The following is a 56,823-nucleotide window of genomic DNA, read 5'->3' on the forward strand; positions in this document are numbered from 1 at the left end:
GTGGATGGCTCCGGCGACACAGTGTTTGAGGTGGTCGTCGAGCAGACCAAGGGCGACGTTCTCCAGGGCGGAGGTGATGGCACTGATCTGGGTGAGGATGTCGATGCAGTACGTGTCTTGGTCGACCATCCGGTGGATGCCGCGGGCCTGGCCCTCGATACGCTTGATGCGCGCCAGATAGCGGGTCTTGTCACTGATATAGCCATGGCTGGTTTCGGTCACTGATGTGGTGACGGTGTCCATGACGTCTCCTCCTGATTCGAGTGGTGTCGGCTCCGGCAGCGGCGGCCGTTCATGTGGATGGGCCAGCGTCGAGAAGTCTTGTCGTGCTGGCCGCGGGCTTGAGGTCGAGGCGACGGAGCAGCTGCGCGTTGAGGGCCACGACGACGGTGGAGACGGACATGAGGATCGCGCCGACGCTCATGGGCAGCACGAATCCGATGGGGGCGAGGACGCCTGCGGCCAGAGGCACGGAGATGAGGTTGTAGCCGGCGGCCCACCAGAGGTTCTGCTTCATCTTCCGATAGGTTGCGCGGGAGAGGTCGATGACGGACAGCACCGAACGTGGGTCCGAGGAGGCCAGGATGACGCCTGCCGAACCGATGGCGACATCGGTTCCTGCGCCGATCGCGATGCCGACGTCGGCTCGGGCGAGGGCAGGGGCGTCGTTGACGCCGTCGCCGACCATCGCGACCTTGCGACCCTCTTCTTGGAGGTCGGCAACCTTGGCGGCCTTGTCTTCGGGGCGGACTCCGGCGAAGACCCGGTCGATGCCCAGGTCCTTGGCCACGGTGTCTGCTACGGCCTGGGCGTCGCCGGTGATCATGACCACTTGCGCACCGACAGTGTGCAGGGCGTTGACGGCTTCGCGGGATTCGGGCCTGATCTCGTCGGCAAGGCGTAGTGCGCCGATGATCTGACCGTCGGCGAGTACGTGGAGAATGATCGCGCCTTCCTCCCGCCAGGTGTCGGCGACGGGGACCTCGTCCTGCTGGTGCTGGTCAAGCAGGTAGGGGCCGCCGACGGTGATGACGGTGTTCTGCACGGTGGCTTTCACGCCGACTGCTGGGGAGGAGGAGAAGTCCGCCGCGGCGGGTACGTCCAGTTTGCGGGTGTGGGCGGCGCCCACGATGGCTCGAGCGAGTGGATGTTCGCTGTCGGTCTCAGCAGCCGCGGCTAAGGCAAGCACCTCGTCCTGGCTGCGGTTCCCGACGGGTTCGACCGCGGTGACGGTGGGCTCGCCCTTGGTCAAGGTGCCGGTCTTGTCGAACAGCACCGTGTCGACGGTGCGCATGGATTCCAAGGCGAGGCGGTCCTTGACCAGGACGCCGCCGCGGGCGGCGCGTTCGGTTGCGATGGACACGACCAGCGGGATCGCCAGACCCAGGGCGTGAGGGCAGGCGATCACGAGCACGGTGATGGTGCGGACCACGGCATCGTCGGGCAGCCCGACCAATGACCAGACGGCCGCGGTGATCACCGCAGCGCTGAGTGCGTACCAGAACAGCCACGCCGCTGCCGTGTCCGCGATCCGCTGGGCACGGGAGGTAGAGGCCTGGGCATCGGTGACGAGTTTCTGGATGCCGGCCAAGGCGGTGTCGTCGCCGGTGGCGGTGACCTCGACCCGCAGGCCGGAATCGGTGGCGATGGTGCCGGCGACCACCCGTTCACCGGTCTCTCGCCGGACGGTCTTGGACTCACCGGTGACCATCGACTCGTCCATGCTGGCACTACCGTCGACGATCTTTCCGTCGGCGGGTACCGAGGACCCCGGCCGAACAATAACCAGATCGCCGACGGTCAGGTCGGCGGGTGCCACCTTCACCACGGCGTCGCCGTCGAGCTTCTCGGCCTCGTCCGGTAGCAGCGCAGCCAGCGAATCCAGCGCCGAGGTTGTCTGGGCCAGGGAACGCATCTCGATCCAGTGGCCCAGCAGCATGATGACGACCAGCAGGGCCAACTCCCACCAGAAGTTCAGCTCGTGGCTGATCAGGTACAGGCTCGCGCCCCACGAGGAGGCGAAGGCGACCGTGATCGCCAGGGCAATCAGCAGCATCATTCCGGGTTTGCGGGAGCGGATCTCGCTCAGCCCGCCGGTGAGGAACGGCCAGCCGCCCCAGAAGTACATGACCGTGCCCAGGGCCGGGGAGACCCAGCGAACCCACTCGGCCTCGGGCAGAGAGTAGCCGATGAGGTGGGCAAACATATCGTTGAAACCCACCACGGGGACAGCAACAACGAGCATGATCCAGAACAGCCGGCGGAACTGTCCCACATGGTCACCGTGACCGGCATGGCCGCCGTGCCCGTGATCGTGACCGCCGTGGCTCGTGGGGGCGTCGTGATCCGCGTGCTCGTGATGGTTGGCGAGAGTGACGCCCCCGCCTCGTCCCGAGCGGTCCTCAGAATGGCTGTGGTTCGTATGTTCGTCGTTCATATCCGATCCGTTCTTCTTGTTCCCGTCCGGGAGCACCTAGCCGTTGCCCCTAAGAAGCAGGCTGTATCTCGCTTTCGATGACCTACTTGTGGTTCGTCATCGTCATGCCGTCCGCCTCGTAGTTGACGACGTAAACGGTCTTCTCCGTTGAGTAGGCGATGGTGGCCACGGCGGCTGTCGTCATTTCGTCAGGCCCGGTTTGTAGGGGCCTTGGGTTCTCCAACGGGCAAACTCATCGTCCGAACGATCGCTGTGCTCGGTGGCCACAGGGTGAGCACGACTTGTCGTCACGTTCCACTTGCGCCCGGTAGTTGCAGCTTTGAGGAGAAGGACTCCGCGCTTCCCGATGAGTTTGAGAAGCGCGGAGTCTGCCCTGCCCATCGTTACGTGGCTGTGGCGTAGCGATCGGGGTCGGCGTCGAACAGTGGGCCGCACGAGGCGCAGCACAGCCAGTACCGCTGGCCGTTGTGCTCGCGGTAGAGACCGGCGGCCTCAGCGTCGGTCTTGACGACCGGGGTGCCGGCCATCACCGGGCATTCGGCCATCTCGATGTCGGGGGTCTGAGCAACGGCGTCGGCGCTCGGCGCGTGGCCGCAGCAGCCGCCTCCACTGGACGAGTTGTCGGTTAGGTTCAGGTTTTCGTGTGCAGTCATCGGGTTTCCCTTCTTGTTGTGTGATGACGGTTGGTCAGGCGTTCACCGGCTCACGGGCCGGCGTCGAGCCGGCAGGTGCCGGCGCGCTGTCGTCGTCCGCGCGGGCCTTGAAGGTCCGCAATCGGAGGCTGTTGGAGACCACGAACACCGACGACAGTGCCATGGCCGCTCCCGCGAGCATCGGGTTGAGCAGCCCGAAGGCGGCCAGCGGGATCGCGGCGGTGTTGTAGGCGAAGGCCCAGAACAGGTTCGTCTTGATCGTGCGCAGCGTCCGCCGTGCCAGCCGGATCGCGTCGGCGGCGGCACGCAGGTCGCCGCGGACGAGGGTGATGTCGGCGGCCTCGATCGCAACGTCGGTGCCGGTGCCCATCGCCAGGCCAAGGTCGGCCTGGGCGAGGGCGGGCGCGTCGTTGACGCCGTCGCCGACCATCGCTACGACCTTGCCCTCGTCCTGGAGGCGGGCGACGACGTCGACCTTGTCCTTGGGCAGGACCTCGGCGATGACCTTCTCGATGCCAACCGCGGCGGCGACCTGCTCGGCCACGGCCTGATTGTCCCCGGTGAGCAGCACCGGCGTTAGGCCCAGCTCCTTGAATTGGGCGATGGCCTGGGCGCTGGTGGGCTTGACTTGATCGGAGACCACCAGCACGCCGCGCGCGACACCGTCCCAGCCGACCGCGATCGCGGTCTTGCCCTCAGCTTCGGCCGCCTGCTTCGCCGAACGCAGATCCTCGTCAAGGTGCTGGGACCACTCGGCCAGCAGCGTCTCCCGTCCGGCGAGCACGGCGTGGCCGTCGATGACGCCCTGCACGCCCTTGCCTTCGATGTTCTCGAAGGACTCCGGCGTGGGCAGGTCGCCGACCTCACTGGTCGCGCCGGCGGCGATGGCCTGGGCGATCGGGTGTTCCGAGGCATCTTCCAGCCCGCCGGCCAGGCGCAGCAGCTTGTCCCGATCCACCCCGTTGGCGGTGATGACGTCGGTGAGGGTCATCTTGCCGGTGGTGACGGTGCCGGTCTTGTCCAGCACGATCGTGTCGACCTTGCGGGTCGATTCCAGGGTCTCGGGCCCCTTGATGAGCACGCCCATCTGCGCGCCGCGACCGGTCCCGACCAGCAGGGCGGTCGGGGTTGCCAATCCCAGGGCGCACGGGCAGGCAATGATTAGCACCGCCACTGCCGCGGTGAACCCGGCTGACAGCGGGAACCCGGCTCCGATCCACGCACCGAGGGTGGCCACGGCGACGGCGATGGCGATCGGCACGAATACCCCGGAGACCCGGTCGGCTAGCCGCTGGATTTCGGCCTTGCCTGACTGGGCGTCCTCGACCATTTTCGCCATCTGCGCCAGTTGGGTATCTGAGCCCACCCGGGACGCCTTCACGACCAGGCGGCCACCGGCATTGACGGTCGCACCCGTGACAGTGTCACCCTCGGAGACCTCGACCGGCATGGACTCGCCGGTGAGCATCGAGGCGTCGACCGCGGAGTTTCCAGAGGTGATGGTCCCGTCGGTTGCGATCTTTTCACCGGGCCGGACGACGAACTCGTCGCCGACCACGAGGTCGTCGATGGAGACTCGCTGTTCGGTGCCGTCGCGTAGGAGGGAGACTTCCTTCGCCCCCAGTTCCAGCAGGGCGCGCAGGGCGGCCCCGGCGCTGCGCTTGGAGCGCTTCTCGAAGTAGCGGCCCATCAGGATGAACGTGATCACCCCGGCGGCGACTTCGAGGTAGATGTTCCCGAGCCCGTCGGAGCGCGAGATGGTCAGCTCGAAGGGGTGGACGACGCCGGGCTGGCCAGCGGTGCCGAAGAACAGGGCGACGATCGACCAGATCATCGCCGCGGTCGTGCCCACCGAAATGAGCGTGTCCATTGTGGCTGCACCATGCTTGAGGTTCATCCACGTTGCGCGGTGGAACGGCCACCCGGCCCAAACCACCACGGGGGCGGCGAGGACGAGGGAGGCAAAGCCCCAGTAGTCGAACTGCAAGGCCGGGGTCATCGCCATCGCGATCACTGGCACCGCCAGGACCGCAGAGCCGATGAGACGCTGACGCAGAGATCGCAATTCGGCGTCCTCGGACGACTCGCCCTCCTCGTCTGAACTGTTACCGGAGCCCTTGGCACGCGCCGGAAGGGCAGCGGTGTAGCCGGTCTTTTCGACCTCCGCGATCAGAGCCTGCGGGTCCAGGTCGTCGGGGCCCGTGACATTGGCCTTCTCGGTCGCGTAATTCACGCTCGCGGTGACACCGTCGAGCTTGTTGAGTTTCTTCTCGATCCGGTTCGCACACGAGGCGCAGGTCATGCCACCGATCTGCAACTCGATGCCGGCGACCCCAGTACTGGTGTTGTCAGTGGTCATGGCCTTCTCCTTCCTGATGCTCGCCACCCGTGCCCGGCTCCTGACCGGAACCCCCACCATCGGAGTGCCCGTCGCCGCGCAGGCCCGAGCCGGTGGTCGTATCGATCACCAGAGGGGCGGTGTGGACCTCGCCGTCAACCTGGAAATCCAGGTAGAGCAGGTAGCGCCCCTCGGTGGGCGCGGTGGCCTCGAACACGATCTTCGGACCAGACATCTCGCCGGCCTGCGGCTCGTCCCCGTGGGGGTGGACGTGCAGGTAGGCCAGGTCTCCGCCACGCAGGGCGACGAGGTGGCCGAACGCGCCCAGATAGGGTTCCAGCTCAGTGACTGGTTCTCCGGCACGGGTGATGGTCATGGTCAGCGGCGAGGCCTCGCCTGCGGTGAGATCGCCCTCCACGCTGACGTCGAAGCCGTCGACGGTGGTCTCGGTACTCGGCCCGGTGGCCGGTGTGGGCTCGTAGTCGCCGCCCACGTGGACCGAGGTCGACAAGGTGAGTCCTTCCCCGGCCTCTGCGGGAACGAAGTCCGCGAAGACTCGATAGGTCCCGGCCGCGTCCCACTGCCAGGGGATCGTCCAGGTGCCGCCGTCGTTCATCTCTGGGTGGACGTGGCGGAAGTGCTGACCGTCGGCGCGAACGGTTATCAGGTGCAGTTCTTTTTCGTGCTCCAGCTGGAAGTCGGTAACCGGGTTCCCGTCCGGGCCGGTGATCGTCAGGGACAGCTTTTTCTCGGTACCGGTGTCGGTGGGGGCGGTCACTGCGGTGAGCCGGTAACCCTCCTGCGCGATGCCCAGGCCAAGGGCGGCTGTGTCGTCTGTGTGGCCCTCGTGCCCGGCGGTGTTCATGTTGTCTCCTTCGCTCTGATTGGTGTTCAGTTCGGTGCCTTCTGACCAGCTCTGCACGGTCTCCTCGGGGATGACCGCGTTCGCCGCGAATCCAGCCACGGCGAACACGGCCACGAGGACCAACCCGTACAGGCCCAGCCGTGCAGGTGCTTTCATGTCAGCTCCTGACGGCGGCGTATCCGGCCTCGTCGACCGCGGCGAGCACCGCGGTTTCGTCGACCGGTTTGTCGGTGGTGACGGCCAGCCGGCCGGTGGCTGCGCTGACGTCGATATCGGTAACGCCGGGGATCTCGGAGATTTCGGTGCGGATTGCGGTCTCGCAGTGTCCGCAGCTCATTCCGGTCACCTGGTACTCGGTCGTGGTGGTCATGATCACTAACTCCTTCATTCGTGTACGACTTCTGTCAACATATACCCCTATGGGGTATCCATCAAGGGGTGGGTTCCGGTGCTGCCACCCGAGGGCGTCCGGGGATGGCGATGCTGGCGATGATGGTCGCGGCGACCGCACCGATCGCTACAGCGAGGAACGCCTGTTTGAATCCGGCATCGCCACCAACGGTCAGGCTGACCACGGCGATGCTGGAGACGGTCGCAACACCGACGGAAGCACCGATCTCGTGGAACGTGCTCAGCAGACCCGAGGCAATACCCGCCTCCTCCGGCGCGACGTTTCCAAGCGCGGTGACCGAGGCGACGACGAACAGCATCCCGATGCCTAGCGAGCCGAAGCTGATCCCGATGGTCGTGGTCAGTGTGGTGGACCATAGTGCGGGAACAAGCAGGCCGATCGCTCCGACGGTCATGCCGATCGCCCCGAGCTTGCGGGCGCCGAGCCTGCCAACGAGCTTTCCTGCCGTCTGCGCACCGGCCATCGTCGCCAGTGCGACGGGCAGGAACAGTAGGCCGGTTGCCAGCGGGCCGAAGCCGGCGTACTGCTGGAAGTAGAAGGTGCCGAGGAAGAACACCGCGACCATGAGCGCAGTGGCGATCCCGAGCACGAACACGCCAGAGAACACCGGCCGCCTGCCGAGCAGCGATAGGTTCATCAGCGGCGAGCGCGCGGTCTTCTGCCACCAGCCGAACAGCAAGTAGAGCGCGACCGCGACCCCTGCGAAGATGAGCGTGCGCGGCGCCGTCCAACCAATCTCGCCAGCGACAGTCAGCGCGTAGATCGCCAGGCCGGTGGCACCGGTGACGAGGATGGCCCCCAGGACGTCCAACCGTTCGCGGGCACCGGGCTGCGGCGGCAGCGGCGGCAGCACCCGCAGCAGGCCGATGAGGACGATCGCGCCGACGGGAACGTTGATGAAGAACACCCACGGCCAACCGGGTCCGGCGCTGATAAGTCCACCCAGCAGCACTCCGACGGCGGCTCCACCGCCGCCGAGCGCGGACCAGATGCCCAGGGCGCGGTTGCGCTCGTCACCTTCGAACAGGCGCACGACGACGGACAGCGCTCCCGGGGAGAGCATGGCCGCTCCAGCGCCCTGGGCTACGCGCCCAGCGAGCAGCACGGTTCCGGTGTCGGCGAAGCCGGCGGCCAGAGAACCGGCGACGAAGGTCAGTAGGCCGGTGTAGACGATGGGTTTGGCGCCGAACAGGTCGGCACTGCGCCCGCCGAGCAGCATCAGGCCGCCGAAAGCGACCGTGTAGGCGGTGACAACCCACGTCAACGCCTCGCGGGAGAGCGCCAGGTCCGCCTCCATCTGCGGCAGGGCGATCGCCACGACAGTCACGTCGAGGATCAGCATGAACTGGGCCGTGCCCAGCAAGGCGAGCGCCAGCCAGCGTTTCGGGTAGGCCGACGTCGCGCTGTCGGGTTGTGTGCGGTTGGTCATCTCCGACTCCTAACTCAATCAATGGGGTACGAGTTGCAACAGCTACACTATCTCATACATTCCCATACGACTTACGAGGTGGACGATGCCGACGAAGAAGGCTCAGGCGACACGGGGTACCCGACGCGCCCCGACGACAGCGAACCGCGCGGCCAACCAGCGCGCCGACGCCCAGCGCAACCGGGCCAAAATCTTGGCGGCCACGGTGACGGCGATCCGCAAGAATCCCGATGCCTCGGTCGCCGACATTGCGGCGGAGGCCGGCGTGGGGCGGATGACCCTGTATGGCCACTTCCAGACCCGTGCCGAGCTCATCGAAGAAGCGTTGGTGGACAGCCTCGAACACGGCGAGGTCGTGCTGGAGGAGGTGTCTCTCGACGGCGAGGCCGCCCAGGCATTCCAGCGACTGGTTGCTTCCAGCTGGGTGCTCGTCGATCAATCCGGTGCCTTGTTGACGGCTGCGCAGAAGGAGCTTCCCGCAGCCCGCATCCGCGAGCTGCATGAGAAGGCCGAGGCGCGCATGCGCAGCCTACTGCTCCGGGGCCAGCGCGAGGGCGCGTTCCGCGTAGACCTGCCCGTGACCTGGCTGCTGACCACTACCCACGTGGTGATGAACGGCGCAGCCGAGGAAGTCCGAGCAGGACGCCTCGACCCCGATGACGCGCCATGGTTCATCGACGCGATCCTGCTGCCATCCTTCACCGCGAACGGAGCGCGATGAGCACCCGCACCGTTGGCATCATCGGCGCAGGCGCGGCAGGAACCTCCGCCGTGAAGACCTTGCACACCTCGGAGGCTGATGTCGAGATCGATCTCCTCGCCCGAAGCGGCGAACGCCCCTACAACCGGACACTGGTTAACAAGGGCGTAGCGCTCGGACTGCTCGAACCCGACCAGGCCGCGCTATCTGTCACGGATACCCGGACGAGTACCGACACTGTCCGCAGCGTCAACCCGCAGACACGAGAAGTGCATCTCGCCTCTGGTAAAACTAGGGCCTATGACGCGTTGGTCATCGCGACCGGCAGCCGACCGCGCACCCTCGACGAGACAATCATCGGTCGGGACCAAGCCGTGAGCGCCGGCCAGCTGACGACCTTGCACTCAATCGCCGACGCTGTCCGTGTGCGCAACCTGCTCGCGGGAACGCACCCGACGCGGGTACTGATACTTGGAGGCGGGTTGGTGGCTTCGGAGACCGCGTCCCTTCTCATCGAAGCCGGTCACGATGTCGCCTTGATCGCCCGCTCGCTCGTGCCCGGCGCCACCGCCATCGGCGAGCACGTCGCAAGACGCCTGCTCGATCTGAGCCAGCCCCAGCACGCGACCTACTTGGGGCGCCAGCCACGTGCAATCCGCACCCACGCCGATCGGATCACCATCATCCTCGACGACGGCACCCATGTTGAAGGTGACTTGGCGATCGTCGCCCACGGCACCCTGGCCGCCGCGCCAGCTCCCTGGACCGGGCCCGAGGGGATCCCCGTCGACGGCCACCTGCGTGCACTGCACGCCCCACGCCAGCGCATCTACGCCGCTGGCGGAGTCGCGGTGCACCACTATCCCGGTCATAGCTCCTACCGGATTGACCATTGGGAGGACTCCAGCGCCCAAGGGAACCACGCAGCGAGGACCTTGCTGCATGACCTCGCCCTAGCCGACGAACCCTGCCGCTACCTGCCAGCCTCACGATTCTCCGCACGTATCCACGGACATACCTTTACCGGCGCCGGCCACCCCGCGTTGGGTAGCACCACCCGGGTCGTCTCCACCGACCCATTGCTAATCGTCCATCACCTTGGCGACATCCCGGTCGCGTTGACCGGGATCGACTCCACCCGCCTCGTCCAAGACTGGATACCGCACCTGCACCAGCAGGCGATACTCCGCTACTGATCCATAAGCTTGGATCACGACCACTCCGGACACGCTAAGAAGGAACGATCATCCGAACCACAGCCAGAACCCTCAGCACCCTCACCGCCGCGCTCTGCGCGATCGTGCTCGTAACCGCCTGCGCCCCGGCCAGCACCGGCCCCGTTGCGGGCGAGACCGGCAACGCGTGGCTCAGCGACTATGACCTCGATGGGCTCGATGCCCGCGAGGTCATCGAACACCTCGACACCATGCCGGTCACGGAGCGCCCGGACGGCCTCATCGCCTCGGTCCAGCCCGACGTGCTCTTGCTCTCTGACGAGGCCGGCAACGAGTCTTCGCTTGATCTGCCCGAGGACGAGTTCTACGTATCCATCGCCCCGTACTCCGCCCAGACACATGACTGTTTCTCCCACAGCCTCACCACCTGCCTCGGTGAACTCAACAACGAGGACATCGACGTCACGGTCACCGACGCGACCACCGACGCGGTGATCCTCGATGAGACCATCCGCACCCACGACAACGGATTCGCAGGCATCTGGCTGCCCCGCGATATCGATGCCACAGTCACCGTCGAACACGGCGATCAGACCGCGAGTACCACCATCTCGACCGCCAAGGACGATCCCACCTGTATCACCACGCTCCAGCTCACCTAGAACGCTTCCCGGCTTCTGTTTTCGCCCGAATTCGGCGCATCCGGCCAGTGGCGGACAAGCATGCGGAGGACGGGGGAATGAGCTCGGAGGACCAGACCGTCTCGCCGCCGAAGTAGTGCCCGGCGGCGAGGTTGATTGCTTCATATCCGCTGAACAATAAACCGATCATCAGTCCGCGGGCGTGCGTGGCAGTGTGAGGCATGAGAGTTCCGGCAGGTCGGTGAACCCGATCCCGAACCCTCCGTGGACTCCTTCGCCGGGTAGATCACCTACCAGGGCACCACCCACACACTGCATCCCCCTCGTCGTCGCCAGTCCGCCTCTCACTAGCCCGACGACAGCACCATCCACGATCCAGGGCTGCCCAGCCGACTCTCCACCACGCTCGATTCTTACTACCCGCCAGAGCTGCCACGCGTCTTGCACGTCGAGAGCGTCAACAAAAGTTGACGGCGCTCCGCGCGGTCGTCGTCCGCTCACCTGACTGCCGAAGGGCGGTGGCGTGGTGACGGTTTCGATGCGGGTGATGTCGGCTGGGGATGGCTACAAATACCTTCTGCGCACGGTCGCCGCCGCGGACGGCGACCGGAGCCTCAGCTCGCCTCTGACGAGGTACTACGTGGAGTCGGGGACCCCGTGAGGGAGCAAAAGTAGTCGCGTCTTTGCCTCTGTAATTACGGGGTTCAGTCTACTTCGCAGGGAAGCAACGGTAGCTGCGACTGAACCGCCACGGAGACGAGCTGGACGTGGCGCGCAAGCCCCCTGACCTCTGGGCGTGAAGGAAGTCGGCTTGACGGTGGTTACATACGGGCTAGCCTGTATGTATGAAGCGTACTGCGAAGGACACAGCGAAGACCCGTGTGGCGCTGCTGGGGGCTGCCTTGGAGTCCTTCGAGGAGAAGGGCTGGCGCGGTGCGACCTTTGAGCGCATCGCCGAGCGTGCCGGTGTCTCGCGAGGGGCGCTCCACCATCACTTCCAGAGCAAGACTGTGTTGCTGACCGAGGCCCTGGAGTGGGGTTGGTTGGACTACGGCAGCCGGATCTTCGATGCTGCACCTGCGCGGTCTGATGCCGAGGGCCGGTTGCGCGCCTTGCTGAGCGAGTTCGTGACGCTGCTGCAAGTTGATAAGCGGTTCCGAGCCCTGGCGTACACCACAGTCCTGGTCGCTCCGCAAGCCCTCGATGACAGTCGTCCCAAGCACGAAGCACTGGATGCATGGCGCGATCAGATCGCCGCGTCCCTGGGCGAACACCCCGACTTGCCGGTGTCGGCTGCGACGGCCGCCGGTCTGGTGCTGATCCTGCTTCAGGGGTTCACCGTTACCGCGGTGACCCGTCCCGATGACCTTCCGCACCTCCAACACCTCGACGCCGCTGTGACGGCGCTGGTGAAGGGGTTGCTCTCATAGAAAGACCTCCACATGACGAACCGTGATGGTGCCTTGCCTACGCGAGGCACCACCCCAAGGAATGCGCTGATCGTCGGATCGGCGGCGGTGTTCACCGACATGCTCGTTCACGGCCTGGCGGTCCCGGTTCTGCCGCTGCTGCCCGCAGTTGTCAGCGCGGGACCGGCAGCCACGGGGGTGCTGTTCTCCTCCTACGCGCTGGCGATGATCATCGCTACTCTCTTTGCCGGTCGCATCGTCGACCGGCACGGACCCAAGACGCCGCTGCTCATCGGGCTCGTTGGACTGGCCGCAGCGACGCTGTTGTTCGCCACGGGAGGCCCGTACTGGCTGTTGCTGGTTGCCCGCCTTGCCCAGGGCATCGCCGGCGGCATGTCCTGGGTCGCTGCCCTTTCGTTGATCGCCGCAACCACCAGCTTCGACAAGCGCGGACAGGCGATGGGGATCGCCCTGTCTTCCCTTACTCTGGGCGTGCTGCTCGGCCCCCCACTCGCGGGCTTTCTGGTCGAGCACTTTGGCACCGCATCGCCCTTTTTGCTCGCTACCGCCATCGCCATGATCGATGGGGTGCTGCGTATCGTGCTGGTCAAGGGCTCTCCGCGGGTTACCGACGACCCTTCAGGGCCTCTTGCCGTGCTCCGCGTGCCAGGGTCGTTCTCCATCGTGATCGCCGTTGCGATCGGCGCGGCCGTGCTCTCAGGAGTCGAGCCCGTGCTGCCTGTGCACCTGGGAGCCAGCGCGCTGACGATCGGATTGCTCTTCGGGCTTGCAGCCTTGGCGGCAATGATCGCCAACCCGGTCGTGGGCCGGTACGTCACCACGGCACCACTCAGACTTTTGATCGGGGCCGGCGTCCTCGCGGTCGCTGCTGCGCTCATCGTGATCGGGTTCGCAACCGAGCTGTGGCACACCAGCATCGGCATGGTCCTGCTAGGCGTCTCCTCAGCGCTCCTGCTTGCACCGGCGACCACAATGATCGGCGAACAGGGCTTCCGAGCCACGCCGCCGACCCTTGGCGGTTCCTACGCCTTGTACAACCTCGCCTACGCCGCCGGCCTCGCCGGCGGACCTCTGCTGACTGGATTCGGCGTCCAGCAAGCCGGATTCACCACCGCCATGATCGTCGCTGCCATCGTCCTGGCAGTGCTCGGATTAGCGGCACTGATCCGCCTGCCTGCACGAGTATCCACTGAGAACAGTCCTGATCGAGCGGGGATAGAACACTGAGGACCGTCAGCCATGTGCCGACCCACTGATGGTCAAAGACGGCCCGACCACAACCGTCTCAACGAGCCCGATTCTCGGTTCTGATCGTTCGGGCACAGACGCTTTTCAGCTCGAATGTCCGGTATGGCCGTGACCCAAGGGGATACGTCGCCATAAGGGGGCTCCGCGATGGCCTGGCCGGGCGGGCTACGGCAGGTGCCCCGACCGAATCCCGTTAGCAGGACACAACAGTGGATCCGCGCGATCCTATAGGAGATGGGTGACAGGCAGAGGCGGTAGCTGATCGCGGTTTGTCGCCGGTGGTGGTACGAGTTGTTTGCGGCCGTGCCTGGCTCCACCTGTCACGTCCAGGTGACTTTATGTCTGATAGCGAGGTCAAGTGCCGGTCAGGTCGAAGCTCTGCCCGGTCCATGTGCGGCGCAACCACCGGTCGTGGGAGGCGATGACGACGCTTCCTGGGTAGTTGGAGAGGGCTGCTTCGAGTTGGGCTACGAGCAGAAGCGAAAGGTGGTTGGTCGGTTCGTCCAGCAGCAGCACGTCGGGTGAGTCGGCGAGGAGCACAGCGAGGGCCAGTCGACGTTGCTGTCCGACGCTGAGAACGCGCACGGGCCGGTGCTCATCTCGGCCCGCGATCAGCCCGAATGTTCCCAGAGGCACCTGCTCGGCCCGTTTCCTCCCGACAAGGTCTTCGTAGGCCTCGCGTGTGGTCCGTTCCGATCCGCGGTGGTGCGGATCGGGCAAGTCAACTTCCTGGGCGAGCAGACCGACACGCAGCCCTCGTGGCCGGTTGATGGTCCCCGCCGTTGGGGCGAGGTCACCGGCGAGCAGGTGCAGCAGCGTCGACTTGCCCGACCCGTTGGGCCCGGTGATCAGCCACTTCTCATCCGCGCTCACGGTCAGTGAGGTCGCCTTGAGGCGCCCAGCGACCGCAACGTCGGTGGCCGCCAGCACCGGGCCGGGCCAGGCACCCTGGGCTGTTGCCGTGCTCTGCGCGGCGTTGAGCCCGCGGAACTGTAGCTCCGGGGGCGGTTTGCGGATTTGGCGCTCCTGAAGGTCGGCCAATCGGGTCTGGGCGTCGTTGACCCGTCGGGACACCACTTTGTCGTTGCGGTCGGCGTAGTACTTCTCCGCCATGCGTACCTCCGAGCGAGGCTTCCAATCGCGGTGCCCGACGCTCTGATTCTCACCAACGGCGGCACGGAGACGCTTGAGTTCTCCCTGCTCTTCGCGGTACTGGCGTTCCCACCGCTCCCGAGCGTCCAGTCGGGCATGCAGATAGTCGGTGTAGGTGCCCGTGAAACGAGTGATGCCGATGCCCGCTTCCTCACCGTCCCCGACGAGCGGCCCAGCCACCGCGTGCAGTCTCGGAGCCGGGTCCAGGTCCACGAGGGAGGTCACCGCCTCGTCGAGGAACGCTCGGTCGTGGCTGGCGATCAGCACTGGTCCGGCCCATGAGACGAGCACGCCGCGTAGGTGTTCCGTGGCGGCATCGTCGAGGTGGTTGGTCGGCTCGTCCAGCAGCAGCACCTCCGGGGCGGACAGCAGCAGCCACCCCAGGGCCAGGCGCGAGCGCTGCCCACCCGAGAGGCGCCCGGTCTCGCGTTCGCGCGGCAGATCGCCCAATCCCAGTCCCGTCATCATCGCGTCGATGCGCGCATCGACGTCCCATGCCCCGACCCGTTCGGCGGTCTCCAGAGCGTCGGCGTAGTTGCGTGCCGCGGCCTGGTCATCGGGTGTATTGGCGAGAGCGTGGGCCCTTGCGTCAACCGCGTCGGCGGCCGCGCGAAGTGGAGCGACCGCGGATGCCAGCGCTTCGGCAATCGACATGCTCGCCAGGAATGGTGGTTCCTGGTGCAGTAGCCCGATGCGCGGCGCATGCCCGCCGGGCGCGATGGCACTCACGATGCCACCGTCGGGGCGTGTCAGGCCGGCGATGACGCGCAACAACGTGGTCTTGCCGGACCCGTTCTCACCAATCAAGCCTGTCCGATCCCCGGCGGGGACGGTGAACGACACGTCCGTGAGCACACGCCGGTCTGTGAACGAGATCGAGATACCGTCCACACGCAGATGAGCGGCGGCGCGCGAAAGCGAAGAAGAAGTTGTGATGGCCACAGGTGTCCTCAGAGTCGATCGAACTCCCGCCTGGCACACGCCACGGACGCAGGAGAAGGGCGAGGATCACCAAGTCATGCCACCACTGTAGCCGAACCGGTCCCAACCAAAGCGCGCCCTCAGGTATGCCGGCCTGACCGTCATGGCCAGTGTTGCTAACCCGCACCGCATTGGCCTTGAACGGACAATGAACCTTCATCAGCAACCTCGGCATGCTTTCGAAGAACGACTTCGCCGAGATGGGTACAAGGTCGGGCCGCTGAACGCCCCTCACGGACACCGGAGGTGCGCACCTCGTGAGCATGACGGTGTCGATGCGGGTAATGAGCGCCGGAGACGGCTACAAGTACCTGCTGCGCACAGTCGCCGCCGCTGACGGCGACCGGAGCCTCAGCACGCCGCTGACGAGGTACTACGCGGAGGCGGGAACGCCACCAGGTCAATGGCTGGGCTCCGGTGTCGCCTCGCTCGGGAAGGGTCAGCTCGCGGTGAGTGATCGGGTCTCGGAGGCCCAGCTTCAGCTCTTGATGGGGATGGGTCGTGACCCGATCAGCGGAGATCCGCTCGGTCTGGCGTTCCCGGCCTACAAGTCCCCGGCGGAACGGGTCGAGGCCCGCATCGCGGACCTGGACCCGGCGTTGAGTCCCGGCGCGAAGGGCGAGGCCGTCGGGCAGATCGAGGCTGAGGAAGCCTCGCGGGGGACACGGCGGGCGGTGGCGGGGTTCGACTTCACGTTCTCGGTCCCGAAGTCCGCTTCGGCGTTGTGGGCGGTCGCGGACGCTGGCACCCAAGCTCTCATCGGGGACGCGCATCATCGAGCGGTTGCGGAGGTGGTTGCGTTCATGGAGCGTGAGGTTGCAGCCACCCGCACCGGTGCAACGGCAGGCGGCGGAGCGGTTGCACAGGTCGATGTCTCCGGGGTCGTGGCTACGGCGTTCGATCACTTCGACTCCCGCGCCGGAGACCCCCACCTTCACACCCACGTCGTCATCAGCAACAAGGTCCAGACAGTGCTTGACGGCAAGTGGCGGAGCTTGGACGGTCGGCCGATGCACGCCGCCGTGGTCGCCCTGTCGGAGCTGCACCAGGCGGTGTTCGCCGACCACATGACCCGCACCTTCGGCGTCGAGTGGGAGGCCCGCGACATGGGCCGCGATCGGAACCCGGCCTGGGCGATCAGCAGCGTGCCGGAACAGCTCGTTCAGGAGTTCTCCACCCGTGCCCGGCACATCGACGCCGAGAAGAACCGGCTTATCGCCGAGTACGTCGCCAAGCACGGCCGCCAGCCGTCCACGGCCACGGTCATCAAGCTCCGAGCCCAAGCCACTCTCAGTACCCGACCGGAGAAGGAGGTGCGGTCGTTGGCCGACCTCACCAGCGAGTGGCGCACCCGCGCGACCGATGTGCTGGGTCAGGACGCCACCTCCTGGGCACGCAACGTCACGGACAACGACAAGCCGATGCTGCTGCGAGCCGACGACGTGCCGTTGGACGCGATCGCCGAACTTGGCCAGGCCGTCGTCGGTGTGGTGGGTGAGAAGCGGTCGACGTGGCGGCGGTGGAACCTGGTGGCCGAGGCGTCGCGGCAGACGATGGGCTTGCGGTTCGCCACCATGCAGGATCGTGAGGCGATCGTCGGCATGATCACCGACGCCGCCGAACAGGCATCTCTGCGGCTGACACCGCCCGACCTCGCCACCAGCCCGGTCGCGTTCCGGCGTATCGACGGCACGAGCGTGTTCCGGCCGAAGCACTCGACCGTGTTCTCCTCCGAGCAGTTGCTCGCAGCGGAGGACCGGCTGCTCGTCCGCTCCCGCAGCATGACTGCGCCGACCGCCCGGCTGGGAACGGTGGAGAAGATCACCGCCCGGCCGGATAGGGAGGGGCGGATGCTCGGCGAGGACCAAGCCGACGCTCTGTTGAAGATCGCCGTCTCCGGTCGGATGCTCGATGTGCTTGTCGGCCCGGCCGGTGCCGGGAAGACCACTGCGATGTCGGCGTTGCGCAAAGCGTGGGAGAAGGAGCACGGCACCGGCTCAGTGGTCGGGCTCGCACCGTCAGCGGTGGCCGCGCAGGTCCTCGCTGATGACCTGGGGATCGCGACGGAGAACACGGCGAAATGGTGGCAGAACCACCTCACCCGTGGCACCACCTTCGAGGCCGGTCAGCTCGTTATCATCGACGAGGCATCGTTGGCCGGCACCCTGTCGCTGGACCGCATCACCCACCTGGCTGAGCGGGCCGGGGCGAAGGCGCTCCTGGTGGGCGACTTCGCCCAGCTCCAGTCCGTGGACGCAGGCGGCGCGTTCTCGCTCTTGGTCGGTGATCGTGACGATGCGCCAGAGCTGGTCGACGTCCACCGGTTTGAGAACGAGTGGGAGAAGACTGCCTCACTCGCACTCCGCCACGGTCGAACCGAGGTGATCGACACCTACCTCGACCACGACCGCATTCATGAGGGTGATGCCGAGGCGATGACCGATGCCGCCTACGCCGCATGGCGCGCGCACCACGAGCAAGGGTTGGTGTCGGTGTTGATCGCCGAGACCCGCGACGACGTGACTGCGTTGAACGTCCGTGCCCGCGCGGACCTGATCCTCGACGGCACCCTGAAACCCGGCCGGGAAGTCGAGCTGAACGACGGCACCACCGCCGGAGTGGGGGACACGATCATCACCCGCCGTAACGACCGCCGTCTCCGCAACGGCAAGGATTGGGTGCGCAACGGCGCCACCTGGACCATCATCGGTGTCCGCGACGACGGCTCCCTGACGACCCGCAAGACCGGACGACGGTTCGGCGGCTCGATCGTGCTCCCGGCGTCGTACGTGACCGAGCACGTCGACCTCGGATACGCGGTCACCGCGCACAGGGCGCAGGGTGTCACTGTCGGTACCGCGCACGTCTTGGTCGAACCGACCACGACGCGGGAAAACTTCTACGTCGCGATGACCCGCGGCAAGCAGTCCAACCGGGCGTACGTGATCCTTGACCGCTCCGATGACCACACATACCCGCACCCCGGCGACAACACTGACGCCACCGCCAGAAGCGTGCTGTACGGGGTGCTCCAGCACGTCGGTGCCGAGCTGTCTGCGCACGAGACCATCACCGCCGAACACGAGCAATGGGGATCAATCGCGCAGCTCGCCGCTGAGTACGAGACCATCGCGGCGGCAGCACAACACGACCGCTGGGAGACTTTGATCCGATCGTCGGGTCTCACCGAGGACCAGGTCGACGCCGTAGTCCAGTCGGAGGCTTTCGGGGCGCTCACCACCGAACTACGCCGGGCCGAGGCCAACTATCACGACATCGACCGACTGGTCCCACGCTTGGTCGCCGCACGCGGGTTCGATGACGCCGACGACATCGCCTCCGTCCTGCACCACCGGGTCGCGCGTGCGACCGCACGACCCGCTGGGTCTGGTCGCACGAGGAAGACGCCGCGGTTGATCGCTGGTCTCGTGCCCGCCGCAGACGGGTCGATGAGCACCGATATGCGACAGGCGTTGACCGAGCGGAGGGAGCTGATCGAGCAGCGCGCCGACGTCGTCCTGGACATCGCCTTGGACGCGAAAGCTCCGTGGACGAAGCCACTCGGCATGCCACCCCGCAATCCACGGAAGACAGCGCCGTGGCGGCGGCACGCCCGCACCGTCGCTGCCTATCGGGACCGCTATGGCATCAGCGACGACACAACCCTCGGCCCGGCACCAGAGACCACGGCGCAGAAGATCGACGCCGCCCGCGCACGAACCGCACTCGAACGTGCAAGTGATATTGCTCGTCAGCGCACGAGAGACGCAGAAAGTCGGCCGCTCGAACAGCCCCTCAATCGGAGCTTGTGATCCGAGCCCACGGGAGTGTCGGTGCGGCGACGTAGAATAGTTACATGGATGTAGTTCCCGCAAGTTCGACGGACTCCGGAGCCGAGATGCCAATCGGGCCGGTTGACGTGCCGGGACGGCAGGACGACCCATGGACGACGAACGGGCCAACCGAGCTGCCGACCGATCGCTTCCAGGTTCTCGCTCTCGACGGCGGAGGAGCCAAGGCGCTGTTCACCGCCCACGTGCTTGCGCGACTGGAACAAGACCTCGGTGTCAGCGTCAGGGACTCGTTCGATCTGATCGCCGGTACGTCGGCGGGCGGGATCGTCGCTCTCGGGCTGGGTGCCGGTCTCACCCCGAGCGAGATCGTCGGGCACTACGAGGAACTGGTCATGACGGTCTTCCCGGCCGCGCGGCGGAGCCTTTTGCGGCGGCCGCGCCAACTGGCTGCACCCATCTACGACGGCGATGCATTGCGGACTGCCCTGACGAAGGTGCTCGGAGAGCGGCTGCTCGGCGATAGCACCAAGCGACTGGTCATCCCGGCATGGGATGTGCAACGAGGTGCCGTGCACATCTTCAAGACGCCACATCACACGCGCCTTGCCCGTGACTGGCGCATCCCGATGGTGGACATCGCGATGGCTACTTCGGCCGCGCCCCTCTACTTTCCGGCTGCACGCGTTGACGGACACCGCCTCATCGACGGCGGGGTGTGGGCGAACAACCCTTCCGTCGTCGCGATCGCTGAGGCCGTGAGCATGCTCCACGTACCGCTCAGTTCGATCAGGGTGCTCAACGTGGGCACCATCGATCAGCTCACGAACCACCCCAAGCGCCGCGACCGCGGCGGACTGCTCCAATGGGTGAAGCCGATCACGCCCCTGATCCTTAGCGCCGGTAGCCGCGGCGGGCAGGGCATCGCGGAACATCTGATCGGCAAGTCTGCCTACACCAGGTTCGACGCCTTGGTTCCCGGCGGACTATACGCACTCGACTCAGCGGACCCGAACGACATGGCCGGGCTCGCCGCGTCCGTGAGTCGCGAACTCAGCCCCGTTTATACCGAGCGGTTTGCAGCTCATCGCGCAGCCGAATACACACCGTTGACCGGAGACCGACATCGCGGCCACCGGAACAGCACGTCCCACACGGAGGTCTCCGATGAAGCTCACTGACTACTTCAACGTCCTGCTCAAGGACACCGTCAACCTCAGCCAAGGAAAGCTAGATCTGCTCGACTCTCGCGTCGAGGCGGTCTATAAGGCACTGAAGGCCGATGAGCAGATCGGTTCTCTCATCCTCGGCAAGACGCCCCAGGGCTCCTGGGCACACAGAACCATCATCAACCCGGTCGGCAGCAACGAGTTCGACGCGGACTTCATGCTCGACATGAGCGAGAACCCGGACTGGACGGACAGCCCTAAGACCTACATCGAGGAGGTCTATGCGGCCCTGCACCGCCACAGCAAGTACGGCGACATGCCGCACTCACGCAAGTGCCGCTGCGTCCGACTCGTCTACGCGAACTCCATGCACATCGACATCGTGCCGCACCTGAACCTCGCCGATGGACGCGAAGTCATCGTGAACCGCGACGACAACGACTGGGAGCTGACCGACCCCCAGGGCTTCACCGACTGGATGAAGAAGAAGGACACGCTCGCGAAGGGCAACCTCCGCAAGGTCATCCGACTGATGAAATACCTCCGCGACCACAAGAACTCCTTCATCGGCACGCGGTCAATCCTCCTGACGACACTGCTCGGTGAACAGGTCACCGAACTGCGCACGCTGCTGGACCCCGGCTACTACAGCGACGTCCCCACGACGCTCCTACATATCGTCAAAGACCTCGACACCTGGCTTCAAGCGAACCCAACCACGCCTCCTGTCGCCGACCCGTCCGGGTCAGGTGTCTACTTCGGGCATCGATGGGGTCCTGATCCCGAAAAAGCCCAGGCGACTTACAGCTACTTCCGCGACCGCATCCATGTGCACGCCGCCGAAATTGAGGAAGCGTACGAGGAGGAGGACAAGGAGCGCAGCGTCGAACTGTGGCAGGGCATCTTCGGGAACGGATTCAAGGCGCCAGCCACCACATCGAGCAGCGCGAAGTTCCCGGCAGCAGCCCCAGCCGCCGCCTCCATCGTGGGGCGGTCTGGCCGCGCGGGATGAGCCGCCGCAACAGGGCCAGCCTGTCGGCCTGGCAGAAGCATCTCCTTGGCGAGCTGAGGTCGCTCGTGCGGGAGCGCCCCGACGACGTGCGGGTTATCCAACAGGCCCAGCTCGACGCTAACGGCGACGCCACACTCCGCCTCCGGCTCCACACCGCGGACATCCCGCGGAGCCCAGCGGGGTTGGAACTCGGAGATGACGAGGAGTTCATAGTCCGGATTTGCCCATCGCTGTTCCTGCCCCCGAGCGTTGAGGTTGACCACACCCGCTTTCTCGGCTTCCCGCATGTCCTTCAAGGACAGCGACTCTGCATCTACCTCGACCCCTCGCGCGAGTGGCACCCGTCCGAAGGGGTTGCCGGATTCCTCACCCGGCTCTGGGACTGGCTCACCGATGCCGCCGGCGGAGCGTTCGACCCCTCGACCGCGATGTACCACGCGGTCGGAGGAGTACTGCACCACGCTAACGGTACGACCACGATCGTCGTCCGCGAGGCCGGGCCATCGAAACAGCATCAGGTCGCTCGGCTGATCGCCCGTTCGCCGTACCGCTATGACCTCACCTACTCAACGGACCGCGATGGACACCGCACGCCCGTCTTCGCACTCGCGAGCGACCTTCCGTTTGGCGCCGCGTCCACCCTCGCGCTGTTCCTGACGCTCCTCGATGATCCGTATCTTGACCGCGCGGAAGGACGGTCGCCGCGGGTGTCACCTCAGTCGCCAGCGTTTCTCACGTCGATCCTTGCCAGCGCTCTCCGGAACGCTGACGACACCGAGCAGTACTTCGTCCTGGCCGTACCCCACCCGGCAGGCGGTCCACACCATCTGCTCGGTGGACGCCTGCCAGGGGCAACAGCCAACGTGCTTCGGCGCCTCGCCAAGACGCGCGGCACCGCGGTCAACCTAGACCCCGCGATGGTCAACGCCGATATCCCCATCGAATGGTGCAACATGTCCGACGAACGGCAAGAAGTCACGACCCGACGCGACGACAACCGTCCCGTCAACGGTTTTCAGGGAAAGACAGTTCATGTTTGGGGATGCGGAGGCCTTGGGTCATGGATCGCCGAGTTCATCGCACGGGCCGGGGCCACCACCATTACTCTCTGCGACCCCGGAACCATCACCGGCGGACTTCTCGTGCGACAGAATTACACCGAAGCCGACGTCGGTCAGACGAAGGCGCAGGCTCTTGCCACGCGGCTCGGAGCGATCCGTGACGATCTGACGGTCACCGTCGCCGAAGGAAACGTGCCCGACAACCCAGCATCCTTTCTTTCCGCGGACCTAATCCTCGACGCCACCGTCAGCCACAGCATCACCGCATACCTCGATTCGCTCGTGGGCACAGAACGCAAGGCGCTGATTGCCCAGGTCGCCACCGACGCAAGCTCAGGGACGCTCGGCATCGCCAATATCTGCGCGCCCGCCGCTACGCTCACGCCTTCTGAGATCGACGATCAGGCAGGACGTTCGGTGCTGGCCGATGGCGGGCTTGAGCTGTACCACTCGTTCTGGCAGGAGGCAGCCGATGGTGATGAACTCGTCCCGACGCGAGGATGCTCGGTACCCACATTCCACGGCTCCGCCGCAGACCTCGCAGCGGTCGCTGCGACCCTCGTTAACCTGGTCGGTGCTCACCTCCAGCAGTCACAAGCAGTCGTTTCGGGAACTCACCTCATCGCCCTGCCACACGCCGCAACCGGCCCGCGGCATCACTTCGTTCCGGCCGCGTCCGACAACCTCCAATGACGGGTCATCGCGCGGTTCCCCTCGTCGGGGATCAGGCGTAAAGTTGAGGGCGAAGCGGATTTCTCCTCTGTAACGCGCCGCTCGCGGCAGACCTCCGGGTCACTCTCCAACGCACCGCTTCACCTGACATACCTGTGCGATGGAGAGGAACGAGAGCCATGATCCGTCTGATCTGGGCCGCAAGCGTCCACACCCGCTACTTCATGCGGCGATACATGCCTACGAACATCATGCTGGACGCGATCCGCTCTCGTCGCCGTGGGTTGAAGTGGGGTGTCCCGGCCATGCTGCTCGCGATCCCGTACCTGCTGATCGCGAACGTCTGCATCCAGCTCATCGAGGACGGCATTCCCGGATGGCTGCACTTGGTTGTGTTGTGGGCGATCTGGAACATGCTCAAGATGCTTTGGATCGGGCCGATCAGCGTCGTGCTGCTGAGCCGCGCACGGCTCCGCGAGGCCCGTGAGCGTCGCATCCGGTCAACAGACCACGAAGGCCGGCGCGGCCCGTTGAGCGCTCTCACGTCGTCGTCATGACCGCTTGGAGATTACAGCGCAGAGTCGATCGGCCCGCTCAGCGCATGTTGTGAAACTTGAAGGTCTCTAGCACGACGCGATGATCGATCAGTGCTTGATCGTAGGCGTCTTCTCCTCCGAGAAGACGCACCCACGGCCAGTCTGTGGCGCGCTCTCCGGTGCTGCGGAAAGCGACCTCCGCGAGCGGCTGATTCCGGTCATCCCAGGACCAGGCCCGCTCGCCCACGTACTCACCACTCATCGCGCGGTAGCCCCCTGAGTAGGTGGCATTCGTAATTTCGTGCAGGAGGCTCATCCGGTACTCATAGCCGTGGAAGATGTCCACGTAGTCGGAGTCTTCGGGGATCAGGTCCGCGAAGGTTGCGCGAGCATCGGCTTTGAGTAGGTGGCTCAGCGGATAGGTCCAGTTTCCGGCGTTCCACCTGGGCAGAGCATTCACCGAGTCCTTGTCGAGGACGCGGTAGGGATGGATGACCTGGCAGGCAGGGAGCCGAATCTTCATGCCGGCCTCGACGGTGCCCATCACCTCGATGGCGAGCTTGATGAGCAAAGCGTCCCGTCCGCGTCGCGTCGCAGCGACACCGACGGCAGTCTGAACGAGCAGTGCGGAGTACAACCGCGCCTGTTCGAGCGCTTGTTGGACGGGGACACCCATGCGGGAGGTCGTACCGGCATCGAGCAGGCGTTCAAGGACGTCCATCCAAAGCCGGTCATGGTCGCCGTCCGGGTCGTGCCACACACCAGTCACGAGGAGAGCGCACAACTGCCGGGTCCTCTCCCGATGCGTCGTCAGCACTTCTTGGAGGGATGCTCCGTCGAGTCCATCGATGGAGAGCGGCTGATCCCTCACAGCCTCGACGACCTTGTCTGTTGCTTCCATCACCAGGTCGTGCAGGTCGATGCGACGAATAGGATCGGGCAAATAGCGCTTCAACCGAGCCACCGCCATCGCGGTTGTCAGTGGCGGCTCGGCAAGACGGTCCAGCGCTTCCAATGCGGACGACAGTTCGCTGAACATCTCGTCAGCTCCCGCAGCCGGGACGATCTGACCCGAGCGTGCTGCGAGCAGCTTCTCAGCGTTGACGCCCCTGCCGCTTCGCGCGTCCCAGTACAACGGATACCGACGGCTAGGTATGGACTCAATTAGCCTGACCAGCGCGGTGTCCCACTCCGCTGACCAGCCAGAGATAATGAGGCCGTACTCGTCGAAGACCCGAGCGAGCAGCGTCACCCATTCATCCGGGTACTGGTCCAGTTCGCTCGGAGTGTTCCGGGAACCGAGATCGAGATAGTCCCCGTGGACCTTGATCACTGTTGCCGGAGCGTGTGCGAGCGGCTTCATGCCGTTGACCGCCTCCGGCCGCGCGATCACTTGCGGAGCGATCCCGACCGCGTCGAGCGCCTGCTCCATCAGCCGGTCGAAGTTCGTGGTGACGATGACCCTGACTGATCCCCGCTTTACCAGCTCGGCAATCGCGAGGTGTCCTCTGCTCGGCGTCTTGATCCCTTGCTCTCGTTCCTCATCGGACGGCTCGAAGAAGCCTGCCAGGAGACCCTGCCGAGCCGCGGGCGTGGGTGCGAGCGCTTCAAGAAGCGATGAGTAACCGAGGGGCTCGCTGTGGTGATCGTGCCACCACTTCTCGGGGTTACTGGCGGCGCCTTCTATCGAAGTTGGGTCCTCTACGGCTGCGACCCGGCGCACAAGCTCGGTGACGACACCCCATCCGGTGGGCACGCCGGCGCCCGTGGACACACCGGAGCCCACGAGCAGGGCGTACACGCCGGGTTGTGCCTGCATCGACGTCGCGAGCATCGCCAGCGGTGACAGGGGATTGCTCATGTGCCTTCTTTCAGATGGTTGCTGACGAACCGCTGCGCACCCTGGGGCAGGGACCACCAGTGCCCGCCGAAGCCGAACGACTCGCGCTCTGCACTGGTGAACACCTGTGCCATCGCTTCTGCGATCTTGCGCTCATCGGAGGTGGGGAACATCGCTTCGCGCGCGTCTGCGTCGCTGGCGACGACCTCGAACGCTGGATCAGCTCTGTCTTGGTTCATCGCCGATGCGGCCGGATACCCGCTTCCGTGATGCTGCCCCTCGGCGGCCACGATGAGGCAGTAGAAGATGTCGAACTGACATAGGGAGTTGAGGAGCACATCGTCGTGAGCGAGGTCGCTGGGATCGGGTACCGCGCTGTCGGGGACATCGGGGCGCATGGCTGATTGCTCGCTCATGAGGTTGCGTGCGGCCGAGATCATCAATCCGCCCTTACCTGGCGGAAAGAGGTCAGTTCGGCTTGCGTCGACCTGCCCGTGTCTGATCCAGGAGGAGTAGACGTACACGTCACCGCTGGGCGGGTACGGGCGAAGCGCGAGGTCATGAACGACAGCCCATTGCCGGAGGCGGACGGCGAGGCTGCCGAGTACGTAGACGCGCGTGATGATGTCGAGTCGCGCGGCCGCGTCGCCATGGCCGAGCTTGACGTACGCATCGAAGAGACTGTCGATGGCCTTCTGAGCAACGGCGTCGCGTTCGAAATACATTGCGTGAGCCGCGAGGATCGTGACCTTGTCGAGTGCGGCTCCGCGCTCATCAGGATTGCTCACCAGCGCGGCCGCCTGTCCGAGGAACTGTCGCAGGCGAATGTCGCTGTCGGCTTCAAGGTGGGACACCACACCCTCGCGGAAGGCCTCGTCTGCCATCTGAACCGTCAGCGGAACAAGGGCGGGGCCAGCACCGCCGCCCGCCCGCAGGGCGGCGGCCAGGTCAGCAATCAGCGAGTCGACCTGTGCACGGGTCTCCTCGTGCAGTCGTTGATCGCGACGGCTGAGCAGATCGTTCCAGTGCGCGTGGCGAAGCGGAGAGTTCTTGGCACCTTCACGAACCAGAACATCTCCCTCACGGAACACCACCACCGGTTTGCCGTTCTGACCAGCGAACTGGCCCAGCTTGCTCATAGGCACCGGAAGCCCGTCACGGTGGTGCGGAAAGTAGATCAGAACGACCTCATGCCCATCGACTTCGTGAACCTGCGAGATCACATGGACCTCGCCTTCGATGTACTTCCTGATCAAATCACCAAGCCGGGCACCGTCGAAGAGTGCGCGATCGGTGATCGTGCCGGTAGGAAGAGCCAGGGTTCCGTCGTCGTTGACGCCGACAAGGATGTAGCCACCGGGTGGCCTGTTCGTCATAGAGATCGCATCTTTGACGAAGTTCAACTGGTCCCGATTGTTCGTCAGGTCCAGGACGGCCTTGAACTCCAAGTGCGTCTGCTCCGGCAGTTGGAGCAGCTCCGCCAGCTTCTCTCGGTCAGTGCGCCCATCAACGACGATCACTCCGCGTCACCGTGTCCTTTCAAAGGTGGACACCCAGCGCGCGCCGGTTCCAGTGCGTCGATGCCAGTAAAGACGTAGTAGCTGATCGGGCGCTTTCCTCGCCTTTCCAAAGAGTCCACTTGAAGCAAGCTCCCTGATAAGTGGGACTGCTGCATCGGTCTCTCCTTTGTTTCACGCCTTGTTAGTCTCGCTCGTCGAAGCACCTCCGGTTCGAACGCTCAGCGATCATGGCCCAACTCTACGACGGAGCACTGACAGAGTCGGTGCCTTCACGGCGTTCGATACGCCCAGCGACACTCGCACGGCTGGCGACAGTCGACTCGATGCCGCCGCTGTATGCGATTGCAGTTCCAAGGCGCGCTGCTGCCTAAAGACTGGGAACACGGAGGCGACGGCCGCCGGGGCGGATCGCCCCACCGCACGCAACCACCGCGGACCGGACAGCCTCATTACTGACGCCGAGACGCGCGGCTACCTGCGCGAGCGTCAAGCCGTCGGCATAAACCTTGATCCACCGATCGGCTGTTGCATAAGGCCGTGATTCGAAAAGAGGCGTGGATGGTCACGGTTCGTGCATAAGGGCATGACAACGGGCCCGGCGTCGCATCCGGTGTGTCCACAATTCGGTGTTGCCAGAAGCCTCCTACAACTTCTTCTGGCCGACGAGCCCGGGCCTGGGCGAGATGGTCAGGTCGCCACCGGGACCGGTGGGCTGAACACGGTGTTCCAGAGCCGACCGAACTCGGCCGCCTTGGGCCAGTGGGCTGGCAGGTGAAGAACGATCTTTCGCGCGTGGCAGGCGATGCGGGCCGGGATGCTGATGAGCTTGGCCCGCAGTGTTGGGGCCCTTGACTTCGATAGCCTGCCCCCTGCCAAGAGCGCGCCCGTGCGGGCGAGGTTGTGGGCCATGCAGGCCAGAGCGAGCCAGGCAGCATTGGCGTTAAATGCTCCGGCGGGCATATGCGCGATCGGTCCTGCCTTGAGCTCGGCGTTGACTTGCTCGATCACGGCATGGCGTCGGTGGGCTTTATCGGCTTGGACCGTGTCGAGAACATCGGCTGGAATCGTTGTGAACACGGCGTGGTAGCGCCACACGGTGAACAGGCCCTCTTGTCCGGCTTTGGCGAGTTTCTTCTGGTTCTTCTCCGGGATCCGGCGCACTACCAGACGCCCGGTCACCGGGTTCTTCGTGGTCGTGAACGCGGTATACACGGTTTCGGCGACTTCGGCTTCGGAGATCCATTCCTGGTTGTCTTCGTCCCAGATCGCCTGCGGGTACTGGATGCCCGTCCACGTTGTCTCGTCGATGCTGGTGATGGCTTTGCTAATGGAGGGGTTCATGCGAGCCGTGACCGAAACGTTGGCACCGGCCGACTTCGCCGCGGCGGCGACGTCGGAGGTGTAGTACGCCGAGTCGGCAGCCAACACGACACGCTTACCGGCCACCCCGGGCAGGCGGCCTACCGTCGAGAGTGCGTCTTGGGTGAACTTCTTGGCACCGCGGGCCGAGTGCACGGCTCCTTTACGCAACCGGTTGCCGATGATGACTGGTTGTGACGACGTCGTCGAGGCAACGGCGAGGAGACCGTTGAGCCCGCGCACACCGGTATAGCCGTGTCCGGAGCCTTGTTTGCGGGCGGAGTGGACGGCGATGACGGTGTCGTCGATATCGACAAACACCATCCGGTCGGCCGGATTCGACGAGTCGAGGCGGGTCGGGAAGAAATCGGCCCGTGAAGCCAGGCGTTGCAGGGACTGGTCGCAGGCGGTTTGGAGGGCGCGGACGTGACCGAATGTGAACTTACGTAAGAACTGGCCCAACGTTGACGGGGCGTAGACGCTGGTGGCGAGGTGTTTCATCCCACCGGTACGGTTGCGATTCATGTCGTCGATGCTGTCGGCCCCGGCGAGCATCCCGGCGATCAGGGACATGACTTTCCCGCCCGGGTTGGCGCCCTTGTCGGTGGGGATACGAACGCGGTCGGCCACGGCTGTTGGCAGGCCTGTGTCTTGGGCGAGTCTGACCAACGGGATCAGCCCGGTATCGGCGATGAGGCGTTCGTCGTCGAAGGCGTGGGACAGGCCGGTGGGAGTGTGATTGAATAGCACCTGCGAGGTGCTCCTTCCTTGTGGGTTTGATAGGACTTTAGACATCACTATTTTCCCACGTCAGAAGGGGCACTTCCACTTTATTTAGCCATCAACACCGGCTCATTTATCGGTGGATCAGGGATAAAGCTGAGCGGCGTCATGGCGAATCGCGTCGGGCAACTCCGGTTGGCGTGCGGCCAGTCCCGCCAGCCTGGCTATCTCACGCACCGTGCCGCGGTGCAGCTTGAACCGTGTCGCCAACTCCCGGACAGGCACGCCAGCGGTGTACCCGGCCAGCAGTTCAGCCCGATTGGAGACACTCAAACGGGTTTGAGACTGACGCGAATTTTCTCGTACTGGTCCTCGCTGATCGGTGATCCGAGCGGCCCGGTTACGTGGGCGACGAGTCCGCGATCCCCGTAGAACACGGGATATCAGAGATCCGAGCGGCTTCCGGGGGTTTGAGAAGCTGCTACGGAGGTCCACCCGCATCTCGCCCCGTCCCGCATCAGCGGGGCGGGGCGAGATCCGTTTCGGGGTGTCCCCGGGGTGAACCGAATTGGTCCATCGAGCGAAGATTTCAATACGGCAACGATGCCCAGGCCTCCTGTTTCGTCCAGCGTGGGCTACCGACTGGTAGCCAGATCGCCGGTATCTCGCTGAAGATCGGGCGTGGGGCCGATTCGCCGGTACGGGCCCGCGTCGGATCTCCGGGGGCGGATCGTGCCCAGAAAGCCACAAAGCAGTTCCTGCCGGGGGCCGGACGTCCTACGCTGGTGGGGTGCGTGTCATCAAGAGGGCCCTGGGGGCCGGTCTGCTAGCCGTCGGCCTGACGGCTGCCTCCATGGTGCCTGCGCTCGCCGACGGAGCGGATGCCCCGGACTTCCTGACCCCCGACTATCAGCGCTTCCAAGCCCAGTTGAAGCCCGCGGGAGACTTGGCGGCCCCCACACACGACGGCGCACTGCGAGCCGCCGCGTTCAACTCCTCACTCAGCCGCGGGTACGCCGGCGGGTTGGCCCAGGACCTGTCCCAGCCCGGCGACGAGGCAGCCTCGGCCGTCGCGGAAGTCATCCAGCGGACCAACCCCGATGTCGTCCTGCTCAGCGACTTCGACTACGACGAAGACCAAGAGGCCGCCGAGGGTTTCCGCACCAATTACCTGCAGCAGGACCAGAACGAACGGCATGCCACCGACTACCCGTACATGTACGTGGCACCGACGAACCACGGGATCCCCACCGGTGCCGATCTCGACGGCAATGGAACCGTCGGGGATGCGACCGACGGATTCGGCTACGGCGAGTTCCCCGGACAACACGGCATGGTCCTGTATTCCAAACACCCGATCCAGCGCGACGGGATCCGGACCTTCCAGAACCTGCTGTGGTCATCGATGCCTGACAACGGACTACCCACCGGGGAGTATTCACCGCTGGTCCGAAGCATCCTGCGGCTGAACAGCTCCACCACGTGGGATGTTCCCGTGAAGGTCAAGGGACATACCGTGCACGTCGTGGCCGCAGATCCCAGTGCCCCCGTCGACGAGGAGGGCAACCAGCAACATCTGCGCAACACGGACGAGATCCGGTTGGTCGCCGACTACGTCTCCGGCGGCGAAGATGCTCAATACATCACCGATGATCAGGGGCAGAGCGGCGGCCTGCCCAAGAATGCGCGCTTCGTGGTCCTCGGCGATCTCGGCGTGGACCCGGGCCAAGACGATGCCGCCCGCGGGTCCGTGAACCAGTTGTTGAGCAATCCATCGGTGAGCGATCCGCGTCCGACGTCGGAAGGCGCCGCGGAAATCGGCACCGACGAGTCCGCTACCTCTGAAGCAGGGGAAGCCTCGGCCCCGAAGGCGCGGACGTCGATTGACGATGCTGCCGGCGCCTTGCGCACCGACTATGCCTTGGCCTCGACGACGGTGGACATCGCAGGGGCCGGCGTGTTCTGGCCCTCAGCCAGGCAGTCGGGACGGGCCCTGGTCTACGGCGACCCGGGTCCCAGCGGGAATCACCGTCTGGTGTGGGTCGATATTGACCTCCCCGGCGCGGACTAGGGACGAAATCCACCGATCGGTTGATCACTGATCGGCAGCTGGTGGGAATAGTTGACGGTAGGCAATCAGCCTGAACCATCAACGAAAGGTCACCGAAGTGCTCCGCCTTCTCTACACCTCCTTCACCTTCGCGATCGTTGGCGTCTTTTCCGGACTGTTCTATCGGGAGCTGACGAAGGCCAACGACTTCACGGACCGCTCCGCCACGCAACTACCCCTGGTTCACACCCACTTCCTGGTCCTGGGGTTCATTGTCTTGCTGATCGTGATGGTCCTGGAGCGGGTCCTGCACGTTTCCGCGGCAGCACCGAAGCTCTTTAGCTGGTTCTTTTGGATCTGGACCGTCGGCGTCGCGATCACCGGAGGCCTGATGCTCGTCAAGGGCACCCTGGCCGTGAAGGGTTCAGATGTTTCCTCCCCGGCGCTGAGTGGGATCGCCGGACTCGGCCACATGCTCCTCACCGCGGGTGTCGTTCTACTTTTCCTGGCGCTGCGCAAGGCAGTTCTTTCCGCGCAGCAGGCTCCCCGCGCGTCGGTTTCGCTCTGATGTTCCGGCACGGACGGGCTATGGCGCCTAAAATCGGGGGATGAAGGAAAAAATTACCGCAGCGGTCCTGGGCCCGGACGGAAAACCCGTAGCCGGTATCCAGGGGGCGATCATCCGGGCCATCGGCGTCCAACGTCCCCTGGTGGTGGCCTACCTGCGCCGATTGCAGCGTAAGCACCCCCGGGCGGACGGCCCGGAAATGGCCCGCCTGCTCCGACGCGACTACCTGGTTGCGGTCACTGGCGGTGGCGCGGCCGTCGGGGCATCGGCGGTGGTTCCCGGGATCGGGACGGCGGCATCGCTGGGCCTCTCGGCCGCCGCTACGGTCGGCTTTCTGGAAGCCAGCGCCCTCTACGCCCAGTCATTGGCCGAATTGCACGGCATCACCACAGAAGACCCGGAAAAGGCCCGGGTGATGGTGATGGCAATCCTGATGGGTGACGAAGGCAGCGCGATGATCGCCGCCCTGACCCACCAGGCGGCAGGGCGTGGTGTCGGCCCGGTGAAGGGTTGGGGGTCGGTCTTCAGCAACGGAAAATCGTCGGGGGCCTGGGGCGCCATCGGCGCCCAGGTGCAGAAACGCTTCCTGCGCAAGATCCTGGCCACCCAGGGTGCCTCGATCATCGGCCGGGCCATCCCCTTCGGGCTCGGTGCCGCCGTCGGCGGGGCCGGAAACCGGTTCCTGGGCCGCAAGGTCGTCGAATCAGCGTCCCTGGCCTTCGGGCCAGTCCCCACCACCATTCCCGGGGAACTGGAACCACGAAAAGTCATCAGCCAGGTGGTGGCGCCGAGCCGCGTCGCGGACGGTGAGGACTTGGAAGCTGCCCGGACCGCCGTCGAACGCGCGATCGAACAGGAGCGGCTCCGCCGCACCTCCGGCACCCCCTAGACGGCCTCAGCCCAACAGCGTGTTGGCGGCAATGAAGATCGCCAGGCCCGCCAGGGAGCCGACGACGGTGCCGTTGATCCTGATGAACTGCAGGTCCCGGCCCACCTGCAACTCGATTTTCCGGCTCGTCTCGGGTCCGTCCCACCGGGCCACGGTGTCACCGATCAGCGCCGAGATCTGCTCACGGTAGGTGTGGATCAGGTAGCCGGCAGCGGTGGTGATCCACCGGTCGATCTTTTCCGCCAGCACGGTATCGGTGCGCAACCGTGACCCCAGGTCCATGACCGCCCGCACGAACCCGGTCCGCAGTTCGGATTCCGGGTTCTCCAGGGCATCGAGCAGCGCCGCCTTGATGGATTCCCAACCGGTGGCCACCGCCTCGTGCAGTTGCGGATCATCCAGAATGCTGTGCTTGAGCCCTTCCACCTTGGCGATCGTGTCCGGGCTGTGCTGCATATCGCGGGCGAATTCGGCCAGCCAGTCGTCGATGTTGCGGCGCAGCCGATGGTCGGGGTCGGTCCGGACGGCGTCGGTGAAAGCCGCCAACTCGCGGTGTAGCCGTTCACCCACGAAGGTATCCATCATCGACGGCAGCCAGGTGGGGGAGCGCTCGGCGACGAGTGTGACCACTGTCTGACGGTTCACCGCCACCCAGTCGGCAACCCGTTCTGCCAGCAGGTCCACGAAGGGGCGCTGGTGTCCGTCGCGCAGGACCAGTTCGAGCATGCGGCCCAGGGTCGGGGACCATTCCGGTGCCAACATGTGCTTGCGGGCCAGGGACTCGGCCAAGGCCAAGACGTCCTCGTCGTTCACCACCGAAAGCAGGGCACGGATCGCCGTCGCCCCTTCCACGGCGACGCGTTGGGCATTCTTGGCCTCGGTGAGCCAGGCCCCGGCGGGCGCGGCGAAGGACAGCGAAGCGAGTTTGCTGCCCACGACCTCATCGGAGAGGAAGTTCTCCTCGATGAAGCCGCCCAGGCTCTCACCGATCTGGTCCTTCTTGCGCGGGATGATGGCCGTATGCGGGATCGGCAGACCCAGTGGGTGGCGGAAGAGCGCTGTGACGGCGAACCAGTCGGCCAGGGCACCGACCATCCCGCCCTCGGCCGCCGCCCTGACGTATTGGAGCCACCCATGGGACTCCTGTAGGGCGAAGGACACGGCGAACAGGACCGCCATCCCGATCAAGAGTCCCGTGGCAATGGTCTTCATGCGCCGCAACGCTGCGGACCGTTCGACGTCGGAGATCAGCTGCATGGTGGTCCAATCGGTGAGGTGTCTCGGTGGCGCGCTTCCACGATAGTTCACCGGCTCGCCAGCGGATCGCAGAAACGAGTCCGGGGCATCGCGTAGCGTATGGAACATGCACCATGTCTACGCACATCGCGGGTCCAGCGCCGCCTACGCGGAAAACACCAGGGCCGCCTATCTACAGGCGCTCGCCGACGGGGCCGATGGGATCGAATGCGACGTCCACCTCACCCGTGACGGCCGGATCGTCTGCCATCACGACCAGACGGTGGACCGGACCTCGAACGCGTCGGGGCGGATCTCCTCGTTCACACTGCAGGAACTGCGCGAGCTGGACTTCGCCTCCTGGAAGGGCCGGGAGATTCCCGCCGACTACGGGACACTGCAGGAACAACTCCTGACCTTGGGCGAACTGGTGGAGCTGGCCGCCTCCGCGGGACGTCCGATCGGCTTGGCCATCGAGATCAAGCACCCCAGCGAATTCGGGCGCCGACTCGAAGACGCCGTATTGGCGGAACTGACCCGGCTGGGTTGGGAGGCGGCCACCTCGAAGATCGGAGATGTCACTCTCAGCTTCATGTGCTTCGATCCCGGATCGGTCCGCCACCTCTCCTCCCGGGTTGCCCCGGACTTCCTGTGCCAACTGGTGACCGGAGCGAACCCCCGAAAGGTCGCAGCCCTCGAAGAGCGCGGGGACCACCTCGGCGCCCAGGTCGCGTCCGTCGTCTACGGGGCCGAGCAGGAAGGCGTTCCGGCCATCGAGGCGGGAACAGCCGGCGTTGCGGGCCCGGGCGTTGCCTGGGTGCGCCGGCACGAGGACACCGTCAGGGCGTGGCTCCATCACGGAACCCGGCTGCGCGTGTGGACCGTGGACCGGGAGGAGGACATCGAATTCCTCGCCGGCGTGGGTGTCCAGGAAATGACCAGCAACGATCCGAAGCACACGCGCGACGTTTTGAATTCACTGGCCCGGGCGTGAACACCGGGTCCGAAAGGGTGCGGGCCGTCGGCATCGACCGGCTGACCGATACCGCGGGCATCCATCAGCTTCGGCTGCCGGCCCCGGAATGTGGGGCCGACCAGGTGGTCCTGGCCGTGGAGGCCGTCGCCGTGAACCACGTCGACACCTTCGTCCGCTCCGGGGTCTACGCCACGGAACTGGACTTTCCCGTAGCGGTCGGCCGGGACGCGGTGGGGACCATCGAGGCCGTGGGCGCCTCGGTGACCGGCCTGCAGGTCGGGCAGCGGGCCTGGACCAACAGCCTCGGTTTCGCAGGCCGGCCCGGAGCGACCGCCGAACGGGTCGGCGTCGACGCCGAACGGGCTTATCTACTTCCCCCTGACGTGGACCCGGTCGCCGCCGCCGCTGCGCTGCATCCCTGCACGACGGCGGCCCTGGCTGTTCAGCGGCAGGGGAACCTCCAGCCCGGGGAGAGTATCTACATTGCCGGGGGTGCCGGGCAGGTCGGCTCGGCGGCCATCGTGCTCGCGGTGGCCCGCGGGGCCCGGGTGCTGGCCTCCGCCTCGGCCGACGATGCAGGCCATTGCCGCGGACTCGGCGCCCAGACGGTGCTGGACTACCGCGACCCCGACCTGGTGCCGCGACTGCTCCAGGCCGTCCCCGAAGGCATCGACGTGCACATCGACACCGCAGGACATAACGACCTGGCGGCGGCGGTGAAACTCGCTGCGCCCCGCGGACGGATCGTTCTCCTGGCCGGGCCCACCACGGAAGCTGTCTTGCCCGTGGGACGGCTCTACATGCGCGACGCGAGCCTGCGCGGTTTCGCGATCAGCAACGCCACTGTCGGCGAACTGGCCGACGCCGCAGAAACCGTCAACATGCTGCTGGCCACCGGGGCCTGGACGCCCCGGCAGGTGAGCCTCGGGTCCTTCGACGACGCCGGGTGGGCCCACGCGCGACTGGAATCGGGGGAGAACCGCGGCACCCGGATCGTTTTGCGGCCGGCACCCTGACTCGGGAGGCCCCGCGCGTGGATAGACTGCCGAGGTGAAGTTCAGCCAGTCCCCGGCCGTGAAGACGGGCCTGTCCATCGCCGTGGCGACGGGCCTCTACGGCATCTCCTTCGGCGCGCTCGCCGTGGCTTCCGGGCTGAGCTTCTGGCAGACCGTGGCCTTAAGCGCGCTGATGTTCACCGGCGGCTCACAATTCGCGTTCATCGGGGTCGTGGCCGGCGGAGGTGCCGGTTCGGCGGCCTTCGGTGCCGCCACCCTGTTGGGGATCCGCAACATCATCTACGGGATGCAGATGAACTCCATGGCCCGCCCCACCGGATGGCGCAAGGCGGCCGCAGCCCACGTGACCATCGACGAATCCACGGCCACCGCCGTCGTCCAGGAGGAGCTGATAGAGGTCCGCCGCGGGTTTTGGACCGCCGGGCTGGGGACCTTCATCCTCTGGAACCTGTTCACGATCGCCGGGGCCCTACTCGGCGACGCGCTGGGAGATCCGAAGGCCTGGGGGTTGGACGGGGCCGCGGTCGCCGCCTTCCTGGCCTTGTTATGGCCCCGGCTGTCCTCGCGTGAACCCGTGGCCATTGCCGTGGTCTGCGCGGCGGCCACCGTGCTGGCCATCCCGTTCGTTCCACCGGGCATCCCGATCCTCATTGCTGCACTCGTTGCCGGGGTGTGGGGTTGGGTTGGACACCAGGGACGGGAGGCCCGCGCATGAGTCTGTGGTGGTGGATCCTGGCCGCCTGCGTGGTGGCCTACCTGTCCAAGCTTTCCGGTTATTTGGTGCCAGCCAGGATCCTGGACAAACCGCGCATGGGCCGGGTGGCCGGGACGCTGACCATCGGGCTGTTGGCTTCACTGACCGCTGTGAACACTTTTGCCAGCGGTCAGGAGCTGGTCCTCGACGCCCGGATCGGCGCCCTGCTGGCAGCGGCGATCGCGCTGCTGCTGCGGGCCCCGTTCCTGCTGGTCGTGATGGTTGGGGCGGTGGCCGCGGCATTGCTCCGGCTGGCTGGAATGCCCTAGGACGACGGAGCAGCAACGTTCAGTCGTGCTGCGCCCGGCGTTGTCGGGCGAGGGACACCAGCACGAAGAACACGGCGATGAATCCCAGCTCCAGCAGGCATAACACGATCAACGGGATCCACGCGGACTGGCCGATGAAGATGATGGCTCCCATCAGCAATAAGAGGGTGGCCATCACCAGCACGAACCAGGCGAAACCCAAGACCGTGCGGGCACTCCGCATGCCGGTGCGGAAACCGAAACCGTCAGGGACGGGCCCGGCGCCGTGGAACTCGGTGGACCCATTGGCGTAGTGGTCTTCGGCCGGCCCGGGCGGCTGCCCTGTTCGGGCTCCGTATCTTGGTTCATCCGGTTCATCCGGTTCATCGGGTTCGTCAGGTGAGCGCGGATGCTCCAGCCATGACGGCATGACGATCGCCTCCTTGGGTGGCGTGCTTCATGGTGCCATCCTGCCTGATTCGCGCCCTGATGGCACGCGCTGTTGCGTTGCTAGTGCTGGGCGGTGGCCAAGGCGGCGGTCTGGGCGGCGATTTCGGACTCCTCGTCGGTGGGGACCACCAGTACGGGGATGGCCGACTCGGGGGCCGAGATGACCCGCGGCTGCTTGCTGCGCTCGATGTTGGCCATCTCGTCGAGCTTGACGCCCAGCGCACCGAGGCCGGAAACGACGCGTTGGCGGAAGAGCCAGGAGTTCTCCCCGATGCCCGCGGTGAAGACGATGGCCTGCGCGCCGCCCACGGCCACGTGGTATCCGCCGATGTACTTCTGCAGCCGGTAGGCGGCGACCTCCAGAGCCAGCTCCGCGCCGTCGTCGCCCTGGGCGGCAGCCTCGACGACCGAACGCATGTCGTTTTCGCCCGAGAGCCCCTTCAGGCCCGAGTCCTGGTTGAGGATGTGGTCCATCTGCTCGGCAGTGTACTCGCCGCGGATGACCAACTGGGTGACGATCGAGGCATCGAGGTCACCGGACCGGGTGCCCATGACCAGTCCCTCGAGCGGGGTGTAGCCCATCGAGGTGTCGATGCTCTTGCCCTGGCGAATGGCGGTGATCGAGGCGCCGTTGCCCAGGTGGGCGATGACCGCACGGAAGCGCTGGCGTTCGATGCCCAGCAGTTCGGCGGCTTTGCCGGCCACGTAGTCGTGGCTGGTTCCGTGGAAGCCGTAGCGGCGGACGCCATGACGCTTATAGAGGTCATCGGGCACGGCATAGCGCCAGGCGTATTCGGGCATGGTGCGGTGGAAGGCGGTGTCGAAGACGGCCACCTGGGGGAGTTTGGGCCACTTCTCCAACAGGGCGCGGATGCCCAGTGCGGCCGCGGGGTTGTGCAGGGGAGCCAACGGTGCCAACCGCTCAATGGCGCGGACGATCTCGTGGGTGATCAGCACCGGCTCGGCGAAGCGCTCGCCACCGTGGACCACCCGGTGTCCGACGGCCTCGATCTGGCGCTCACCCAGAACCCCGCGCAGGTGTTCCTGCACGGTTTCCAAGGCGGCGGCGTGGTCGGGAACCTCCGGACCACCGATTCGTTCGACCAGACCGGCGAGCAGGATCTCATCGGTTCCGGTTTCACGGACCTGGTATTTCAGCGAGGATGATCCCGAGTTGATGACCAGTACGAGCATGGGTGGGGCTCCTAGTGTTCCTGGGCCTGGATGGCGGTGATGGCCACCGTATTGACGACGTCGTCCACGGTGCAGCCGCGGGAGAGGTCGTTGACGGGTTGATTCAGTCCCTGCAGGACCGGGCCGACCGCGACGGCGCCAGCCGATTGCTGGACCGCCTTATAGGTGTTGTTCCCGGTGTTCAGGTTCGGGAAGATGAACACCGTTGCCTGCCCGGCCACCGAGGACCCCGGCAACTTGGAGGCACCGATGGAGGTGTCCACTGCGGCGTCGTACTGGATGGGCCCATCTACTGCCAGCCCGGGTTCGCGCCGGCGCACCAGATCGGTGGCGGTACGGACCTCGTCGACGGATCCTCCGGTGCCCGAGGCGCCCGTCGAGTAGGAGAGCATCGCCACGCGGGGGTCGACCCCGAACTGCCGGGCCGTCTGGGCCGAAGCCAGGGCTATATCGGCCAGCTGGTCCGCATCCGGGTCCGGGTTGACCGCACAATCGCCGTAGACCAGAACGCGGTCCTCCATGAGCATCAAGAAGACCGAAGACACGATATCCACTCCGGGACGGGTCTTGATGAACTCCAATGAGGGGCGGATCGTGTTGGCGGTGGTGTGGGCGGCTCCGGAGACCATGCCATCCACGTGGCCCAGATGGACCATCATCGTGGCGAAATAGGAGCGGTCGAGCAGGCGCTCACGGGCCGATTCAACCGTGACACCCCGGTGGGCGCGCAACCGGGCGTATTCGGCGGCGAACCCCTCCAACAGATCGCTGCGGGCCGGATCGGTGATGGGGATGCCGTCCAGGTCGATGCCATGGGACGCAGCCAGTTCGCGGACCTCGTGGGTATTGCCCAGGATGACTAGATCGCAGATCCCGCGACGGCTGATGATCTCCGCCGCCCGCAGGATCCGCAGATCCTCGCCCTCGGGCAAGACGATCCGCTTACGCTCCGATCGTGCCCGTTCCACCAGCTGGTGCAGGAACCGCAGCGGGGTCATGGTCTCCGGGGCCGGCAGCGAGAGCCGGGCCAGCAGTTCGTCCTCGTCGACGTCCCGATACCAGGCACCCAGGGCGGCTGCCGTCTTACGCGGCTGCCCCGCGGTCAACGCCCCCGAGACCTCCCAGACCCGGTGCGCCGTGGAATAGGTGTCCTCCTCGACGGTGAAGACCGGGAAGGGGGCGGCAGCCAACAGCGGCAGGACCGAGTCCTCGATCGGCCGGGGGCCGGTGAGCAACAACCCGGCGGTGGTGGGAAAACCGGGGGTCCTGGAGGTCGCCACGGCGGTGGCCATGACGTCGGAACGGTCAGCCGGGGCGATCACCAACGAATCGTCCCGGTAGCGGTCGAGCAGATAACCCACGTTCATGGCCGCGACCAGGACATGGTCGATGTCGCGGTCCAGTTCCGGGGCACCGGCGACCAGCCGGGCGCCCAACGCCGAACTCACTTCCCCGACCGTGGGCCGGATGATCTCCGCGATCTCGGGCAGCACATACACCTTGCGGTGCCGCAGTCCCGGACGCACGGACTCCCGGATCTGATCCGCCAGCTCCGGGTCGGCCCGGTTCACGATCATCGACAGGAGGGAGACGTTTTCCTCGTAGAAACCCTTGCGGGCCAGGTCGACGGCGTCCACGGCCTCGGTGACGGTATGCTCCGCCGCGTTGATCACGCCCACCACATGGCAGCCCAGATGGTTGGCCAGCTGGGCGTTGAGCCCGAATTCCAAGGCGGCATCGTGATCGGATAGGTCGGTCCCCTCCACGATGACGACGTCGACATCGCGGGCGATCCGGCTGTAGGTATCCAGGGCCCGGGAATGGATTTCGTCGAGATTCCCGGCGACGATGAGTTCGCGGGCCTGTGCTCGGGTCATCGCGACGCCGACATGGGACTCGTCCAGATCGAAGAGATCGCGGATCAACGCGACAACGGGGTCGGTGTCCACATCGGGGCCGTCGGTGATGGGACGGAAAAAGCCGATCCTGTCGGCGTGGCGGTGCAAGAGGTCCGCCAGACCCAGGGTGACCAGTGACTTCCCGCTGGCGGGGGTGGATGCACTGACATAAATGCCGCGGGCCATGGGTCTCCTTCGAAGGCGGTCGCTGTGCCTGACCCATCGTGCCACGTCGGACGCGGCACTGCCCACGACCCCGATCACATCCGGGTCGTGGGCAGTGCCGCATTTCCCGGCTCAGACCGCGGTGGACTCCGGTGCGGTGAGCTTGCCATCGCGCATGGTGGCGACGGCATCGGTCAACGGGACGAATTCGGTGTCGTGGGTGACCATGACGGTGGCGACCTGGAACTCATCGGTGACCTGGCGCAGCAGCCTCACGATGGAGTCGCTGCGGTCGTGGTCCAGTGCGGCGGTGGGTTCGTCGACCAGCAGCACCTTCGGATCGCCCATGAGCGCCCGGGCGATGTTCACGCGCTGGCGCTGGCCCCCGGAGAGCTGGTGCGGACGCTTGCCGGCGGCTTCGTCCAAACCGACGATCCCGAGCAGTTCGGCGGCCCGGATGCGGGCCTCCTTCACCGGTTTGCCGCGCAGGTGGTCCACGATGACCAGTTGTTCGATGGCGGTCAAGGAGGCCAAGAGGTTCGGCTGCTGGAAGACGATGCCGATCTTCTCGCGCCGCAGCGTGGTCAGGTCCTGGTCGGAGAGCCCGGTCGCTTCGGCCCCGTCGACGAAGACCCGTCCGGCGGTGGGACGGACCAGCGTGGCGGCAGTGGCCAGGAGGCTGGACTTCCCCGAACCCGAGGGGCCGACGAGGGAGACCATCTGGCCGGGGCGGACGGTGAGGTCGACGCCGTCCAGTGCCTTGACGGTGCCCTCGCCGTCCGGGTATTCGAGGGTGACATCGACCAGGCTCAGGGAGCCGGTGTTCGTGGTGGAGGTGGCGGTGGGCTGTTCGGTGGTGAGGGTCATGGAACGTTTTCCTTCGGGCAAAGACGGTGGGGTGGTTCGAAAGGGCCGTGCCGGGACGGCCCGGGGCGTTAGTTGCCGCCCAGGGCGATCAGCGCATCGACCTTGGTGGTCCGCCGGACGGCCAGGGCCGACCCGGCCAGCCCCAGGGCGACGATCCCGAGAATGGGCAGCAACGTCGTGGTCGCGTCCACCAGGAAGGGGGCGGCCTGGGCGGCGAAGAAGCCGCCCGCTATCCCCACCGCGCCGCCCAGTGCGGCCCCGGCGACCAGGACGATGGCGGCCTGGGTGATGGCATCGCGCAGGATGTACCTGCCGGAGCCGCCCAGCGCCTTGAGCACCGCGATGTCGCGGGTCCGCTGGACGGTCCAGACGGTGAGGAAGGCGACGATGACCAGGGCGGAGATGCCGTACAGGAAGGCCTGCATCATCAGCAGCGAACCGTGCTCGCTCTGATAGGCACCCAGGGCCTGGAAGGCGCCGGTGCGGGTGGTGGTCACGGTATCGGCGGCGGAGTTCGCTGCCGCCTCGTCAACGGCGGCCCCGTCGTCGTAGGTGATCGCCGTGACGGTGCCGACCTGATCGGGGTTGGACAGATGGGCGATCTTGGTCCAGGTCGGCAGGGCGGTCCAGACGACGCTGGTGTGGGAGTACCACTGGTCCTCGACCACGGAGGCGACCCGGAGCTCGGTCCCGCCCAGGGTGACCCGGTCGCCGGTGGTCACCGAGAGGTCCTCGGCGGCGGTCCGGCTCAGGACCACGGTGTCGTCCTCCACGCTGGCCGGGGTCAGCTGGCCGCCGGGGTCGACGCCGAAGACGGCGACGTTGGTGGTTCCTCCCGCGGTGTCGGCGGAGCCGGACTGCAGCCGGGTCTGGCTGATGCCCAGCGGTTCGGCGTTCTTCACGCCGTCCACGCCCTTCCAGGTGTCGACCTGGGTTTCGGTGACTTCGCTTTCGGTGAAGGACGCCTTGGGTTCCGAGGTGCCGGGGGCGCCGAAGGCGATGCTGTCCACGGGGGCGGACGTGCCGCTTTCGTGGACGGATCCGAGTTTGGCGATGGACGACGTCGATTGGTCTCCCAGGCCGGCGGTCAGGCCCGAGAGCATGACCAGCAGCAAGGTGATCAGGGCGACGACGCCGCCCATCAGGGCGAAGCGGCCCTTGGCGAAACTGATGTCACGGATGGCGAGGAACAAGGTGTACTACTTTCGGGGTCGTGGTGGCCGGATGGCCTATGTATCCACTCTCCCGTCGAGCGTCCTTCGTTCCATCAACCGATCGGTTGATCCTGTCTCACCCCTGGATTTCGGCGGTCTCCAACTCGATCCTGCGCCGTCCCTCCGGCCCGACGAAGCGGTAGGCGATCAGCAGCATGAGGGTCCAGACGGCGCCGACCACCAGCGCAGTCCGTCCGGCTTCGCTGAAGCCCAGGATGAACACGATGAAGACCATGAAGGCCAACCCCAGGTAGCTCAGCACGGGCCAGAACGGCAGGACGTAGTTCCCTGCCGGCTGGCCGGTGGCCCGCAGTTCCAGGCGCATCCGGTGGTGGGCCAGCAGGATGGTTCCCCAGGTGAAGACGGTGGCGAACGTGGCGATGGAGGCGACGATGAGGAAAAGCTGGTCGGGGATCCAGAAGTAGAGTCCCAGACCGATCAGTAGGCACACCGAGATCAGGGCCACCGGCCAGAGCGGGATCCCGTTGCGGGAGAGCCGCCCGAAGGAAGCCGGCGCATTGCCCTGTTCGGCCAGCCCGAACATGGTGCGGGTGGCTGCGTAGAAGATGGAGTTCATGGCGGACAACGCGGCGGTGAGGACGACGGCGTTGATGATGTGTTCCGCGGCCGGGATGCCGAGGCCGGCGAAGACCTGCACGAAGGGGCTGCCCTCGGAGCCGATCTCGTTCCAGGGGAACAGGCAGAGCATCACCCCGATGGAGAGCACGTAGAAGAGCAGGATGCGCATCGGGACGGTGTTCACGGCCTTCGGGATGGCCTGGGCCGGGTCCCCGGTCTCCCCGGCGGTCATGCCCAGGGTTTCGATGCCGCCGAAGGAGAAGACCACGATGCCCAGGCTCATGACGATGCCCCAGACACCGAAGGGGGCGAACCCACCGTGGTCGAAGAGGTTGTGCAGGCCCGGCTGGTAGCCGCCGACCTGGACGGCGAAGATGATGAGGTAGAGGCCGCCGACGATCATGGAGATGATGGTGACGATCTTGACCAGCGTGAACCAGAATTCCAGCTCCCCGAACACGCTGACCCGCAACAGGTTCAATCCGCCGATGAGCAGCATGGCGGCCAGCATCCAGATCCAGCCCGGGGCGTCCGGGTACCACATGCCCATGTATTGGCCCACGGCGGTCATGTCGGCGATCGCGACGACGACCATCTCGAAGGCGAAGGTCCACCCCACCAGGAAACCTGACAGCGGGCTGATGTACCGGTTGGCGTATTGCGCGAAGGAACCGGCCACCGGGTGGCGGACCGCCATCTCGCCCAGGGCACGCATCACCGTGAAGACCACGCAGCCGGCGATGATGTAGGCCACCAGCACCGCGGGCCCGGCCGCCTGGATGGTTTCGGCGGACCCGTAGAACAGGCCGGTACCGATCGCCGAACCGAGGGCGATGAAACGGATATGCCGGAGGGAGAGCTTCCGCTCGAGGGAGGGCCCCGACGTCGTCGGCGGGGTGGAAGTCCGTGATTCTTGCATGGTCCTACCTGGGGTAGCGGCTAAGGGAAGGCGGTCCACGGTGTCGGCGAACCGCATTAACTGTGGCACAGGATGTGCGTCTGAACACAATGCATGGGTGACAACCGTCTCCCGTGGTGGGATCCTGAGGGCATGATCGTTGCCTTCTCTGTTTCCACCAACATGCCGAACACCGACGGGTCGGTCCACGAAGCCGTGGCCGCTGCCGTGCAGGTCGTCAGGGAATCCGGCCTGCCGAACAACACGTCCTCGATGTTCACCGAGATCGAAGGGGAATGGGATGAGGTGATGGATGTGGTCAAGCGGGCCACGGAGGCGGTCGCCGCCTACGGCAACCGGGTCTCGCTGGTCCTCAAGGCCGATATCCGCCCCGGCCATACCGGTGAGCTGACCGGGAAGATCGACCGCCTGCAGAAGGCGTTGGAACGCAGCGACAGCTGATCGGGGGCCGTGGCGGTCCTCGGCGGTGACCCCAGTACGCTGGTGGGGTGCGAATCAACGACTACACCATCCGGAAGGCCACGACCGAGGACATTGCCGGCACCTTGGCCATGAAACTCGCCGCCTGGCGGGAAACCTATGCCGACCAGCGCCCCGAGTCGTTCTTCGAGGCCGAGGAGGCCCGCCGCGAGGCCCAGATCGACTGGTGGACCCGCGGACTGGCGGCCGGGGCCGACCTGTGGATCGCCACCGCCCCGGATGGGCGGGTCGTCGGTTGTGCCGGCGGTGCCCCCGTCCATGACGAGGATGCCCCGACCGGTGCCGTGGCGGAACTGCAGATGCTCTATGTGCTCGCCGAGGCCCACGGGACCGGACTCGGGGCCGGATTGATGCGGGCGACGATCGGGAACCTGCCGGCAGTGGTGTGGATCCTCGAACACAATCCGCGCGCCCAGGCCTTCTACCGCAAGCACGGGTTCGACTTCGACGGCGCCCGTGAGCTGCTCGCCGATGAGTGGGCGGGCCTGGATGAAGTGCGGATGGTCAGGCCGGGTCCCCGTGGCTAAATCCCGCTCCCGCGGAAATTCGTCGGGCAAGACCCGTCCCCGGAAGACGACGGCCGGTCCAGCAGAGAGGCGGGACCCCCAACCGGGGGACTATCCGATCGATACGGGGACGGCGACCCTTGAACGAGACCCCTATGACGACGGCGGCTGGATCCTGAAGGTCAACGGGGTGCCGTCCTCGCATGTCGATGTCGGGGATCCGTTGCGTCTGGATTTCGAATACATGCGCTGGATGGCCGCCCTGGTGGGCGCCCGCTACCCGCAGGAGCGCGACGGCGGTGGGCCGCGGTTGCGGGCCCTGCATCTGGGCGGCGGGGCGTGTTCGATGGCCCGGTGGATCGCTGCCGCCTACCCGGAGGCCCGCCAGGTGGTCGTTGAACTCGACGGACGCCTCGCCGAGTTGGTGCGCGGGTGGTTCGACCTGCCGCGGGCGCCGAAACTGCGCCTGCGGGTGGGGGAGGCGGGCGAGGTCCTGCGCTCGCTGACCGATGACACCCGGGATCTGCTCATCCGTGACGTCTTCGCCGGGGATAAGACCCCTGCGGACCTGACCACCGTGGGCTTCACCCGCGAGGCGGCCCGCGTCCTGGCCGGGGAGGGGCTGTACATCGTGAACTGCGGGGACACCCCGAAATTAGAGACGGCACGCCGGGAGGCCGCCACCATCGGTGCCGTCTTCGCCCACACGGCGATCGTGGCCGACCCGGCGATGCTCAAGGGCCGTCGCTACGGAAACATGGTCATTGCCGGCTCCAACGCCCCCATCCCGGCGGGACCAGGGATGTTGCGCGAGCTGCTCGGCGGTGCAGTGCCCGCCCAGTATTGGGAAGACGCCCGCGTCCGTTCCTTCGCCGGGACCTCGGCGGTCATCGACGATGGACCGGGAACCCCCGGCTAGAAGGCCTGGAAGTCGCCCGTGCGCACATATTCGAGGTAGAGCTCCAGCACCCGGGCCGCGGAACGGCTCATCGGGTGCGGAGGATCCGCCAACGGCCGGAAAGCCACTTCGGTGACCTCGGACTCCTCGGCCCGGACCCGCCCGTGGGCCCCGCGCCAGAGGAAGCACAAGCCGAAGGCATGCAGCCGGTCGCCGTTGGGATAGAGCAGCTCGTGGTATTCGGGATCCGATAATGACGCGAACGGGACCAGCTCCGCCGGTGGGGCGACGAGCCCGGTCTCCTCGGCCAGTTCCGCACAGGCGGCGGCCCGGAAGCCCTGGCCGGGTTCGGCGGCCCCTCCGGGGAACTCCCATTGCCCGGTATCGACCCGGCGCTGGAACAGGGCCCTGCCCTCGTCGTCCAGGGCGATCACCTGGGCGCCGGGCACCAGCAGCAGGCGCGAACCCACGTCCTGACGCAGCTGCCATACATACGAGCCTTCATGTGCCATCCGGTCAGCCTAGACCCTGCCGGCGCGGTGGGCCCGGGGACGCTAGATGCCGATGGCCTGATCGATGACGCCGATCCCGAAGAACACCACGAACGCCGCGGCCACGGCCCACATCAGGGGATGGATCTCCTTGGCCCGACCCTGCACGGCCCGGATGAAGACGTAGGCGACGAAACCGGCACCGATGCCGTTGGCGATGGAATAGGTGAAGGGCATCAGGACGAAGGTCAGGAAGGCCGGCAGCGCCACCCCCCAATCGGTCCAGTCGATCCTGGTGATCTGGGTGATCATCATGAACCCGACCACCACCAACGCCGGGGCCACGGCCTCGAAGGGCACCAGGTGGATCAGCGGGGTCAGGAACATCGCGGCGATGAACAACAGCCCGGTGACGATCGAGGCCAGGCCGGTGCGCGCCCCCTCGCCGATGCCGGCCCCGGATTCGACGAAGATCTGGCTCGACGAGGAGGAGGCGCCGCCGCCGGCGATGGCCCCGAGCGAATCGACCAGCAGCACGCGGTCGACGTCATGGATGTTTCCGTCCTCGTCGACGTTCCCGGCCTCGTTGGCCAGCCCGACCATGGTGCCCATGGCGTCGAAGAAGATCGAGAGCAGGATGACGAAGGCCAGCAGCAGCGCCGAGGTGGCGCCCAGATGCTGGAACGGTCCGACCACGTTGGCCTGGCCGATCAGGCTCAGGTCGGGGGCCTGCCAGTCGGGGGTGGACGGGACCACGAGCGACCAGCCCTGCGGGTTGGAGGTGGTGCCGTCGAAGGACGGGCCGATGTGGAAGACGGCTTCGAGGAGGTTGGCCAGTGCCGAGGCGGCGACAATGCCGATGAGGATCGCCCCCTTGACCTTGCGGACCACCAGGGCCATGGTCAGCAACAGGCCCACCACGAAGACCAGGGTGGGCCAGCCGATGAGTTCGCCGTCGAATCCGAGTCCGACCGGCACCGTGGTCCCGGCCTCGTCGGGGATGCGCCGCACGAAGCCGGCATTGACCAGGCCGATGAGGGCGATGAACATGCCGATGCCCACCACGATGGCGGTCTTCAGGCTCGGGGGCACGGCGTTGAACACCGCGGTCCGGAAGCCGGTGAGAACCAGTACCAGCATGGTGGTGCCGGAGATGACGACCAACCCCATGACGTCCGGCCAGGTCAGGCCGGGGTTCGTCGCGACGGTCACGGCGACGAAGGCGTTCACTCCCAGCCCGGTGGCCAGGGCGAAGGGGTGTTTGGCCCAGGCCCCCATGAGGATCGTCAGGATGCCGGCGACCAGGGCGGTGGCTGCGGCGACGCGGGCCGAACCGAGCTCGGCTCCGGTGGAATCGGCACCGCTGAGGATCAGCGGGTTGAGCACCACGATGTAACTCATGGCGAAGAAGGTCGCCAGCCCGCCGCGGATCTCCCGGGAGTAGTTGGAACCACGTTCAGTGATCTTGAAATATCGATCGAGGGTGCCGAGCCCGTTTTTAGCCATGGGCAGAATCCTAATGTGCCTAGTGGGGCTCAAACGACTTGGAAGTAGGTAGTGTGAGGAAGTGAACCACCCCGGTGGTTTCATAGCCGGAAGAAGCATAGGCCGACTGCCAAGGAGTGACCGTCATGAGTGAGGCAAACGTTCCACAGGAGGCCGCGATGTCGGCGGAGGGCATCGTCGTCGGCGTCGACGGTTCGGACCCGGCGCTATGTGCCCTGGACTGGGCGGCCGTCGAGGCTCGACGGCGCGGGGTGCCGTTGAATGTCGTCACCTGTTACACGATCCCGGTCTTCGCCGCGTCCAGCATGGATGCCGGGTACGCGACCCTGGATGACCAGGTCATCCGGGATGGCGCCCAGGAGGTGCTGGACGCCGCCCGGGAGCGTATCGGTGAAACGGAGGTGGACGTCCGCCTGCGCATCGAATCGGGCGACCCCTCGGGCGTGCTGATGGAACTCAGTGAAGAGGCCGACCTCATCGTGGTCGGGACCCGCGGCCGCGGCGGTTTCGTGGGCCGGCTCCTCGGATCGGTCAGTAGTGCCCTGCCCGCCCACTCCAAATGTCCCACCGTCGTCGTGCCGGTCTGCACCGCCGAACGTTCGGAAGCCGACCCGGAGATCCGCGACGTCGTCGTCGTGGGCATCGACGGTTCGGATCGGGCCCGGCGGGCCGTCCTGGTGGCGGCGGAGCAGGCCATGCTGCGGGCGGTACCGCTGCGGGTGGTGTGTGCACTGCCTCCCGTGAGCGGATCGCTGGCCTGGATGCCGGCCACCGTCGACCAGGAGGCACTGACCCTGGATGTACGCCGCCAACTCAAGGTCGGCGTCCGTTGGCTGACCAGCCACTTCCCTGAGCTGGTCATCGAAACCGAGGTGATCCAAGGAGCCCCGATCGAGGTGCTCATCGAGGAGTCCTCGAGGGCCGAGCTGCTGGTGACTGGTTCACGCGGCCGGGGCGGGTTCGCCGGCATGCTGCTGGGCTCCACCTCGCAGGGCGTCCTCCACCACTCCAAGGGCCCGGTGCTGGTGGTCCCCGATTCCCCGGATCCCCGCTTGGAGGACCGCGCCGACTTCGATACCGACGACGTGGACTGAGCCGGCGGCAACCAATTCGCCCTCCACTGGAAAGGCCCCCGTCCCACCATGGTGGGACGGGGGCCTTTTCCGGCCTTGCGGCGCTGGATCAGTAGCGCACGCCGTAGGAGTAGATGTTGTTGACCCAGCTCAGCGGGGTGGTCGAGATCCCGGCTGAGGGGTTCCGGGCATGGACGACCTGTCCTCCACCGAGGTAGATGGCGACGTGGTAGAACGACGCGCCGCCGTTGCTGGTGGAGAACACCAGGTCACCGCGCTTGAGCTGGCTCAGCGGAACCTTCGTGCCCCCGGCGAAATACTGCTGCGATGAAGTCCGTGGCAGTGAGATGCCGCTCTTGGCGAAGGCCCGCTGCGCGAAACTCGAGCAGTCGTAGGAGTTGGGTCCGTTGGCGCCGAAGACGTAGCCCTTGCTGTTATCGGAGGCGGTCCCCAGAGCCCAGGCGATGGCCGATTCCTTGGACGAGCCGGAGGAGGACTGTGCGGCCTCGGCGGCTGCCTTCTCCTTGGCCCGCTTCGCTGCCGCGGCCTTCTCCCTGGCCTTCTTGTCCGCGGCGGCCTTTTGCTGCGCCCGCCGGTCTGCTGCGGCTTGCGCTCGTTGTTCGGCGGCCTTCTTATCCGCTGCGGCTTGCGCTCGTCGTTCCGCTGCCGCGGTGGCCTTCTTGTTTGCGGCGGCCTGCGCCGCCTCGGACCGGGCCTTCTTGGCTGCCGCCTGCTCTTGGGCCCGCTTGTGCGCGGCGGCCTTCTTCTGTGCTGTCGTGGGCCCGGAATTCGAGGCGGCAGGAGCTGCCGGCTTGGGCTCCGAGGTCTGGGTGTTGGCTGGCTCCCGGGGGGCGGCCTTCACCGGGGAGGGGGTCGAAGCGGCGACCGGTTTCGGATCCGTGGCCGGGGCCTGGGCGGCCACCGGGGCCTGGCTGGGCTTCGTGGTCTTGGTCTGGGGGGCCGGGGCCAGTGACGTGTTGCCGGTGGCCTCGTCCGGTACTGCCTCCGGGGCAGCGGCGAGGGCCTGTGGCTCTTCGGCCGGCTCCTGTGCCGCCGGTTCCGCCGGTGCTGTGGCCAGTTCGGTCTGGAGGGCCTCTTCGCGTTGGGCATCCTCCATCGCGGTGATGCGTTTGGCTTCGTCGGCGCGTTCGGTATCGCGGAGGTAGGCGAGCTGGTCGATGAGTTCGCTGCGGAGCTTCTTCTGCTCGGTGACGCGGTCCGCGTAGGCCGTGCGGGTGCGCTCGGCCGCCTGGAGGGCGGTCTCGTTCGCGTCGGCAGCCTCGGTGGCTGCCGTCTCGGCTGCGTCGGCGTAGTTCTGCCAGTCGGCCCACAAGGACGCGGCCTGCTGGGCTGTGGTGAGCGTATTCGAACGGTTGGTGGCCAGCGTGTTCATCGTCGCGGCCTTATACAACACATCGTTGTGCTCTGAATCGTTCACCAGGGAGGTGATGCCGGGGTTGACCCCGCCGTTGCGGTAGAGGTCGCTGGCCAGTTGCCCGACCTGCTTCTTCACCGAGTCGTAGTACTTGGTGGCCTTGGCTGCTTCCGTGCTGGCCGCAGCAGCTGCCTCGTTGCGCTTGGCCAGGGTCTGGGAGGTGGTCTCGTAGGCGTCCTGGTCGTTGGCCGCGGAGGCCTCGGCGTCGGTCAGCTCCCGGGTCGAATCCCCGATGAGGTCCTCGATGTCGGAGACCATGGCCTTCAAGGCCGCGGGGTCCTTCTTGGCGGCGGTGACCTCGGCCTTGGAGGGAAGGGTGCGGTCCGTGGGGACGGACGCGGCGAACGTGTTACCGAAGGCGGAGCTGTTGATGGTCGTGTCGACCGGTGCAGCGGTCGCTGCACCTCCGGTCATCAGGGTTCCCCCGATCAAGGCGACCGTGCACGTGGCTACGCCCAGAAATTGGCCCTTGGCCATATCGAATCCTCACTGCGAGTGGTGAACCGAACCGAGCGTCCAACGCGGCCCGCCAGGGCGTGCGTCAGGTCACGGTTAGGTTACTGCTTCACCCGAGACTAGAGGAGAATAGGTAACAGTGGCAACACGAGTCACGTCTTCATCATAAATAACATCCGTGTCATTTCGTTGCATATTCCTCGGCGTTGCGCAAACTTTCGACCGGCCGAGAGGGGGTCCCGGCTCGTGAGGAGGTCTCGATCAGCCCCAGCCCCAATGGTGGAGCGCTTCGTCGTCGATGCCGAAATGATGCGCGATCTCGTGCACCATCGTGATCTGGACCTCGGCGATGACCTCTTCGCGGGACGAGCACGCCGCCAAGGTGTCCTGCTGGAAGATGATGATCCTGTCGGGCAGGGCGCCGGCGCCCCAGCCGTCGTCGCGCTCGGTGAGGGGGATGCCGTCATAAAGTCCCAGCAGCGAGGTCTCCGGGTCCTCGTCCGGCAGCGGGATGTACTTGTCCTCGATGAAAACGACCACGTTGTCCATCATGGCCAGCAGGCGTTCGGGGATGTTGTCCAGTGCCTCGGAGGCGGCGTTCTCGAAATCTTCATCCGACATGCTGTAGGCCATGAGGCGACTCTATCCACTGCGCCGTTCCGGCGGTGAAGGCACGGTTTTGCGCGGGGCGAAAGGTGCCTTATAGTTGATGACGTCGCTGAAGGACTCTTATGTTCGACAGTCGTCCGGCCCCCATCGTCTAGCGGCCTAGGACACCGCCCTTTCACGGCGGCGGCACGGGTTCGAATCCCGTTGGGGGTACGAGCAGGTCCTGATTTCACCAGTATGAAATCATCTGGTATTATTTAGGACTTGTGAAGCGAGGGTAAAACCTTGTGAAACTAGGCCCTGTAGCGCAGCTGGTTAGCGCGCCGCCCTGTCACGGCGGAGGTCGCGGGTTCAAGTCCCGTCAGGGTCGCTTTGATTTTCCTTGTGAGGGAAGATCACGGTGATCATCGCCTAGATGATGCCAGGCTCTGTAGCTCAGTTGGTAGAGCGTTCGACTGAAAATCGAAAGGTCACCGGATCGACGCCGGTCGGAGCCACCAGCTAGAACCCCTCGGGTATCCCGGGGGGTTTTCTGCATCCGTGGTCCTTTCCCACTGACGGTAGGCTGGAGGCGGGTCCGTGCGCTTCGAACGAAAGGCCGTCACCGATGAACCAGCCCGAGCACACCGCCGCGCACCCGGCGACCGCGGGAACGACGACGATCACCGATGCCGCGGCGGCCAAGGTCGCGGCGGGTGCCGCCCGCACCGTCGCCGGCGTTCATTCACTCGGGGTTGGTTCCAACCGGGCCCTGGGGGCGCTCCGTGGTGCCGTGGGTGCCGGGGATGTAGCACAGGGCGTCACCGCGGAAGTCGGTCAGGCCGAGGTGGCCGTGGACATCACGCTGACGGCCGAACACGGCCGTCCACTGCAACGGATCGCCGAGGACGTGAGGGCGGCGGTCTATGCGGCCGTCGACGAGCTGACCGGGTTGCACGTGATTGAAGTGAACATCGAAATCGCCGATGTCTGCGCCCCCGAAGTCCCCGAGCAGGCGGTCCCCGGGCCCGTCGTGCCGGAAATGCCCTCGAGGGCGCCCACCACCGGCTCCGCCTCGATCGTCGACCCCGACACCCCCGGAAGGATGGAGCAGCCATGAACCCCACAGCGCTCGGACTCGCCGTCGCCGCCGTGCTCGGCTGGGCGGCCCTGACCCACGGCTTCGGGGGATTCCTGCTGATGGCCGTCTTCCTGGCTGTCGGCATGCTGGTCGGACGGTTCATGGATGGCCGTCTTGATATGCGTCGGGTCCGTGACGCCCTGACCGGACGGCGTTCCTCATCGTGAGCGCCGAGACCACCGGCCCCGGGCGGCGCCCCCGGGCCGGACACACCCGGATCAGTACGCAGGCCCTGACCAGTTCCGCCCGGATCATCGCCTCCGAGGTCTTCGACGTGCAGCCGGGAAGCATCAGGGTCTCGCTCAATGACGAATTCGGTGCCTTGGCCCTGCGACTGAGCCTGCCCTTGCCCATTGCCCCGTTGGCCTATGACCGGCCCGCGGGCCTGGACGCCTCCGAATCGGTGATGGGCCGGGCCCGTGATGCCCGGTCCACGGTGCGCGACCGGTTCGTGGAGCTCACCGGCTCCCATGTCAGCCGCGTCGACGTCCGGGTCACCGGCGTCGTCCTGCGCAGAAGGAGGACGTCATGAACGACGACGAACGCCGCAAGCTCCAGTCCCACGAACTGCATAGCGCCCGATCGACCGCTTCCATCATCGCCGCGGTGCTGGTCACCGCGATCTGCCTCTACTTCATGTTCGAGGCGGCGATGAAGTCGCTGGGCCAGGAGGTGTGGATCCGTTCCCCGGGCGAATGGGGTGACTGGCTTACCCGCCTGCCGGAGTCGGCCAACTCCCTGGTGCTCGCTGCCGGTTCGCTGGTGGTGCTGGCCCTGGGATTGTTCTTCCTGCTCCACGGGGTGCTGCCTGGCCGCAGGGCCCGGCACGCGATCCCCAACGAGCGGGCGATCGTGGTCATCGACGACGGCGTGCTCGCCTCCACCCTGGCCCGTCGGGCCCGCACCGAAGCCGGGGTGGCCCCCGAACAGGTCGTGGTGATCGTCAGCCGCAACCACGTCGACGTCCAACTGCGCCCGACCTCCGGCATCGGCATCGACGCCGAGGCGGTCCACGCTGCCGTCCGCGATGAACTGGAGGCCAACCGGATCGACCCGTTCCCCGACGTCAGGATCCAGGTCGCCGAGACGGGGGTGGTCGGACAATGAACCGGACCCCGCGCGCGACCAACCGCATCGTGCTCACCTTCCTGGGCCTGCTCATGACCGGGGTGGGCCTCCACGGGCTGCTCCTGGCAGGCTTCCCCGGCTACGCCTCGGGCTGGCGTGGCCTCGCCGACGAGCTGCGCACCGGCTTCATGCAATTACTGGACAACACCACGCTGGAGGGCCAGCGTGATTCCTGGTTGTGGATCGTGGTCTCGGTGGTGATGATCGCCCTGATCCTGTTGATGATCTGGTGGGCCGCCGTCCAGGGGCAGGGCAAGACCGGGATCTTCGCCCGCGAATACCGTGAGGAAGGGACCCGTGGGGTGGTTGAACTCGCCGCTGCCGTTCCCGAACAAGCCTTCAAGGCCTCCCTGGCGGGACGCCCGGACCTGGTGTCGATATCGGTGACCTCCTGGTCCTCGCCACGGTCCAGCGCCGGGCTGCGGATCAAGGTCCAGCCCCGGCTCGGGGCTGCGCCCTACCGGATTGCCGAGGACCTCTCGGCGCTCGCCGTTGACCTGGACCAGGTGCTCGGCGCCAGTGGCCCGGTGGTCATCCACCTGGCCACCGGCGCCCGCACCCGCATGTCACGGGCCGAAAGGGTGCGCTGACCTACTGTTCGGGCACCAGCCACAGCGCGGCATCGGGTTTGAGCAGGCCGTCGTCGGTGCACACTTCCGGAGCGCTGGCGGCCAGCACCGACATCCCCGCGGGGACCTCCACCGGCTTGGTGCCCAGGTTGGCCAGCACCTGCAAGGTGCCGTTGGTGTAGGAGAGCACTCCCTCGGACGGGGCATTGGCCGGCGCCCAGTCCAGCTGACCGCGGCCCAGTTCCCGCTCGGCACGGTGGGAGAGCAACGACCGATACAACTCGAAGGCCGAGCCTTCGACGCCCACCTGCTGGTCTGCCGCGTAGCGGGTGTAGCTTTCGGGCTGCGGCAGCCACGGTTCGGCGGCGCCGGATTCCTGCGTGCCGGCATCGTGGTTGACGGGGGAGAAACCCAGCCCCTCTTCACCGGCGGCCCACGGCATGGGGATGCGGCACCCGTCACGGCCCCGTTCGGCCCCCTCGGTGCGGAAGAAGCTGGGGTCCTGGCGCAGCTGATCGGGCAGCGTGGTGTGTTCGGGCAACGTCAACTCATCGCCCTGGTAGATGTAGGCGGAACCGGGCAGCGCGAACATGATCAGGGCCGCGGCCCGTCCGCGGGCGGCGCCCAGGGCCTCGTCGGGCTGTTCATCCTGGGCGGCGATGCCCTTGGGGAACGAGGTCGGGTCGGTCAGGCCGAAGCGTGAGCAGTGCCGGACCGTATCGTGGTTGGACAGCACCCAGGTCGGCGGTGCGGCCACGACGGCGGCCTCGGCCAGGGTCTCGGTCACGTTCTCCACGATGTTCCGGGCATTCCAGCCGGCCAGCAGGAAGCCGAAGTTGAAGGCCTGCTGCATTTCACCTGCGCGGACGTAGCGGAAGATCCGCTCCATCGGCTCGACCCAGGCTTCCGCGACCATCATGCGGTCGCCGTCGTACTCCGCGAGCACCGCGTTCCACTCCTCGTAGATCGCATGGACGCCCTCCTGATCGAAATACGGTGGGGTGGCGCTGGCTGCGGCCTCCTCGTTGCCCTGGACCATGCTGACCTTCTCCGACCAATCCGGCAGGCCCTCGGCCTTGACCATGCCGTGGGCGACATCAACCCGGAAGCCGTCCACCCCGCGGTCCAGCCAGAAACGCAGGACGGAGCGCATCTCGGCGTGGACCTCTTCGTTCTCCCAGTTCAAATCGGGCTGCTTGGTATCGAAAAGGTGCAGATACCACTGCCCCGGGCTGCCGTCGGCGTTGGTAGTGCGGGTCCAAGCCGGTCCGCCGAATAATGACTGCCAGTTATTGGGCTCCACGTCGCCTGCGGGGCCCTGGCCATCGCGGAAGATATAGCGGTCGCGTTCGGGGGAGCCGGGGGCCGCGGCGAGTGCCTGGCCGAACCAGACATGCTCGTCCGAGGTGTGGTTGGGCACCAGGTCCACGATGATGCGGATGTCTTCGGCGTGGGCCCGGGCCAGCATGTCGTCGAAGTCCTCCAGCGTGCCGAACAAGGGGTCCACCTGACGGTAGTCGGCGACGTCGTAGCCGGCATCGGCCTGCGGGGACTTGTAGAAGGGGGAGAGCCAGACGGCGTTCACCCCCAGCTTCTTCAGGTACCCGATCTTGGAGGCCACTCCACGCAGATCGCCCATGCCGTTCGCGTCGGCATCGGCGAAGGAACGCGGATACACCTGGTAGATGACCGCATCCTGCCACCAGGGGGTGTGCTGGGCGTGCTTGGACATGGAACTCCTCAGGGGGTCTTTGCCGGGATCCGGACAGTGGGTATCAGAGACGAATGAATCGTCTCCAGCCTAATGCAGGCCCGGGGGCCGGCAGGTGCCCCGGACCGACGCGGGGCCCCGTTCGGGGACGGGTCTAGAGCAGATGCACCGGCCGCGTGAAGAGCATTGCCTGGATCCTGTCCTCGATCTGGTCCAGAACCGCGCTGGAACCCATGGGGACCAGGAGCATGCTGTGCTCGTCGGGCTGTGCCAGCCGGTATTGACCGCGCCGTCCCGCGTGGACGTAGGTCAGGGACTCCAGGCTGCCGTCCTGGCCGACGCCGTCGAAACTCCAAATCATCCACGGTTCCGTCCACGCGTCCCGGAACGCTTCGTTGGCAGCGTCCGGGGCGGGAGGTGGGGCGTTGCGCATGACCTTCGCGTCGAGGATGTCCATGCCCATGGAGTCGGGTTCCAGGGCCAGATTCCAGGCCGGGCCGATACCCAGCCAGCGCAGGATGTGCGTACTGAGATCCGGCAGGGGCACCAGCTCTACGTTGAAAAGCTCGTCGTCAGGCCGCTGCTGAGCTGGATCGAATTGACCGTCGTTCCAGGCGGAGCCGGCAATGACCAGCGCCATCTCGTCGTTGGCCCAGATCTGCAGTAGTTCCTGG

51 protein-coding genes, 3 tRNA genes and 1 pseudogene (1 of these 55 only partly in view) are annotated in these 56,823 nt (G+C 66.1%); 29 read left to right on the forward strand and 26 right to left on the reverse strand.

The window, feature by feature from the left end; all coding sequences use genetic code 11:
• From ACT3S6_RS09280 to ACT3S6_RS09315, 8 genes and pseudogenes are all read right to left on the reverse strand, one after another.
• Positions 1–243 (reverse strand): metal-sensitive transcriptional regulator (locus tag ACT3S6_RS09280; RefSeq protein WP_444554707.1); only part of this gene is annotated, 243 nt, incomplete at its 3' end.
• A gap of 49 nt (positions 244–292) precedes the next feature.
• Positions 293–2,437 (reverse strand): heavy metal translocating P-type ATPase, encoded by a 2,145-nt coding sequence (locus tag ACT3S6_RS09285; RefSeq protein WP_444554708.1) that lies wholly within the window; start codon positions 2,435–2,437, stop codon positions 293–295.
• A gap of 82 nt (positions 2,438–2,519) precedes the next feature.
• Positions 2,520–2,609: pseudogene (locus tag ACT3S6_RS09290) on the reverse strand (DUF1541 domain-containing protein); the annotation flags it as partial.
• 211 nt (positions 2,610–2,820) lie between these two features.
• The gene (locus ACT3S6_RS09295; RefSeq protein WP_101569946.1) at positions 2,821–3,090 is read right to left on the reverse strand and encodes a YHS domain-containing protein; all 270 of its coding nucleotides are present in this window, start codon (positions 3,088–3,090) and stop codon (positions 2,821–2,823) included.
• Positions 3,091–3,124: 34 nt separating this feature from the next.
• Positions 3,125–5,449: a heavy metal translocating P-type ATPase gene (locus ACT3S6_RS09300; protein WP_101569947.1), complete on the reverse strand. Its 2,325-nt coding sequence runs from the start codon at positions 5,447–5,449 to the stop codon at positions 3,125–3,127.
• Positions 5,439–6,449 (reverse strand): heavy metal-binding domain-containing protein, encoded by a 1,011-nt coding sequence (locus tag ACT3S6_RS09305; protein ID WP_101569948.1) that lies wholly within the window; start codon positions 6,447–6,449, stop codon positions 5,439–5,441. The genes ACT3S6_RS09300 and ACT3S6_RS09305 overlap by 11 nt, the downstream gene beginning before the upstream one ends.
• Position 6,450: 1 nt before the next feature.
• Positions 6,451–6,663, reverse strand: coding sequence for a heavy-metal-associated domain-containing protein (locus ACT3S6_RS09310; RefSeq protein WP_101570198.1), 213 nt, complete (start codon positions 6,661–6,663; stop codon positions 6,451–6,453).
• A gap of 61 nt (positions 6,664–6,724) precedes the next feature.
• Positions 6,725–8,134 carry an MFS transporter gene (locus tag ACT3S6_RS09315; RefSeq protein ID WP_101569949.1) on the reverse strand — a complete coding sequence of 470 codons (1,410 nt, stop codon included), beginning with the start codon at positions 8,132–8,134 and terminating at the stop codon, positions 6,725–6,727.
• A gap of 85 nt (positions 8,135–8,219) precedes the next feature.
• On the opposite strand from ACT3S6_RS09315, the gene ACT3S6_RS09320 reads away from it, so the two are divergent.
• The 5 genes from ACT3S6_RS09320 to ACT3S6_RS09340 all read left to right on the forward strand — a co-directional run bounded on the left by ACT3S6_RS09320 (position 8,220) and on the right by ACT3S6_RS09340 (position 13,307).
• Positions 8,220–8,855, forward strand: coding sequence for a TetR/AcrR family transcriptional regulator (locus tag ACT3S6_RS09320; RefSeq protein ID WP_101569950.1), 636 nt, complete (start codon positions 8,220–8,222; stop codon positions 8,853–8,855).
• Positions 8,852–10,030 carry an FAD-dependent oxidoreductase gene (locus tag ACT3S6_RS09325; RefSeq protein WP_101569951.1) on the forward strand — a complete coding sequence of 393 codons (1,179 nt, stop codon included), beginning with the start codon at positions 8,852–8,854 and terminating at the stop codon, positions 10,028–10,030. The genes ACT3S6_RS09320 and ACT3S6_RS09325 overlap by 4 nt, the downstream gene beginning before the upstream one ends.
• A 104-nt stretch (positions 10,031–10,134) precedes the next feature.
• Entirely contained in the window at positions 10,135–10,671 is a 537-nt protein-coding gene (locus ACT3S6_RS09330; RefSeq protein ID WP_444554709.1) for a CueP family metal-binding protein, read from the forward strand.
• A gap of 824 nt (positions 10,672–11,495) precedes the next feature.
• Positions 11,496–12,080 (forward strand): TetR/AcrR family transcriptional regulator, encoded by a 585-nt coding sequence (locus tag ACT3S6_RS09335; protein WP_444554710.1) that lies wholly within the window; start codon positions 11,496–11,498, stop codon positions 12,078–12,080.
• A gap of 12 nt (positions 12,081–12,092) precedes the next feature.
• Positions 12,093–13,307, forward strand: coding sequence for an MFS transporter (locus ACT3S6_RS09340; protein ID WP_444554711.1), 1,215 nt, complete (start codon positions 12,093–12,095; stop codon positions 13,305–13,307).
• Between the two features lie 375 nt (positions 13,308–13,682).
• On the opposite strand, the gene ACT3S6_RS09345 is transcribed toward ACT3S6_RS09340, so the two are convergent.
• Positions 13,683–15,461 carry an ABC-F family ATP-binding cassette domain-containing protein gene (locus tag ACT3S6_RS09345; protein WP_444554712.1) on the reverse strand — a complete coding sequence of 593 codons (1,779 nt, stop codon included), beginning with the start codon at positions 15,459–15,461 and terminating at the stop codon, positions 13,683–13,685.
• A gap of 263 nt (positions 15,462–15,724) precedes the next feature.
• Here ACT3S6_RS09345 and mobF point away from each other — a divergent pair, with 263 nt between their 5' ends.
• From mobF to ACT3S6_RS09370, 5 genes are all read left to right on the forward strand, one after another.
• Positions 15,725–19,273 (forward strand): MobF family relaxase, encoded by a 3,549-nt coding sequence (mobF, locus tag ACT3S6_RS09350; protein WP_444554759.1) that lies wholly within the window; start codon positions 15,725–15,727, stop codon positions 19,271–19,273.
• 44 nt (positions 19,274–19,317) lie between these two features.
• The gene (locus ACT3S6_RS09355; RefSeq protein WP_444554713.1) at positions 19,318–20,433 is read left to right on the forward strand and encodes a CBASS cGAMP-activated phospholipase; all 1,116 of its coding nucleotides are present in this window, start codon (positions 19,318–19,320) and stop codon (positions 20,431–20,433) included.
• Positions 20,420–21,433: an SMODS domain-containing nucleotidyltransferase gene (locus ACT3S6_RS09360; RefSeq protein ID WP_444554714.1), complete on the forward strand. Its 1,014-nt coding sequence runs from the start codon at positions 20,420–20,422 to the stop codon at positions 21,431–21,433. The genes ACT3S6_RS09355 and ACT3S6_RS09360 overlap by 14 nt, the downstream gene beginning before the upstream one ends.
• Positions 21,430–23,187, forward strand: coding sequence for a ThiF family adenylyltransferase (locus tag ACT3S6_RS09365; protein WP_444554715.1), 1,758 nt, complete (start codon positions 21,430–21,432; stop codon positions 23,185–23,187). The genes ACT3S6_RS09360 and ACT3S6_RS09365 overlap by 4 nt, the downstream gene beginning before the upstream one ends.
• A gap of 158 nt (positions 23,188–23,345) precedes the next feature.
• A complete protein-coding gene (locus ACT3S6_RS09370; RefSeq protein ID WP_444554716.1) occupies positions 23,346–23,723 on the forward strand; it encodes a hypothetical protein in 378 nt (125 codons plus the stop codon).
• Between the two features lie 37 nt (positions 23,724–23,760).
• On the opposite strand, the gene ACT3S6_RS09375 is transcribed toward ACT3S6_RS09370, so the two are convergent.
• The 4 genes from ACT3S6_RS09375 to ACT3S6_RS09390 all read right to left on the reverse strand — a co-directional run bounded on the left by ACT3S6_RS09375 (position 23,761) and on the right by ACT3S6_RS09390 (position 29,171).
• Entirely contained in the window at positions 23,761–25,563 is a 1,803-nt protein-coding gene (locus ACT3S6_RS09375) for an SIR2 family protein (protein ID WP_444554717.1), read from the reverse strand.
• Positions 25,560–27,062, reverse strand: coding sequence for an AlbA family DNA-binding domain-containing protein (locus ACT3S6_RS09380; RefSeq protein WP_444554718.1), 1,503 nt, complete (start codon positions 27,060–27,062; stop codon positions 25,560–25,562). The genes ACT3S6_RS09375 and ACT3S6_RS09380 overlap by 4 nt, the downstream gene beginning before the upstream one ends.
• A gap of 367 nt (positions 27,063–27,429) precedes the next feature.
• The gene (locus ACT3S6_RS09385; protein WP_444554760.1) at positions 27,430–27,573 is read right to left on the reverse strand and encodes a sigma factor-like helix-turn-helix DNA-binding protein; all 144 of its coding nucleotides are present in this window, start codon (positions 27,571–27,573) and stop codon (positions 27,430–27,432) included.
• Positions 27,574–27,749: 176 nt separating this feature from the next.
• Positions 27,750–29,171 (reverse strand): IS1380 family transposase, encoded by a 1,422-nt coding sequence (locus tag ACT3S6_RS09390; RefSeq protein WP_444554719.1) that lies wholly within the window; start codon positions 29,169–29,171, stop codon positions 27,750–27,752.
• A 763-nt stretch (positions 29,172–29,934) separates the two neighbouring features.
• Here ACT3S6_RS09390 and ACT3S6_RS09395 point away from each other — a divergent pair.
• The 3 genes from ACT3S6_RS09395 to ACT3S6_RS09405 all read left to right on the forward strand — a co-directional run bounded on the left by ACT3S6_RS09395 (position 29,935) and on the right by ACT3S6_RS09405 (position 32,651).
• Positions 29,935–31,215: an endonuclease/exonuclease/phosphatase family protein gene (locus tag ACT3S6_RS09395; RefSeq protein WP_441380719.1), complete on the forward strand. Its 1,281-nt coding sequence runs from the start codon at positions 29,935–29,937 to the stop codon at positions 31,213–31,215.
• Between the two features lie 97 nt (positions 31,216–31,312).
• A complete protein-coding gene (locus ACT3S6_RS09400; protein WP_441380718.1) occupies positions 31,313–31,762 on the forward strand; it encodes a DUF2871 domain-containing protein in 450 nt (149 codons plus the stop codon).
• Positions 31,763–31,802: 40 nt separating this feature from the next.
• Complete coding sequence (locus tag ACT3S6_RS09405) at positions 31,803–32,651, forward strand: hypothetical protein (protein WP_443411959.1); 849 nt, start codon at positions 31,803–31,805, stop codon at positions 32,649–32,651.
• Positions 32,652–32,657: 6 nt separating this feature from the next.
• On the opposite strand, the gene ACT3S6_RS09410 is transcribed toward ACT3S6_RS09405, so the two are convergent.
• Complete coding sequence (locus ACT3S6_RS09410; RefSeq protein ID WP_443411960.1) at positions 32,658–34,016, reverse strand: DUF445 domain-containing protein; 1,359 nt, start codon at positions 34,014–34,016, stop codon at positions 32,658–32,660.
• Between ACT3S6_RS09410 and ACT3S6_RS09415 the strand changes: the two genes are divergently transcribed.
• From ACT3S6_RS09415 to ACT3S6_RS09430, 4 genes are read left to right on the forward strand one after another with little or no spacing between them, the layout of a single operon-like run.
• Positions 34,015–34,881: a glycerophosphodiester phosphodiesterase gene (locus ACT3S6_RS09415; protein ID WP_086997578.1), complete on the forward strand. Its 867-nt coding sequence runs from the start codon at positions 34,015–34,017 to the stop codon at positions 34,879–34,881. The two genes, ACT3S6_RS09410 and ACT3S6_RS09415, sit on opposite strands and share 2 nt — an antisense overlap.
• A complete protein-coding gene (locus tag ACT3S6_RS09420) occupies positions 34,878–35,879 on the forward strand; it encodes an NADPH:quinone reductase (protein WP_443346310.1) in 1,002 nt (333 codons plus the stop codon). Before ACT3S6_RS09415 ends, ACT3S6_RS09420 begins: the two co-directional genes overlap by 4 nt.
• Positions 35,880–35,913: 34 nt before the next feature.
• Positions 35,914–36,594, forward strand: coding sequence for an AzlC family ABC transporter permease (locus ACT3S6_RS09425; protein ID WP_086997576.1), 681 nt, complete (start codon positions 35,914–35,916; stop codon positions 36,592–36,594).
• On the forward strand, positions 36,591–36,902 hold the full coding sequence (locus tag ACT3S6_RS09430; protein WP_086997573.1) for an AzlD domain-containing protein: 312 nt from the start codon (positions 36,591–36,593) through the stop codon (positions 36,900–36,902). Before ACT3S6_RS09425 ends, ACT3S6_RS09430 begins: the two co-directional genes overlap by 4 nt.
• A 19-nt stretch (positions 36,903–36,921) precedes the next feature.
• Here ACT3S6_RS09430 and ACT3S6_RS09435 read toward each other — a convergent pair whose 3' ends face one another.
• From ACT3S6_RS09435 to ACT3S6_RS09460, 6 genes are all read right to left on the reverse strand, one after another.
• Positions 36,922–37,311 carry a hypothetical protein gene (locus ACT3S6_RS09435; protein ID WP_443346312.1) on the reverse strand — a complete coding sequence of 130 codons (390 nt, stop codon included), beginning with the start codon at positions 37,309–37,311 and terminating at the stop codon, positions 36,922–36,924.
• An 80-nt stretch (positions 37,312–37,391) separates the two neighbouring features.
• Positions 37,392–38,525, reverse strand: coding sequence for an acetate/propionate family kinase (locus tag ACT3S6_RS09440; RefSeq protein ID WP_443346314.1), 1,134 nt, complete (start codon positions 38,523–38,525; stop codon positions 37,392–37,394).
• Positions 38,526–38,536: 11 nt separating this feature from the next.
• Positions 38,537–40,609, reverse strand: coding sequence for a phosphate acetyltransferase (gene pta / locus ACT3S6_RS09445; protein ID WP_441380466.1), 2,073 nt, complete (start codon positions 40,607–40,609; stop codon positions 38,537–38,539).
• A gap of 111 nt (positions 40,610–40,720) precedes the next feature.
• Positions 40,721–41,455 carry an ABC transporter ATP-binding protein gene (locus ACT3S6_RS09450; RefSeq protein ID WP_444554720.1) on the reverse strand — a complete coding sequence of 245 codons (735 nt, stop codon included), beginning with the start codon at positions 41,453–41,455 and terminating at the stop codon, positions 40,721–40,723.
• Positions 41,456–41,523: 68 nt separating this feature from the next.
• Positions 41,524–42,648: an ABC transporter permease gene (locus tag ACT3S6_RS09455; RefSeq protein WP_444554721.1), complete on the reverse strand. Its 1,125-nt coding sequence runs from the start codon at positions 42,646–42,648 to the stop codon at positions 41,524–41,526.
• Between the two features lie 97 nt (positions 42,649–42,745).
• Complete coding sequence (locus tag ACT3S6_RS09460) at positions 42,746–44,167, reverse strand: amino acid permease (RefSeq protein WP_444554722.1); 1,422 nt, start codon at positions 44,165–44,167, stop codon at positions 42,746–42,748.
• A 132-nt stretch (positions 44,168–44,299) separates the two neighbouring features.
• Between ACT3S6_RS09460 and ACT3S6_RS09465 the strand changes: the two genes are divergently transcribed.
• From ACT3S6_RS09465 to ACT3S6_RS09475, 3 genes are read left to right on the forward strand one after another with little or no spacing between them, the layout of a single operon-like run.
• Complete coding sequence (locus tag ACT3S6_RS09465; protein ID WP_444554723.1) at positions 44,300–44,608, forward strand: thiamine-binding protein; 309 nt, start codon at positions 44,300–44,302, stop codon at positions 44,606–44,608.
• A gap of 47 nt (positions 44,609–44,655) precedes the next feature.
• Positions 44,656–45,174, forward strand: coding sequence for a GNAT family N-acetyltransferase (locus ACT3S6_RS09470; protein WP_444554724.1), 519 nt, complete (start codon positions 44,656–44,658; stop codon positions 45,172–45,174).
• Positions 45,167–46,072 (forward strand): spermidine synthase, encoded by a 906-nt coding sequence (locus tag ACT3S6_RS09475; protein ID WP_444554725.1) that lies wholly within the window; start codon positions 45,167–45,169, stop codon positions 46,070–46,072. Before ACT3S6_RS09470 ends, ACT3S6_RS09475 begins: the two co-directional genes overlap by 8 nt.
• Here the strand turns inward: ACT3S6_RS09475 and ACT3S6_RS09480 are convergent.
• Both ACT3S6_RS09480 and ACT3S6_RS09485 read right to left on the reverse strand, forming a co-directional pair.
• Positions 46,069–46,563 (reverse strand): NUDIX domain-containing protein, encoded by a 495-nt coding sequence (locus tag ACT3S6_RS09480; RefSeq protein ID WP_444554726.1) that lies wholly within the window; start codon positions 46,561–46,563, stop codon positions 46,069–46,071. The genes ACT3S6_RS09475 and ACT3S6_RS09480 overlap by 4 nt on opposite strands.
• Before the next feature lie 42 nt (positions 46,564–46,605).
• On the reverse strand, positions 46,606–48,048 hold the full coding sequence (locus ACT3S6_RS09485; RefSeq protein ID WP_444554727.1) for an NCS2 family permease: 1,443 nt from the start codon (positions 48,046–48,048) through the stop codon (positions 46,606–46,608).
• A 125-nt stretch (positions 48,049–48,173) separates the two neighbouring features.
• On the opposite strand from ACT3S6_RS09485, the gene ACT3S6_RS09490 reads away from it, so the two are divergent.
• Positions 48,174–49,142: a universal stress protein gene (locus tag ACT3S6_RS09490; protein WP_444554728.1), complete on the forward strand. Its 969-nt coding sequence runs from the start codon at positions 48,174–48,176 to the stop codon at positions 49,140–49,142.
• 88 nt (positions 49,143–49,230) lie between these two features.
• Here ACT3S6_RS09490 and ACT3S6_RS09495 read toward each other — a convergent pair whose 3' ends face one another.
• Together ACT3S6_RS09495 and ACT3S6_RS09500 are read right to left on the reverse strand one after the other, a co-directional pair.
• The gene (locus ACT3S6_RS09495; RefSeq protein WP_444554729.1) at positions 49,231–51,033 is read right to left on the reverse strand and encodes an NlpC/P60 family protein; all 1,803 of its coding nucleotides are present in this window, start codon (positions 51,031–51,033) and stop codon (positions 49,231–49,233) included.
• 240 nt (positions 51,034–51,273) lie between these two features.
• Complete coding sequence (locus ACT3S6_RS09500; RefSeq protein WP_444554730.1) at positions 51,274–51,645, reverse strand: metallopeptidase family protein; 372 nt, start codon at positions 51,643–51,645, stop codon at positions 51,274–51,276.
• A 116-nt stretch (positions 51,646–51,761) separates the two neighbouring features.
• On the opposite strand from ACT3S6_RS09500, the gene ACT3S6_RS09505 reads away from it, so the two are divergent.
• From ACT3S6_RS09505 to ACT3S6_RS09540, 8 genes are all read left to right on the forward strand, one after another.
• Positions 51,762–51,834: transfer RNA gene (locus ACT3S6_RS09505), tRNA-Glu, on the forward strand.
• An 83-nt stretch (positions 51,835–51,917) separates the two neighbouring features.
• Positions 51,918–51,991 (forward strand) — tRNA-Asp (locus ACT3S6_RS09510).
• 54 nt (positions 51,992–52,045) lie between these two features.
• Positions 52,046–52,121 (forward strand) — tRNA-Phe (locus tag ACT3S6_RS09515).
• A 107-nt stretch (positions 52,122–52,228) separates the two neighbouring features.
• Entirely contained in the window at positions 52,229–52,720 is a 492-nt protein-coding gene (locus tag ACT3S6_RS09520) for an Asp23/Gls24 family envelope stress response protein (RefSeq protein WP_444554731.1), read from the forward strand.
• Entirely contained in the window at positions 52,717–52,908 is a 192-nt protein-coding gene (locus tag ACT3S6_RS09525) for a hypothetical protein (RefSeq protein ID WP_444554732.1), read from the forward strand. Before ACT3S6_RS09520 ends, ACT3S6_RS09525 begins: the two co-directional genes overlap by 4 nt.
• On the forward strand, positions 52,905–53,273 hold the full coding sequence (locus tag ACT3S6_RS09530; protein WP_444554733.1) for a hypothetical protein: 369 nt from the start codon (positions 52,905–52,907) through the stop codon (positions 53,271–53,273). Before ACT3S6_RS09525 ends, ACT3S6_RS09530 begins: the two co-directional genes overlap by 4 nt.
• A complete protein-coding gene (locus tag ACT3S6_RS09535) occupies positions 53,270–53,848 on the forward strand; it encodes a DUF6286 domain-containing protein (protein WP_444554734.1) in 579 nt (192 codons plus the stop codon). Before ACT3S6_RS09530 ends, ACT3S6_RS09535 begins: the two co-directional genes overlap by 4 nt.
• Positions 53,845–54,459: a hypothetical protein gene (locus tag ACT3S6_RS09540; protein ID WP_444554735.1), complete on the forward strand. Its 615-nt coding sequence runs from the start codon at positions 53,845–53,847 to the stop codon at positions 54,457–54,459. The genes ACT3S6_RS09535 and ACT3S6_RS09540 overlap by 4 nt, the downstream gene beginning before the upstream one ends.
• A gap of 1 nt (position 54,460) precedes the next feature.
• On the opposite strand, the gene ACT3S6_RS09545 is transcribed toward ACT3S6_RS09540, so the two are convergent.
• Both ACT3S6_RS09545 and ACT3S6_RS09550 read right to left on the reverse strand, forming a co-directional pair.
• Positions 54,461–56,170, reverse strand: coding sequence for a glycoside hydrolase family 13 protein (locus tag ACT3S6_RS09545; protein ID WP_444554736.1), 1,710 nt, complete (start codon positions 56,168–56,170; stop codon positions 54,461–54,463).
• Positions 56,171–56,303: 133 nt separating this feature from the next.
• Positions 56,304–56,823 carry the 3' portion of a hypothetical protein gene (locus tag ACT3S6_RS09550; RefSeq protein ID WP_444554737.1) on the reverse strand. It continues 320 nt past the right edge of the window, so 520 of the gene's 840 nt are visible here — the last part of the coding sequence; the start codon falls outside the window, past its right edge; the stop codon is at positions 56,304–56,306.

The organism is Arthrobacter sp. AOP36-C1-22 (assembly GCF_052377515.1).
In the GTDB taxonomy this organism is placed as follows: domain Bacteria; phylum Actinomycetota; class Actinomycetes; order Actinomycetales; family Micrococcaceae; genus Arthrobacter_H.

Bases quoted from the DNA above. Each gene is read 5' to 3' on its own strand.
- ACT3S6_RS09450 (WP_444554720.1), bottom strand. From the start codon at position 41,455: ATGACCCTCACCACCGAACAGCCCACCGCCACCTCCACCACGAACACC.
- ACT3S6_RS09460 (WP_444554722.1), bottom strand. From the start codon at position 44,167: ATGCAAGAATCACGGACTTCCACCCCGCCGACGACGTCGGGGCCCTCC.
- ACT3S6_RS09370 (WP_444554716.1), top strand. From the start codon at position 23,346: ATGATCCGTCTGATCTGGGCCGCAAGCGTCCACACCCGCTACTTCATG.
- ACT3S6_RS09335 (WP_444554710.1), top strand. From the start codon at position 11,496: ATGAAGCGTACTGCGAAGGACACAGCGAAGACCCGTGTGGCGCTGCTG.
- ACT3S6_RS09355 (WP_444554713.1), top strand. From the start codon at position 19,318: ATGGATGTAGTTCCCGCAAGTTCGACGGACTCCGGAGCCGAGATGCCA.
- ACT3S6_RS09315 (WP_101569949.1), bottom strand. From the start codon at position 8,134: ATGACCAACCGCACACAACCCGACAGCGCGACGTCGGCCTACCCGAAA.
- ACT3S6_RS09430 (WP_086997573.1), top strand. From the start codon at position 36,591: ATGAGTCTGTGGTGGTGGATCCTGGCCGCCTGCGTGGTGGCCTACCTG.
- ACT3S6_RS09490 (WP_444554728.1), top strand. From the start codon at position 48,174: ATGAGTGAGGCAAACGTTCCACAGGAGGCCGCGATGTCGGCGGAGGGC.
- ACT3S6_RS09410 (WP_443411960.1), bottom strand. From the start codon at position 34,016: ATGTTCCATACGCTACGCGATGCCCCGGACTCGTTTCTGCGATCCGCT.
- ACT3S6_RS09545 (WP_444554736.1), bottom strand. From the start codon at position 56,170: ATGTCCAAGCACGCCCAGCACACCCCCTGGTGGCAGGATGCGGTCATC.
- ACT3S6_RS09435 (WP_443346312.1), bottom strand. From the start codon at position 37,311: ATGCCGTCATGGCTGGAGCATCCGCGCTCACCTGACGAACCCGATGAA.
- ACT3S6_RS09320 (WP_101569950.1), top strand. From the start codon at position 8,220: ATGCCGACGAAGAAGGCTCAGGCGACACGGGGTACCCGACGCGCCCCG.
- pta (WP_441380466.1), bottom strand. From the start codon at position 40,609: ATGGCCCGCGGCATTTATGTCAGTGCATCCACCCCCGCCAGCGGGAAG.
- ACT3S6_RS09405 (WP_443411959.1), top strand. From the start codon at position 31,803: ATGAAGGAAAAAATTACCGCAGCGGTCCTGGGCCCGGACGGAAAACCC.
- ACT3S6_RS09540 (WP_444554735.1), top strand. From the start codon at position 53,845: ATGAACCGGACCCCGCGCGCGACCAACCGCATCGTGCTCACCTTCCTG.
- ACT3S6_RS09415 (WP_086997578.1), top strand. From the start codon at position 34,015: ATGCACCATGTCTACGCACATCGCGGGTCCAGCGCCGCCTACGCGGAA.
- ACT3S6_RS09295 (WP_101569946.1), bottom strand. From the start codon at position 3,090: ATGACTGCACACGAAAACCTGAACCTAACCGACAACTCGTCCAGTGGA.
- ACT3S6_RS09375 (WP_444554717.1), bottom strand. From the start codon at position 25,563: ATGAGCAATCCCCTGTCACCGCTGGCGATGCTCGCGACGTCGATGCAG.
- ACT3S6_RS09300 (WP_101569947.1), bottom strand. From the start codon at position 5,449: ATGACCACTGACAACACCAGTACTGGGGTCGCCGGCATCGAGTTGCAG.
- ACT3S6_RS09465 (WP_444554723.1), top strand. From the start codon at position 44,300: ATGATCGTTGCCTTCTCTGTTTCCACCAACATGCCGAACACCGACGGG.
- ACT3S6_RS09480 (WP_444554726.1), bottom strand. From the start codon at position 46,563: ATGGCACATGAAGGCTCGTATGTATGGCAGCTGCGTCAGGACGTGGGT.
- ACT3S6_RS09360 (WP_444554714.1), top strand. From the start codon at position 20,420: ATGAAGCTCACTGACTACTTCAACGTCCTGCTCAAGGACACCGTCAAC.
- ACT3S6_RS09340 (WP_444554711.1), top strand. From the start codon at position 12,093: ATGACGAACCGTGATGGTGCCTTGCCTACGCGAGGCACCACCCCAAGG.
- ACT3S6_RS09305 (WP_101569948.1), bottom strand. From the start codon at position 6,449: ATGAAAGCACCTGCACGGCTGGGCCTGTACGGGTTGGTCCTCGTGGCC.
- ACT3S6_RS09535 (WP_444554734.1), top strand. From the start codon at position 53,270: ATGAACGACGACGAACGCCGCAAGCTCCAGTCCCACGAACTGCATAGC.
- ACT3S6_RS09495 (WP_444554729.1), bottom strand. From the start codon at position 51,033: ATGGCCAAGGGCCAATTTCTGGGCGTAGCCACGTGCACGGTCGCCTTG.
- ACT3S6_RS09520 (WP_444554731.1), top strand. From the start codon at position 52,229: ATGAACCAGCCCGAGCACACCGCCGCGCACCCGGCGACCGCGGGAACG.
- ACT3S6_RS09310 (WP_101570198.1), bottom strand. From the start codon at position 6,663: ATGACCACCACGACCGAGTACCAGGTGACCGGAATGAGCTGCGGACAC.
- ACT3S6_RS09365 (WP_444554715.1), top strand. From the start codon at position 21,430: ATGAGCCGCCGCAACAGGGCCAGCCTGTCGGCCTGGCAGAAGCATCTC.
- ACT3S6_RS09525 (WP_444554732.1), top strand. From the start codon at position 52,717: ATGAACCCCACAGCGCTCGGACTCGCCGTCGCCGCCGTGCTCGGCTGG.
- ACT3S6_RS09285 (WP_444554708.1), bottom strand. From the start codon at position 2,437: ATGAACGACGAACATACGAACCACAGCCATTCTGAGGACCGCTCGGGA.
- ACT3S6_RS09500 (WP_444554730.1), bottom strand. From the start codon at position 51,645: ATGGCCTACAGCATGTCGGATGAAGATTTCGAGAACGCCGCCTCCGAG.
- ACT3S6_RS09440 (WP_443346314.1), bottom strand. From the start codon at position 38,525: ATGCTCGTACTGGTCATCAACTCGGGATCATCCTCGCTGAAATACCAG.
- ACT3S6_RS09485 (WP_444554727.1), bottom strand. From the start codon at position 48,048: ATGGCTAAAAACGGGCTCGGCACCCTCGATCGATATTTCAAGATCACT.
- ACT3S6_RS09325 (WP_101569951.1), top strand. From the start codon at position 8,852: ATGAGCACCCGCACCGTTGGCATCATCGGCGCAGGCGCGGCAGGAACC.
- mobF (WP_444554759.1), top strand. From the start codon at position 15,725: ATGACGGTGTCGATGCGGGTAATGAGCGCCGGAGACGGCTACAAGTAC.